This is a genomic window from Nonomuraea sp. NPDC049309, from assembly GCF_043196965.1.
Lineage (GTDB): Bacteria > Actinomycetota > Actinomycetes > Streptosporangiales > Streptosporangiaceae > Nonomuraea > Nonomuraea fastidiosa.
The window spans coordinates 509,414-565,400 of sequence record NZ_JBICSH010000005.1 but is presented as its reverse complement, the minus strand read 5'-3'; the positions used below and the strand labels follow the sequence as shown (position 1 = coordinate 565,400).

The 55,987-nt window shown below is 72.0% G+C and carries 50 protein-coding genes and 1 pseudogene (1 of these 51 only partly in view); 31 read left to right on the top strand and 20 right to left on the bottom strand.

The window, feature by feature from the left end:
* Nucleotides 1-748 carry the 5' portion of an aldo/keto reductase gene (locus ACGFIM_RS30965; protein WP_393207345.1) on the bottom strand. 200 nt of this gene lie to the left of the window's left edge, so 748 of the gene's 948 nt are visible here — the first part of the coding sequence; it begins with the start codon at nucleotides 746-748; its stop codon lies beyond the left edge, outside the window.
* Nucleotides 749-812: 64 nt separating this feature from the next.
* Between ACGFIM_RS30965 and ACGFIM_RS30960 the strand changes: the two genes are divergently transcribed.
* From ACGFIM_RS30960 to mshC, 5 genes are read left to right on the top strand one after another with little or no spacing between them, the layout of a single operon-like run.
* The gene (locus ACGFIM_RS30960) at nucleotides 813-1,499 is read left to right on the top strand and encodes an MSMEG_4193 family putative phosphomutase (protein ID WP_393207342.1); all 687 of its coding nucleotides are present in this window, start codon (nucleotides 813-815) and stop codon (nucleotides 1,497-1,499) included.
* A gap of 9 nt (nucleotides 1,500-1,508) precedes the next feature.
* Nucleotides 1,509-2,057 (top strand): DUF3090 domain-containing protein, encoded by a 549-nt coding sequence (locus ACGFIM_RS30955; protein ID WP_393207339.1) that lies wholly within the window; start codon nucleotides 1,509-1,511, stop codon nucleotides 2,055-2,057.
* A complete protein-coding gene (locus ACGFIM_RS30950) occupies nucleotides 2,054-2,818 on the top strand; it encodes an SCO1664 family protein (protein ID WP_364065488.1) in 765 nt (254 codons plus the stop codon). Before ACGFIM_RS30955 ends, ACGFIM_RS30950 begins: the two co-directional genes overlap by 4 nt.
* Nucleotides 2,819-2,850: 32 nt before the next feature.
* Nucleotides 2,851-3,504 (top strand): NRDE family protein, encoded by a 654-nt coding sequence (locus ACGFIM_RS30945; protein ID WP_393207335.1) that lies wholly within the window; start codon nucleotides 2,851-2,853, stop codon nucleotides 3,502-3,504.
* A gap of 10 nt (nucleotides 3,505-3,514) precedes the next feature.
* Nucleotides 3,515-4,738: a cysteine--1-D-myo-inosityl 2-amino-2-deoxy-alpha-D-glucopyranoside ligase gene (gene mshC / locus ACGFIM_RS30940; RefSeq protein WP_393207332.1), complete on the top strand. Its 1,224-nt coding sequence runs from the start codon at nucleotides 3,515-3,517 to the stop codon at nucleotides 4,736-4,738.
* A 198-nt stretch (nucleotides 4,739-4,936) separates the two neighbouring features.
* Here mshC and ACGFIM_RS30935 read toward each other — a convergent pair whose 3' ends face one another.
* Genes ACGFIM_RS30935 through ACGFIM_RS30895 form a run of 9 tightly spaced genes read right to left on the bottom strand, consistent with a single transcriptional unit; the run spans nucleotide 4,937 to nucleotide 14,114 of the window.
* Entirely contained in the window at nucleotides 4,937-5,899 is a 963-nt protein-coding gene (locus ACGFIM_RS30935; protein WP_393207329.1) for a UDP-glucuronic acid decarboxylase family protein, read from the bottom strand.
* A complete protein-coding gene (locus ACGFIM_RS30930) occupies nucleotides 5,896-6,768 on the bottom strand; it encodes a glycosyltransferase family 9 protein (RefSeq protein ID WP_393207326.1) in 873 nt (290 codons plus the stop codon). Before ACGFIM_RS30930 ends, ACGFIM_RS30935 begins: the two co-directional genes overlap by 4 nt.
* Nucleotides 6,759-7,433, bottom strand: a complete 675-nt coding sequence (locus tag ACGFIM_RS30925; RefSeq protein WP_393207323.1) for an SDR family oxidoreductase — start codon at nucleotides 7,431-7,433, stop codon at nucleotides 6,759-6,761. Before ACGFIM_RS30925 ends, ACGFIM_RS30930 begins: the two co-directional genes overlap by 10 nt.
* A complete protein-coding gene (locus tag ACGFIM_RS30920) occupies nucleotides 7,430-8,767 on the bottom strand; it encodes a PfkB family carbohydrate kinase (RefSeq protein WP_393207320.1) in 1,338 nt (445 codons plus the stop codon). Before ACGFIM_RS30920 ends, ACGFIM_RS30925 begins: the two co-directional genes overlap by 4 nt.
* Nucleotides 8,764-9,333: an SIS domain-containing protein gene (locus ACGFIM_RS30915; RefSeq protein WP_393207317.1), complete on the bottom strand. Its 570-nt coding sequence runs from the start codon at nucleotides 9,331-9,333 to the stop codon at nucleotides 8,764-8,766. The genes ACGFIM_RS30920 and ACGFIM_RS30915 overlap by 4 nt, the downstream gene beginning before the upstream one ends.
* 2 nt (nucleotides 9,334-9,335) lie before the next feature.
* Entirely contained in the window at nucleotides 9,336-10,523 is a 1,188-nt protein-coding gene (locus ACGFIM_RS30910; protein ID WP_393207314.1) for a glycosyltransferase, read from the bottom strand.
* Nucleotides 10,520-11,548 carry a glycosyltransferase family 9 protein gene (locus ACGFIM_RS30905; RefSeq protein ID WP_393207311.1) on the bottom strand — a complete coding sequence of 343 codons (1,029 nt, stop codon included), beginning with the start codon at nucleotides 11,546-11,548 and terminating at the stop codon, nucleotides 10,520-10,522. Before ACGFIM_RS30905 ends, ACGFIM_RS30910 begins: the two co-directional genes overlap by 4 nt.
* A complete protein-coding gene (locus ACGFIM_RS30900; protein WP_393207308.1) occupies nucleotides 11,545-12,486 on the bottom strand; it encodes a glycosyltransferase family 2 protein in 942 nt (313 codons plus the stop codon). Before ACGFIM_RS30900 ends, ACGFIM_RS30905 begins: the two co-directional genes overlap by 4 nt.
* Nucleotides 12,483-14,114, bottom strand: coding sequence for a carbamoyltransferase (locus ACGFIM_RS30895; protein ID WP_393207305.1), 1,632 nt, complete (start codon nucleotides 14,112-14,114; stop codon nucleotides 12,483-12,485). Before ACGFIM_RS30895 ends, ACGFIM_RS30900 begins: the two co-directional genes overlap by 4 nt.
* 181 nt (nucleotides 14,115-14,295) lie before the next feature.
* On the opposite strand from ACGFIM_RS30895, the gene ACGFIM_RS30890 reads away from it, so the two are divergent.
* From ACGFIM_RS30890 to ACGFIM_RS30880, 3 genes are read left to right on the top strand one after another with little or no spacing between them, the layout of a single operon-like run.
* Entirely contained in the window at nucleotides 14,296-14,889 is a 594-nt protein-coding gene (locus ACGFIM_RS30890) for a D-glycero-alpha-D-manno-heptose-1,7-bisphosphate 7-phosphatase (protein WP_393207302.1), read from the top strand.
* The gene (locus ACGFIM_RS30885) at nucleotides 14,886-15,815 is read left to right on the top strand and encodes a glycosyltransferase (protein ID WP_393207299.1); all 930 of its coding nucleotides are present in this window, start codon (nucleotides 14,886-14,888) and stop codon (nucleotides 15,813-15,815) included. Before ACGFIM_RS30890 ends, ACGFIM_RS30885 begins: the two co-directional genes overlap by 4 nt.
* 30 nt (nucleotides 15,816-15,845) lie before the next feature.
* A complete protein-coding gene (locus ACGFIM_RS30880; protein ID WP_393207296.1) occupies nucleotides 15,846-16,124 on the top strand; it encodes a WhiB family transcriptional regulator in 279 nt (92 codons plus the stop codon).
* Here ACGFIM_RS30880 and ACGFIM_RS30875 read toward each other — a convergent pair.
* Nucleotides 16,066-16,545: a peptide deformylase gene (locus ACGFIM_RS30875; RefSeq protein WP_393207293.1), complete on the bottom strand. Its 480-nt coding sequence runs from the start codon at nucleotides 16,543-16,545 to the stop codon at nucleotides 16,066-16,068. The genes ACGFIM_RS30880 and ACGFIM_RS30875 overlap by 59 nt on opposite strands.
* A 229-nt stretch (nucleotides 16,546-16,774) precedes the next feature.
* Between ACGFIM_RS30875 and ACGFIM_RS30870 the strand changes: the two genes are divergently transcribed.
* Both ACGFIM_RS30870 and ACGFIM_RS30865 read left to right on the top strand, forming a co-directional pair.
* A complete protein-coding gene (locus ACGFIM_RS30870; RefSeq protein WP_393207290.1) occupies nucleotides 16,775-17,941 on the top strand; it encodes a uroporphyrinogen-III synthase in 1,167 nt (388 codons plus the stop codon).
* 109 nt (nucleotides 17,942-18,050) lie between these two features.
* Nucleotides 18,051-18,770 (top strand): sirohydrochlorin chelatase, encoded by a 720-nt coding sequence (locus tag ACGFIM_RS30865; RefSeq protein WP_393207287.1) that lies wholly within the window; start codon nucleotides 18,051-18,053, stop codon nucleotides 18,768-18,770.
* Nucleotides 18,771-18,930: 160 nt separating this feature from the next.
* Here ACGFIM_RS30865 and ACGFIM_RS30860 read toward each other — a convergent pair whose 3' ends face one another.
* Together ACGFIM_RS30860 and ACGFIM_RS30855 are read right to left on the bottom strand one after the other, a co-directional pair.
* Nucleotides 18,931-19,416: a TetR/AcrR family transcriptional regulator C-terminal domain-containing protein gene (locus ACGFIM_RS30860; RefSeq protein ID WP_393207284.1), complete on the bottom strand. Its 486-nt coding sequence runs from the start codon at nucleotides 19,414-19,416 to the stop codon at nucleotides 18,931-18,933.
* 219 nt (nucleotides 19,417-19,635) lie between these two features.
* Entirely contained in the window at nucleotides 19,636-20,490 is an 855-nt protein-coding gene (locus ACGFIM_RS30855) for a PAC2 family protein (protein WP_393207281.1), read from the bottom strand.
* Nucleotides 20,491-20,922: 432 nt separating this feature from the next.
* Between ACGFIM_RS30855 and metH the strand changes: the two genes are divergently transcribed.
* From metH to ACGFIM_RS30815, 8 genes are all read left to right on the top strand, one after another.
* Nucleotides 20,923-24,387, top strand: a complete 3,465-nt coding sequence (metH, locus tag ACGFIM_RS30850) for a methionine synthase (RefSeq protein ID WP_393207278.1) — start codon at nucleotides 20,923-20,925, stop codon at nucleotides 24,385-24,387.
* 109 nt (nucleotides 24,388-24,496) lie between these two features.
* Nucleotides 24,497-25,141 carry an HAD family hydrolase gene (locus ACGFIM_RS30845; protein ID WP_393207275.1) on the top strand — a complete coding sequence of 215 codons (645 nt, stop codon included), beginning with the start codon at nucleotides 24,497-24,499 and terminating at the stop codon, nucleotides 25,139-25,141.
* Between the two features lie 100 nt (nucleotides 25,142-25,241).
* Nucleotides 25,242-25,739 (top strand): cellulose synthase, encoded by a 498-nt coding sequence (locus ACGFIM_RS30840; protein ID WP_393207272.1) that lies wholly within the window; start codon nucleotides 25,242-25,244, stop codon nucleotides 25,737-25,739.
* A 238-nt stretch (nucleotides 25,740-25,977) separates the two neighbouring features.
* Complete coding sequence (locus ACGFIM_RS30835; protein WP_364065427.1) at nucleotides 25,978-26,970, top strand: ABC transporter permease; 993 nt, start codon at nucleotides 25,978-25,980, stop codon at nucleotides 26,968-26,970.
* Nucleotides 26,971-27,020: 50 nt separating this feature from the next.
* Complete coding sequence (locus tag ACGFIM_RS30830) at nucleotides 27,021-28,781, top strand: ABC transporter substrate-binding protein (RefSeq protein WP_393207269.1); 1,761 nt, start codon at nucleotides 27,021-27,023, stop codon at nucleotides 28,779-28,781.
* Nucleotides 28,782-28,868: 87 nt separating this feature from the next.
* Nucleotides 28,869-29,882 carry an ABC transporter permease gene (locus ACGFIM_RS30825; protein ID WP_393207266.1) on the top strand — a complete coding sequence of 338 codons (1,014 nt, stop codon included), beginning with the start codon at nucleotides 28,869-28,871 and terminating at the stop codon, nucleotides 29,880-29,882.
* Nucleotides 29,879-30,904 (top strand): ABC transporter ATP-binding protein, encoded by a 1,026-nt coding sequence (locus ACGFIM_RS30820; RefSeq protein ID WP_393207263.1) that lies wholly within the window; start codon nucleotides 29,879-29,881, stop codon nucleotides 30,902-30,904. Before ACGFIM_RS30825 ends, ACGFIM_RS30820 begins: the two co-directional genes overlap by 4 nt.
* Nucleotides 30,905-30,936: 32 nt before the next feature.
* Nucleotides 30,937-31,926 (top strand): ABC transporter ATP-binding protein, encoded by a 990-nt coding sequence (locus ACGFIM_RS30815; RefSeq protein ID WP_393207790.1) that lies wholly within the window; start codon nucleotides 30,937-30,939, stop codon nucleotides 31,924-31,926.
* A gap of 67 nt (nucleotides 31,927-31,993) precedes the next feature.
* Here the strand turns inward: ACGFIM_RS30815 and ACGFIM_RS30810 are convergent, their stop codons facing one another.
* From ACGFIM_RS30810 to ACGFIM_RS30800, 3 genes are all read right to left on the bottom strand, one after another.
* On the bottom strand, nucleotides 31,994-32,677 hold the full coding sequence (locus ACGFIM_RS30810) for a response regulator (protein ID WP_393207260.1): 684 nt from the start codon (nucleotides 32,675-32,677) through the stop codon (nucleotides 31,994-31,996).
* Complete coding sequence (locus tag ACGFIM_RS30805) at nucleotides 32,674-33,843, bottom strand: sensor histidine kinase (protein ID WP_393207787.1); 1,170 nt, start codon at nucleotides 33,841-33,843, stop codon at nucleotides 32,674-32,676. The genes ACGFIM_RS30810 and ACGFIM_RS30805 overlap by 4 nt, the downstream gene beginning before the upstream one ends.
* A gap of 87 nt (nucleotides 33,844-33,930) precedes the next feature.
* Nucleotides 33,931-34,791 carry a RecB family exonuclease gene (locus ACGFIM_RS30800; RefSeq protein WP_393207257.1) on the bottom strand — a complete coding sequence of 287 codons (861 nt, stop codon included), beginning with the start codon at nucleotides 34,789-34,791 and terminating at the stop codon, nucleotides 33,931-33,933.
* A gap of 111 nt (nucleotides 34,792-34,902) precedes the next feature.
* On the opposite strand from ACGFIM_RS30800, the gene ACGFIM_RS30795 reads away from it, so the two are divergent.
* Nucleotides 34,903-36,039 (top strand): site-2 protease family protein, encoded by a 1,137-nt coding sequence (locus tag ACGFIM_RS30795; protein ID WP_393207254.1) that lies wholly within the window; start codon nucleotides 34,903-34,905, stop codon nucleotides 36,037-36,039.
* Nucleotides 36,040-36,384: 345 nt separating this feature from the next.
* A complete protein-coding gene (locus ACGFIM_RS30790) occupies nucleotides 36,385-37,869 on the top strand; it encodes an FHA domain-containing protein (RefSeq protein ID WP_393207251.1) in 1,485 nt (494 codons plus the stop codon).
* Between the two features lie 392 nt (nucleotides 37,870-38,261).
* On the opposite strand, the gene ACGFIM_RS30785 is transcribed toward ACGFIM_RS30790, so the two are convergent.
* The 3 genes from ACGFIM_RS30785 to ACGFIM_RS30775 form a co-directional block, all read right to left on the bottom strand.
* The gene (locus ACGFIM_RS30785) at nucleotides 38,262-39,404 is read right to left on the bottom strand and encodes a sugar nucleotide-binding protein (protein ID WP_393207248.1); all 1,143 of its coding nucleotides are present in this window, start codon (nucleotides 39,402-39,404) and stop codon (nucleotides 38,262-38,264) included.
* Between the two features lie 288 nt (nucleotides 39,405-39,692).
* A complete protein-coding gene (locus tag ACGFIM_RS30780) occupies nucleotides 39,693-40,196 on the bottom strand; it encodes a hypothetical protein (protein WP_393207245.1) in 504 nt (167 codons plus the stop codon).
* 271 nt (nucleotides 40,197-40,467) lie between these two features.
* The gene (locus ACGFIM_RS30775; RefSeq protein ID WP_393207242.1) at nucleotides 40,468-41,559 is read right to left on the bottom strand and encodes a GNAT family N-acetyltransferase; all 1,092 of its coding nucleotides are present in this window, start codon (nucleotides 41,557-41,559) and stop codon (nucleotides 40,468-40,470) included.
* 55 nt (nucleotides 41,560-41,614) lie between these two features.
* On the opposite strand from ACGFIM_RS30775, the gene ACGFIM_RS30770 reads away from it, so the two are divergent.
* From ACGFIM_RS30770 to ACGFIM_RS30730, 9 genes and pseudogenes are all read left to right on the top strand, one after another.
* On the top strand, nucleotides 41,615-42,466 hold the full coding sequence (locus tag ACGFIM_RS30770) for a tRNA (adenine-N1)-methyltransferase (RefSeq protein ID WP_393207239.1): 852 nt from the start codon (nucleotides 41,615-41,617) through the stop codon (nucleotides 42,464-42,466).
* A gap of 204 nt (nucleotides 42,467-42,670) precedes the next feature.
* Nucleotides 42,671-44,434, top strand: coding sequence for a proteasome ATPase (arc, locus tag ACGFIM_RS30765; RefSeq protein WP_393207237.1), 1,764 nt, complete (start codon nucleotides 42,671-42,673; stop codon nucleotides 44,432-44,434).
* Nucleotides 44,435-44,610: 176 nt separating this feature from the next.
* On the top strand, nucleotides 44,611-46,869 hold the full coding sequence (hypF, locus tag ACGFIM_RS30760) for a carbamoyltransferase HypF (protein WP_393207234.1): 2,259 nt from the start codon (nucleotides 44,611-44,613) through the stop codon (nucleotides 46,867-46,869).
* Nucleotides 46,870-46,879: 10 nt separating this feature from the next.
* Nucleotides 46,880-47,908 carry a pyridoxal-phosphate dependent enzyme gene (locus ACGFIM_RS30755; protein WP_393207231.1) on the top strand — a complete coding sequence of 343 codons (1,029 nt, stop codon included), beginning with the start codon at nucleotides 46,880-46,882 and terminating at the stop codon, nucleotides 47,906-47,908.
* 66 nt (nucleotides 47,909-47,974) lie between these two features.
* Complete coding sequence (locus tag ACGFIM_RS30750; protein ID WP_393207228.1) at nucleotides 47,975-49,054, top strand: acyltransferase family protein; 1,080 nt, start codon at nucleotides 47,975-47,977, stop codon at nucleotides 49,052-49,054.
* Nucleotides 49,055-49,140: 86 nt separating this feature from the next.
* Complete coding sequence (dop, locus tag ACGFIM_RS30745) at nucleotides 49,141-50,655, top strand: depupylase/deamidase Dop (RefSeq protein ID WP_393207225.1); 1,515 nt, start codon at nucleotides 49,141-49,143, stop codon at nucleotides 50,653-50,655.
* Between the two features lie 800 nt (nucleotides 50,656-51,455).
* Nucleotides 51,456-51,665 carry a ubiquitin-like protein Pup gene (locus ACGFIM_RS30740; protein WP_393207222.1) on the top strand — a complete coding sequence of 70 codons (210 nt, stop codon included), beginning with the start codon at nucleotides 51,456-51,458 and terminating at the stop codon, nucleotides 51,663-51,665.
* 113 nt (nucleotides 51,666-51,778) lie between these two features.
* A pseudogene (locus tag ACGFIM_RS30735) lies at nucleotides 51,779-52,138 on the top strand (hypothetical protein); the annotation flags it as partial.
* 56 nt (nucleotides 52,139-52,194) lie between these two features.
* Entirely contained in the window at nucleotides 52,195-52,698 is a 504-nt protein-coding gene (locus ACGFIM_RS30730; protein ID WP_393207219.1) for an endonuclease VII domain-containing protein, read from the top strand.
* Between the two features lie 10 nt (nucleotides 52,699-52,708).
* Here the strand turns inward: ACGFIM_RS30730 and ACGFIM_RS30725 are convergent, their stop codons facing one another.
* Nucleotides 52,709-53,845, bottom strand: a complete 1,137-nt coding sequence (locus ACGFIM_RS30725) for a DNA polymerase IV (RefSeq protein ID WP_393207216.1) — start codon at nucleotides 53,843-53,845, stop codon at nucleotides 52,709-52,711.
* Between the two features lie 203 nt (nucleotides 53,846-54,048).
* Between ACGFIM_RS30725 and prcB the strand changes: the two genes are divergently transcribed.
* Nucleotides 54,049-54,897: a proteasome subunit beta gene (gene prcB / locus ACGFIM_RS30720; protein ID WP_393207213.1), complete on the top strand. Its 849-nt coding sequence runs from the start codon at nucleotides 54,049-54,051 to the stop codon at nucleotides 54,895-54,897.
* A 21-nt stretch (nucleotides 54,898-54,918) separates the two neighbouring features.
* Nucleotides 54,919-55,737 (top strand): proteasome subunit alpha, encoded by an 819-nt coding sequence (gene prcA / locus ACGFIM_RS30715; RefSeq protein ID WP_393207784.1) that lies wholly within the window; start codon nucleotides 54,919-54,921, stop codon nucleotides 55,735-55,737.
* Nucleotides 55,738-55,987 lie beyond the last annotated feature (250 nt).

The window sequence follows — 55,987 nt, the reverse complement described above, 5'->3', positions numbered from 1 at the left end:
ACTCGACGACCCGGCGGCTGCGCTCGTCCAGATAGGGGCGGACGAAGTCGGCGAAGTGGGGGGTCGCGGCCCGCGAGTCGGCGGGGATGCCGGTGCGGTATTTGCCGGTCAGCACCCCGCGGCCGAGCGGCGACCAGGCCAGCACGCCGACGCCGAGGTGGGCGGCGGCGGGCAGCAGCTCCCGCTCGGGCTCGCGGGCCAGCAGCGAGTATTCGGTCTGGGCGGCGGTGATCGGGATGCGGCCGGGCACCATCTTCTGGGTGACGGCCGCGGCGGCGAGCTGCCAGCCGGTGTAGTCGCAGACGCCGGCGTAGACGGCGCGGCCGGAGGAGACGATCGCGTCGAGTGCGGCCAGGGTCTCCTCCAGCGGCACCTCGTCGTCGTAGGTGTGCAGCTGCCACAGATCGACGTAGTCGAGCCCGAGGCGGTTGAGCGAGTCGTCGACGGCGGCGATGAGATGGCGCCTGGAGGCGTCGCGCGGGCGGCGGCCCTGCGGCGTCACCACGGCCTTGGTGGAGATCACCAGCTCCGAGCGCGGCACCGTGTCGCGCAGCATCCGGCCGAGCAGCCGCTCGGAGTCGCCGCCGGTATAGACGTCGGCCGTGTCGACGAGGTTGCCGCCCGCGTCGAGGAACGTGCGGAGCTGGGCCGCGGCCTCGTCCGCGTCGGTGTCACGCCCCCAGGTCATCGTGCCGAGTCCCAACCGGGACACCGACAGGCCGCTGTGGCCGACATAGCGCTGCTCCATGATCCCGCCAGGTTACCGTTCAGGCCGATGAAACGTCGTGATAGACGCCTGCGACACTTGCGGAATGACCACGTTGATTCTGGTCCGGCACGGGCTGACGGACCTTACGGGGCCGGTGCTGGCCGGCCGCACCCCAGGGGTGCATCTGAGCGAGGCGGGCAGGGCGCAGGCCGCCGCGCTCGCCGGGCGCGTCGCGGGCGTCAGGCTCGACGCCATTGTCTCCAGCCCGCTCGAGCGCTGCTTGGAAACGGCGGAAGCCGTCGCGGACGGACGCGGGCTCGAGGTGATCGCCGATGAGCGGTTCATCGAGTGCGGCTACGGGGATTGGACGGGCCGGCCGCTGAAGGAGCTGGCCGAGGAGCCGTTGTGGCCGGTCGTGCAGGCGCATCCGAGCGCGGTGACGTTCCCCGGCGGGGAAGCGGTGGCGGACATGCAGCACCGGGCCGTCGCCGCGGTCCGCGACTGGAATGAACGCCTCGGGGAGAAGGCTATATACCTCGTGTGCAGTCACGGCGATGTGATCAAGTCCATCGTGGCCGACGCGCTGGGGCTTCACCTCGATAACTTTCAGCGGATAACTGCCGATCCGGCCGCGGTCACCGTCATTCGCTATGCCCCCTTGCGTCCCTTTGTCCACAGGATTAACGATATGGGGGAATTGAAGCTGTCCGAGGATTCGGAGGAGAAAGACGGGGGAGAAAACATCACCGGGAGCGATGCCGCCGTCGGCGGCGGGTCCGGAACCACGTAAGGTCAGGCTATGCCGGTCTTCGACTACGACCCACCGGAGAGGTTCGTCGCCGGTGCCCTGGGGCGGCCGGGCGCGCGGGTCTTCTTCCTGCAGGCCAGGGCCGAGGGCAGACTGACCACGGTGGCACTGGAGAAACTGCAGGTGGCGGCGCTCGCGGGCAGACTCGACGAGCTGCTCGACGAGGTCCTGCGGCTCAGCGGAGGCACCGCCCAGGTGCCCGCGCTGGCGCCCGCCGACCTGGCCGACGACGGTCCTCTCGACACGCCGGTCGCGGAGGACTTCCGCGTCGGCACCATGGCGCTGACCTGGGATGCGGAGAAGTCACAGGTGGTGATCGAGGCGCAGGAGGTCATCGACGAAGACGATCTCGACAAGGTCGAGCCCTCGGTGCTGCGCGTGCGCATCAGCGCCGGGGCTGCGCGGGCCTTCAGCCAGCGAGCGCTCCAGATCGTCGCGGCGGGCCGTCCCCCGTGCCCGCTGTGCGGCCAGCCCCTCGACGCCACGGGGCACGTGTGCGTCCGACTCAACGGCTACCGCGGGGGTGAGGCGGCTTCATGACCGCTCCCGAGAGCGAACCGGCCGTCAAGCCCGCCCCGCCGCCTCCCGTGCATGACGAGGAGGCTCTCACGCTGCTGCGCGAGGGGACGCTGGAGGTCGCGGGCCGCCTGGTCGAGGCGACCAACATGACGCTCTACTGCTCGGTCAGGCTCGGCGACCGCCAGGCCGCCTGCGTCTACAAGCCCGTACGCGGCGAGCGCCCCCTGTGGGACTTCCCCGACGGCACCCTCGCCGCCCGCGAGGTCGCCGCCTTCGAGGTCTCCCAGGCCACCGGCTGGCGCATCGTGCCGCCCACGGTCTACCGCGACGGGCCCTTCGGCCCCGGCATGTGCCAGCTGTGGATCGACACCGAGCGCGAGATCGACCTCATGCGGCTGGTCAAGAGCCGCAACCCGGTCGTGCGCCGGATGGCGGTCTTCGACGCGGTGGTCAACAACGCCGACCGCAAGGGCGGCCACCTGCTGCCCCTGCCCACCGGCCACGTCTACGGGGTCGATCACGGCGTGTGCTTCTCCGTCGAGGACAAGCTCCGCACGGTCCTGTGGCAGTGGCGGGGCAAGCCGCTCTCCCGCGAGGCGGTGGCGGTGCTCGCCAAGCTCGAACGCGACATCGAGTCGGGCCCGCTCGGCCGCCGGCTGCGCGAGCTGCTGTCGCTTGCCGAGGTCGAGGCCACCTGGCAGCGGGTGCGGCGGCTGCTCGACACCGGCGTGCACCCCTATCCGTCGGAGGGCTGGCCCGCGATACCCTGGCCCCCGATCTAGGGCGATCGTCGCCGGTTCATTACCATTTGCCCATGTGCACGCTGATCGTGAGGACCGGCCGGGAGCTGACGCTCATGGGCGTCAGGGACGAGTTCGCCGACCGGCCCTGGGAGGGGCCGGGCGAGCACTGGCCCGACGACTATCCCGGCGTGATCGGCGGGCGCGACCTCAAGGCGGGCGGCACCTGGCTGGCCGTCAACCCGGCGGCCCGGCGTGCCGCCGCCCTGCTCAACGGGCACGGCAAGCCCGCCGATGAGACGACGAAGGTCTCCCGGGGCGACCTCGCGCTGCGCGCGGCGTACACGGGGGAGGGACCCGGCGCCGACCTGAGCCGCTACGACCCCTTCCACCTCGTGCTCGCCGACCTCGGCGAGGTGCGGATGTGGAGCTGGAACGGCGAGCGGCTCACCACCGCGCCGCTGCCCGCGGGCACCAGCATGGTCGTCAACTCCGGCCTCGACCCCGAAAGCGAGCGCGTGGCCGCGTACCTGCCGCGCTTCCGCGCCGCCGAGGACTGGAGCGAGTTCGCCACCGAGCCGCCCTCCGGCGACCGCGGCGCGCTCATCATCAGGCACGAGATGCCGGACGGCCGCGTCTTCGCCTCCCTGTCGGTGATGCGGGTCTCCATCGCGCCCGAGGGTGTGACGTACGACTTCACCGACCTGACCGCCGATCAGGACAGATAGGCTCAAAGGCATGAGATCGTGGTCTGCCCAGAACGTTCCAAAACTCCCAGGTAGCAGCATTCCGCTGAGTCTCTACGACACGTCGGCCAGGCAGGTGCGGCAGACCGATCCAGGGCCGACGGCCAGGATGTACGTCTGCGGCATCACCCCGTACGACGCCACCCACCTCGGCCACGCCAACACCTACCTCGCCTTCGACCTCGTCGGCCGCATGTGGCGCGACGCCGGCCACGAGGTCCACTACACCCAGAACGCCACCGACGTGGACGATCCGCTGCTGGAGCGGGCCGAGCAGACCGGCGTCGACTGGCAGGAGCTGGCCGAGCGGGAGATCGAGCTGTTCCGCGGCGACATGGAGGCGCTGCGCATCCTGCCGCCCCGCGAGTACGTCGGCGTCACCGAGATCATCGACCGCGTGGCCGACCTCATCATCCGGCTGTCGGCCAAGGGCGTCACCTACACCCTCGACGGCGACGTCTACTTCAGCGTCGCCGACGCCCCCAAGTTCGGCCAGGTGTCCGGCTACGACGAGCAGCAGATGCTGGCCCTGTTCGCCGAGCGCGGCGGCGACCCCGGCCGCCCCGGCAAGCGCCACCCGCTCGACTGGCTGATGTGGCGGGCCGAGCGCCCCGGAGAGCCCGCCTGGGACTCGCCGCTCGGCCGCGGCAGGCCCGGCTGGCACATCGAATGCACCACGATCGCCCTCGACTACCTGGGAGCGGGATACGACGTCGCCGGCGGCGGCTCCGACCTGATCTTCCCGCACCACGAGTGCGGCGCCTCGGAAGGGCACGCGGCCACCGGCGAGTGGCCGTTCGCCAAGTTCTACACCCACGCCGGCATGGTCGGCCTCGACGGCGAGAAGATGTCGAAGTCGAGGGGCAACCTCATCTTCGTCTCCAAGCTGCGGCAGGCCCACGACCCCATGGCGATCAGGCTCGCCCTGCTCGCCCACCACTACCGCACCGACTGGGAGTACACGCCGGACCAGATCGAGGCGGCCGAGCGGCGGCTGGCCCGCTGGCGCTCCGCCGTCGCGCTGCCCGCCGGCCCCCCGGCCGGCGACCTACTGGCCACGGTCCGCGAGCGGCTCGCCGCCGACCTCGACGCGCCCGGCGCGCTGGCCGCCATCGACGCCTGGGCCGACGACGCGCTCGCCCGCCCCGGCTCCGACCCCTCCGCCCCCGCCCTCGTCAAGGACCTCGCCGACGCCCTCCTCGGCGTCGCGCTCTGACGAACCCGCAGGCGCCCCGGCCACCCCGGCTCAGGCGCCCGGGCCGGGGTGGCCGGGCGCAGACCGCCGCGCGGGTCCACCCGATCCGGCGGCCGTCACCCAAGCCGGGCAGGCGGGCCGGGGGTCTGTCATGACAAGCCGGACCTGAAACGCGGTGCGTCCCCGGTCGTCCCACCGGACGGCCGGGCACCCGGCGCGTCAGACCTCGACGCGTTCGAGCCGGGAGATCGCGGCCAGCTCCGCCGAGAACCACTCGATCGTGCGGCGCAGCCCCTCCTCGGCCGGCACCTGAGCCCGCCAGCCCAGCCGCTCCCAGGCGAGCGTGGTGTCGGGCCTGCGCACCTTCGGATCGTCGGCGGGCCGGTCGATGAAGCGGATCTCCGACGGCGACCCGGTCAGCTTCTTGATCAGGGTGGCCAGCTCCAGCATGGTGAGCTCGTCGGGGTTGCCGATGTTGACGGGACCGGCGAAGTCGCAGGCGGCCATGGCGAGGATGCCCGAGACCGTGTCGTCCACGTAGCAGATGGAGCGGGTCTGCGAGCCGTCGCCGGTGACCGTGATCGGCTCGCCGGTCAGCGCCTGCCGGATGAACGTCGGGATCGCCCGCCCGTCGAACGGCCGCATGCGGGGCCCGTAGGTGTTGAAGATGCGCACGATGCCGGTGTTGGTGCCCCGCGCGTGCCGGTAGGCGGTGGTCAGCGACTCGGCGAAGCGCTTGGCCTCGTCGTACACGCTGCGCGGGCCGACCGGGTTGACGTTGCCCCAGTACGTCTCCTTCTGCGGGTGCTCCAGCGGGTCGCCGTACACCTCGCTGGTGGAGGCCAGGATGAACCGGGAGCCCTTCTCCCTGGCCAGGCCGAGCGCGTGGAGGGTGCCGACGCTGCCGACCCGCAGGGTCTCGATGGGGTAGCGCAGGTAGTCGGCGGGCGAGGCGGCCGAGGCGAAGTGCAGGACGAGGTCGAGCCGGTCGGGCACGTGCACGTATCCGGTCAGGTCGCACTCGATGAGCCGGAACTCCGGCCGTTCCAGCAGATGCTCGACGTTGCGCGGCCCCCCGGTCAGGAAGCTGTCCATGCAGATGACCTCGGCGCCTTCGTCCAGCAGCCGTTCGCACAGGTACGAGCCCAGGAACCCCGCGCCCCCCGTGACCAGAGCCCTCATGACGTTACCTCCATGGCCGCTTCGACGACTTCGGACACCTCGATCTCGAGCAGGCCGGGGTCCGGCCGCTCGCCGTGCGGGTCGCCGTGGTGCCCGGTCCACAGCGCGATGTGCCGCCAGCCCGGCGGCGGGCCCCACAGCCTGGGGGAGACGGGGCCGAACAGCACCACCGACGGCACGCAGAACGCGGTCGCCAGATGGGCGACCCCGGTGTCGCCGCACACCACCAGCCGGGCCCGGCTGACGAGGTCGATCAGGTCGGCCAGGCTGGTGCGCCCGGCCAGCATGCGCTCGGGCGGCAGCCCCGCGAGCTCGGCCACGCGGGTCGCGATCGGCACCTCGGTCGCGTTGCCGGTGACGACGACGTCGTCCAAGGCCGCGGCCACCTCGGCGAAGCGCTCGGGCGGCCAGCGCCGCGCCGGGTAGGCGGCGCCCGGATGCACGATCGCCGGCCCCGTACGGTCGGAGATGCCCAAGGTGAGGTCCGCGGGGTCGGCCGGGATGCCGTACCACTCCAGCAGCCCGCACCAGCGCCGCACCTCGTGCACGCCCTCCTGCCACGCGGGGCCGGTGCCGAAGCCGAGCAGCCGCCCCGGGCGGGTGCGCTCCAGCGCCTCGATGCTCTGCGGGCCCTTGCCGTGCAGGTTGACCGCGACGTCCGGCCGCTCGAACGGCACCGGCCCGGGCCCCGCCACGTCCACCTGGTCGTCCACCGCGCCGATCAGCGGCAGCAGCGCGCCGAGCGCGCGCGGCGCCGCCAGCGTGATGCGGTGATCGGGGAACGCCTGCCGCAGCGCCCGCAGCGCGGGCACGGCCGTGAGCAGGTCGCCCAGGCCGAGCCCGCGCAGCGCCACCAGTTCTAGGGCCATGACGTCTCCGTGGACGGGCAGACGACGAGCTCTCTCACCTCGCATCCGGCCGGCTGCCGCAGCGCGAAGACGATGGCCTGGGCGACGTCCGCCGGGTCGTTCAGCCCGGCCTCCGGCCCCGGCTTGTACTGCTCGGGCCGGCCGTCGAAGAAGCTCGTCCGCATGCCGCCGGGGATGAGCAGGGTCACCCCCACCTCGCCGCGCAGCTCGATCGCCAGCGCCCTGGTGAAGCCGACGACGCCGAACTTCGACGCCGAGTAGGCGGAGGCGTCGCTGAGCGGCCGCAGGCCCAGCGTGGATGCGCAGGTGACCACCGTGCCCCTGGTGTGCTTCAGGTACGGCAGCGCCGCCCGCACCACCGAGGCCGTCCCCAGCAGGTTGACCTTGATGACCCGCTCCCAGTCGTCGGCCGGCACGTCCTCCAGCCGCCCGCACGCGTCGATGCCCGCGGCGGTGACGACGCCGTCGAGGCCGCCCGCCCGCTCGGCCAGCTCGCGCACCGCGCGCTCGGCCTCACCCCGGTCGGCCAGGTCCGCGGTCACGTGCTCGAAGCGCTGGTCGGGCGCGCGCACGTCGATGACGAGCGCCTTCCAGCCCTCCTTCTCCACCGCCTCCGCGGTGGCCAGGCCGAGCCCGGACGCGCCCCCCGTAATGAGAATGTTCACTGGATCCCCCTGATCAGATCGGTTGTGGACCGCCCCGGCAGCGTGCTCAGCACGACGATCTCCGCGCCGAGCCTGCCGAGGACCTCGGCTTCGGGCAGCGCCTCCTCCTCGTAGTCGCCGCCCTTCACCCACACGTCGGGCCTGAGAAGCTCGATGGCCGCCGCCGGGGTGTCCTCGTCGAACACCAGCACGGCGTCCACGCAGCCCAGGGCCCGCAGCACCTCCACCCGGTCGCGCACGTCCACGACGGGCCGCGACGGGCCCTTCAGGCGGCGTACCGAGTCGTCGGAGTTGACGCAGACGACGAGCGCGTCGCCGAGCGCCCTGGCCCGTCGCAGCAGGCTCACGTGGCCGGCGTGCAGCAGGTCGAAGCAGCCGCCTGTGGCGATCAGCCGGCCGCCCTGGGCGCGGACCAGCGCCGCCACCTCCAGGGCGGTGCGCGGCCGGTCGCCGAGCCGCTGCTCGTGCACCTTCACCGAGGCGGCGCCGCCGCGCTCGACGAAGCGGGACGCCTCGCCGACGCCGATCGTGATCGCCTCCTCGGCGTCCGCGCCGTCGCGCATGGCCAGCGCCGCCGCTCCCGCCAGCCGGTCGCCCGCGCCGCACGCGTCATGCCCGCCGGCACGCACCGGCGGCGGCACCGTGATCAGCGGGCCGCCCGCCACGGCCAGCGCGGCGCCGCGCTCGCCGGTGGTGACCGCCACCGCCTCGGCACGCAGCGCCCGCACCAGCCGGCGGGCGGCCTGGTCGGGCCCCTGGTAGCCGGACGGGCACATCTGGCGCGCCTCCGCCTCGCTCGGCGTCAGCAGCGCGCAGCCCGGTATCGGCTGCTCGCCGCGCGGATGCGGGTCCCACACCACCGGTACGGAGATCTCGCGCAGCAGCGCGCGGGCCATCCTGGCGACCCCCCTGCCGTAGTCGGACACCAGCACCGCGCCCGCCCGCGAGATCGCCTGCGCCGCCTCCTCGGTGGGGGAGAACCGCGCCGTGCCGTCGCCGGTGTCCAGCCTGACGAGCGTCTGGCCGCGCGACCTGATCCTGGTCTTGCGCACGGTGCCGCCGCGCAGCGGCAGCCGCACCAGGTCGAGCTCCTCCGACAGCAGCCCGCACAGGCGGCGGCCGTCCTCGTCGTCGCCGACCGCCGTGATCAGCACCACGTCCGCGCCGTCACGGGCGGCGAGCAGCGCCGCGAGGCCCGCGCCGCCCGGCCTGGCCCGCTCGGCGGAGACGTCCACCACGGGGACGGGGGCGTCCGGGCAGAGCCGGTCGGCCGCGCCCTCGACGTCCATGTCGAGCAGCGTGTCGCCGATGACGACCAGCGGCCCCGCCGTCACAGCGCCTCCTCCAGCGCTCCCTCAAGGGCTTCCTCGAGCGCGTCGCACAGCAGGTGGATCAGCGCCAGGTGCACCTCCTGCACGGTGGCCGTCTCACCCGGCACGGCGACCGCCTCATGGCACAGCTCGCCCAGCGCGTTCGGCCCTGGACCCGTCATCGCCCACGCCGTCACCCCGCACTCGCGCGCCGCCTCCGCCGCGGCCAGCACGTTCGGGCTGCCGCCGCTGGTCGACAGGCACACCAGCACGTCGCCGGGACGCCCGTGCGCGCGCACCTGGCGGGCGTAGACCTGCTCGGCGCCGAAGTCGTTCGCGATCGCGGTCACCGAGGAGCCGTCGGCGTGCAGCGGGATCGCCGCGTACGGGCGCCGGTCGTCCCTGAACCTGCCGACCAGCTCGGCCGTCAGATGCTGGGCCTCCGCCGCCGAGCCGCCGTTGCCGCAGGCCAGCAGCCGGCCGCCGGACGACAGCACGCCGGCCAGCCGCCCGCCCCACGACCGGACGGCGGCCGCCTGGTCATCGAGCTTCTCCAGGGCGTTCCAGAGCTTTTCCAGATGGGCATCCATGATCAACCCCCCAGGGCGGCCAGCCGGCCGACCTTGCCGTCGATGACCTGCGTGTACACGGCCTCGGTGAGCTCGGCGACGCGCGGCCAGCCGTAACGCTCGCGAGCCCTCCTGGCGCCGGCCGCGCCGAGCTCAGCGCGCCGCCGCGGGTCGCCCAGCACCTCCTTGAGCGCCCTGGCCAGGGCGCGCGGCCTGCGCGGCGGCACCAGCACGCCGCAGCCCGCCACCGTGTCGAGGTGGCCGCCGACCGCCGAGGCCACGACGGGCACCCCGCACGCCATCGCCTCGACCGGCACCATGCCGAACGGCTCGTACCAGGGCACGGTCACCACGACGTCGGCCGCCCGCATCAGCGCGGGCACGTGCCGCCTGGGCACGCTGCCGATGACGTGGACGCGGTGGCCCATGCCGTAGCCCTCGGCCAGCTTCTTGAGGCGGACGGCCTCCTCGTCCTCCCGCCCGCCCCCGGCGATCACCAGCTCCGCCTCGGGGATCTGGCGCATCGCCCTGATCAGGGTGTCCACGCCCTTGCGCGGCACCATCCGGCCGATGCTCAGCACCATCGGCCCGTCCGTACGCGGCGCCGCCGGACCGTCCGGGCGGAACTCGGACAGGTCCACCCCGCACGGCACCACCGCGATGCGCTGCTCCGGCACGCCCATCGCGAGCAGCTCGCCCACCTCGTCGCTGCAGGTGGCGAGCACCGCGTCGGCCCGTTTGCCGATCTCCCGCTCGGTGTCGATGCGGTGCGCGGGGCTGGTGTCGGCATCGCCCTGCCAGCGCCGCTTGACCGTGCCGAGCGCGTGGAAGGTCTGCACCACCGGAATGTCGCCGGCCGCCTCCAGCGCCGCCTGCCCGCTCATCCAGAAGTGCGCGTGCACGACGTCGGGCGGGCGCGCCGCCCAGCGCTCGGCCAGCCGCCGCGCGAACTCCGGCATGTACGGGGGCAGCTCGTCCTTCGGCACGGGGACCGGAGGACCCGCGGTGACGTACTCGACCGTGACGCCCGGCGCCAGGCGCACGGAGGCGGGCTGCGACTCGGAGGAGCGCCGCGTGTGCACGGCGACCGTGTGCCCGCGCCCGGCGAGCGCGGCGGCCAGCGCGGCGACGTAGACGTTCTGGCCGCCGGAGTCGACCCCGCCGACCGCCGCCAGCGGGTCCGCGTGCTCCGAGATGAGATCGACCTTCACTGCGTCAGCTCCCTCACTGCCTTGACCACCTGCTCGCTCGTCACCTGCGACAGGCACGGGTGCCCGGCCACCGGGCAGATCCGCGCCCTGCTCCCCCGGCAGGGCGCGTGCTGGTCGCCCAGCACCACCGAGGGCACGCCGTACGGGGCCCACCGCTCCAGCGGCACCACGGGGGCGAACAGGCTCACGACCGGCGTGCCGACGGCGGCGGCCAGGTGCGCGGGTCCCGTGTTGCCCGCCACCAGCACGGCGGCGCCCTCGATGACGGCGGCGAGCTCGGTGAACGTGGTGGCGCCGCCCAGGTCGGCCGCGACGCCGCCGGCCACGTAGGCGGTCAGGTCGCGCTCCGTGCCGGTCACGACGACGCGGTGCCCGTCCTCGGCCAGCTCCCGCACCGCCTGCCGGTGCCGGTCCGCGGGCCAGGTACGGGCGGGCGCCGAGGTGCCGGGGTGCACGACGACGTACGAGCCGGGGCCGAACGCCCGCCCGAACCTGCGCCGGACGTCCGGCAGCGGCCGGCGGACCGCCAGCCCGCCCTCGTCGCCCGGCGGCAGCTCGAACCCGGCCGCCCGCGCGACCGCGAGCATCCGCTCCGCCTCCGGCACGTCCACGCTCTCGTCCACCACGTGCCGCACGTCGAGCAGCGAGCCCGGATAGTCGTTGCTGATCGCGGTGATCCGCGCCACCCCGGCCAGCCTGAGCAGCAGCGCGAGCGGCAGCGCCGACTGGTGGAACGAGGTGAGCAGCACCGCCTCGTCGACCCCGCGCACCAGGCCGATCAGCTCCTCGGCCCCGGCCATGGAGACCGGTGGCGGCGTGTGGTCGATCCACGGGGCGCGCCAGGTCACCACCCGGTCCACGCCGGGCAGCAGCCCGGCCGCCGCCCTGCCGTTCGGCCCCGACAGGAACACCACCTCGGCGGCCCGCGTGCGCACCGCGCGCACGGCCGGGCCGGCGAGCAGCACGTCGCCGGCGTCGTCGAGCCGCGCCACCAGCACGCGCCCCCGATCCGCGGGAGCCGTCATCGCCGCACGCTCCATTCCCCGCGCAACCGGTGCGCGCAGGCGACCGGCGGGATCAGCACGCTGGTGACGGCCATCCGCAGCACCTCGTCCGCCGTGCGCGGGCCCGGGGCGATGCGCCGCCAGGCGAACTGCGCGGTCAGCGCCGCCCAGACCACGCCCGCCGCCAGCGCCGCAGCGCGCGCCCGCCTCCCGCGGCCGGCCGCGAGCAGCGCCGCCGCCAGGCCCGCGGCCGTCGTGGCGGCGTGCAGCCGCAGCCGGCCCGGCGCGCCGCCGATGGCCGACCGCCAGCCGGGGCCGTGCAGGCGCCGCATGAGCGCGTCGTCGGCGTTGCCCCGCTGGTGGCGCACGCTCGCCCAGAACCCGTCGTCGCGCACCGGATGCACGGTCACCCGCTCGCCCCTGACCAGCCGGTGCCCGGCCCGCGTCACCCGCAGCGCCAGGTCGGCGTCCTCCCGGTAGGCGCGCGGGAACCGCTCGTCGAAACCGCCCAGCGCGTGCAGCACCTCACGCCGGTAGGCCATGTCGGCGGTCACCCAGAGCGCGCCCGCCAGCCCGGCGGTGTGCCGCTCGGCGTCGGTGGGCCTGCGCCCCGCCGGAAGGGGCACCCGGATCCTGCCCTGGCTGCCGGCCACCTCGGGCGGCAGGTCCACCAGGTCCTTCCAGACGGCCTGCGCCCACCCCGGGGCGGGGACCACGTCGTCGTCGAGGAAGACCACCCAGGGCGTGTCGGCGGCCCGCCAGCCGGCGTTGCGCGCCGCCGCGGGACCGCGCCCGCCCGAGCGCACCACCCGTACGTGCGGGGGCACGCGCAGCGCCGCCAGCGAGGCGGGATGGCCCCGGCGGTCGTCCACCACGATCACCGGCACGTCCGGGCCGACGGCGGCCAGCGTGTCGTGCAGCGTGGGCCGCCCGACGGTGGGGATCACCACGGTGATCATGAGGCGAACACCTCCCGCCGCCGCACCAGGTACGGCCCCAGCGCCAGCACGTCCACCGGCGCCGAGCCGAAGCACTCCAGCGCGTCACGCGGGTCGTCCACCATGGGCCGACCCGCCGTGTTGAGGCTGGTGTTGACCACCACCGGCAGCCCCGTGCGCGCCTCGAACTCGCTCAGCACCCGCGCCATCAGCGGCTGCCGCTCCGGCGAGACGGTCTGGATGCGGGCGGTGCCGTCCACGTGCACCACCGCGGGGATGCGCGGCGCCCAGTCCGGGTGCACGTCGTGCACGAACAGCATGTACGGCGACGGCACCGGCCCCCGGCTGAAGATCTCCCGCGCCCGCGACTCCAGCACCATCGGCGCGACCGGCCGGAACTGCTCGCGCCCCTTGACGTCGTTGAGCCGCTCGGTGTTGCCCGGGTTGCCGGGGTGGGCCAGCAGCGACCGGTGGCCGAGCGCCCGCGGCCCGTACTCGGCGCGGCCCTGGAACCAGGCCACGATCCGGTCGGCGGCCAGCTCCGCCGCCACCGCCGCCGCGAGATCGGCGGGCCGCGTGTACGGCACCCGCGCCACGTCCAGCCACGCGCCCAGCTCCTCGTCGGTGAAGCCGCGCCCGAGCGCCGGGCAGGTCATCGGCGCGGCCGGCTCGCCGTACACCTGCGCCAGGTGCAGTGCGCCGCCCAGCGCGGTGCCGGAGTCGCCGGCGGCCGGCTGCACCCACACCTCGTCGAACGGCCCCTCGTCCAGCAGCCGCGTGTTGGCGACGCAGTTCAGCGCCACCCCGCCGGCCAGAGCGAGCCGCCGCTCCCCGGTGCGCTCGTGCAGCCAGCGCGCCAGCTCGAGCAGCACCTCCTCCAGCCGGGCCTGAACGCTGGCGGCCAGGTCGGCGTGGTCGGAGGTCCACGGGGCGCCCTTCTTCAGCGCCTTGGCGTAGACGTTCCAGTCGACCGGCTCGACGCGGAACCCGCCGTCGCCGGTCGTGTAGATCACTTCGCGCAGCGCCTCCAGGTGGCGGGGACGGCCGTAGGAGGCCATCGCCATCACCTTGTACTCGTCGCTGGAGCGCAGGAAGCCGAGGTGCTGGGTGACGTCCTCGTACATCAGGCCGAGCGAGTGCGGCAGCTCCTGGGCGGCGAGGATCTCCAGCTCGCCGCCCCGGTAGCGGCCCGCCAGATGGGAGACGTTCTCGCCGCGCCCGTCGCACACCAGCACCGCGCAGTCGCGCCACGGCGCGGCCAGCCCGGCCGACGCCGCGTGCGCCACGTGGTGCGGCACGTACGTGACCCGCCCCGGGTCGAGCCCCGGCAGCGCCGTGGCGAGGAAGGCGGGGGCGCGCACCGCGTACCGGGTGCGCAGGTCCTCCCAGTCGCCCTCCGGCCGCTGGACCACCAGCGACGGGTCGTACGAGTAGGCGACGGCGTCGATGTCCTCCGGCGCGAGCCCCGCCTGGCTCAGGCACCAGGCGGCCGCCAGCTCGGGCAGCTCCCAGGCGGAGAAGGCCAGGGGCCGCTTGCCGTGTTTGCGACGGCTGAAGCGTTCCTCTTCGGCCGCGGCCACGATCCTGCCATCGGCCACGAGCGCCGCGGCCGGGTCGTGGAAGATCGCGTTGATGCCGAGAAATCTCATGCTTCCTCCCCCTGGGGATGTCGAGAACCGCTACCGAGAGAAGCGGCTCTCAAACCTGACGTCACCACGGACGACCTTGTGACCTGCGAAAACGGCGCAGGCTACCTGGGGTTGCTCACGCTGCGTAGTTGTTTGCCTGGACGGGTCACGGGTAGCTGCCGCTCACGCGCGACGGAGGTGGATGGTGTTCGAAAAGCGGCGTCCCGGGGCCGTGCTCTTCGACCGGGACGGAACCTTGATCAAGGACGTGCCCTACAACGGCGACCCCGCTCTCGTCGAGCCCATGCCGGGCGCGGTCGAGGCGCTGTGCCGGCTCAGACGCGCCGACGTGCCGGTGGCCGTGGTCACCAACCAGTCGGGCGTGGCCAAGGGCCTGCTGTCGCCGGACGACATGGACCAGGTGAACGCCAGGGTGGAGGAGCTGCTCGGCCCGTTCGACGCGTGGGCGATCTGCGTGCACGACGAGACCGACGGCTGCACCTGCCGCAAACCGGCGCCCGGCCTGATCATCAGGGCCGCGGCCGTGCTCGACGTGAGCCCCCGCGACTGCGTCGTGGTGGGCGACATCGGCCGTGACATGGAGGCGGCGAGAGCGGCCGGTGCGCGGGGCATCCTCGTGCCCACCGAACAGACCCGGCAGGAGGAGATCGACCAGGCGCCCGAGGTCGCCGGCGACCTGGCCGCCGTCGTCGAGCGGGTGCTGAACGGCGCCGGCGACCCGGTGCCCGCGGTCTCGGCGCCCTGGGCCCGCGCGATGGGCTGGAGCCGCTGGTGAGGATCCTGATCTGGCACGTGCACGGCTCCTGGACCAGCGCGTTCGTCAGGGGAGTGCACGAGTATCTGCTGCCGCTCGTGCCCGGCCGCGGACCCGACGGCCGGGGACGGGCGGTCACCTACGACTGGCCGGACAGCGCCCGCGAGGTGCCCTGGGACCGGCTGCGCGACGAACCGGTGGACGTCATCGTCTACCAGCGCCCGCACGAGATCGACCTGGCCCGCGAATGGCTCGGCCCGCGCGCCGCGCGCCTGCCCGCCGTGTACGTCGAGCACAACACGCCGGTGGGCGACGTGCCCCGCACCCGCCACCCGCTGGCCGGGCAGAGCACCATCACGCTCGTGCACGTCACCCACTTCAACGAGCTGTACTGGGACAACGGCCGCGCCCCCACCTGCGTCATCGAGCACGGCATCCCCGACCCCGGCCACCTCTACAGTGGCGAGCTGCCCAGGGCCGGCGTCGTCGTCAACGAGCCCGTGCGCCGCGCCCGCGTCGCCGGCACCGACCTGCTGCCCCGCTTCGCCGAGCGGGTGCCGCTCGACGTGTTCGGCATGAAGGTGGAGGGCCTGCCGTACGACACCTACGAGGACCTGCCCCAGCACGCCATGCACGCCGAGCTGGCCAGGAGGCGCGTCTACCTGCACCCGTACCGGTGGACCTCGCTCGGCCTGGCCCTCATCGAGGCCATGACGCTCGGCATGCCCGTCGTCGCGCTCGCCGCCACCGAGGCGATCGAGGCCGTGCCGCCCGAGGCCGGCGTGCTGTCGACCAAGGTGCACGTGCTGGCCGGCGCGCTGGCGGACTTCGCCGCCGACCCCGAACGCGCGAGCCAGGCCGGCAAGGCCGCCAGGGCCGCCGCGCTGGCCCGCTACGGGCTCAGCCGCTTCCTCTCCGACTGGGACGAGCTGCTCGGCCAGGTATGACGCCCCGCGCCATGGGTAGGCGCGGACAGCATGATGATGCTCGACTGGACACGCAGGGCCGCCTGCCTGGACCTCGACCCCGAGCTGTTCTTCCCGATCTCGATGGAGGGGCCGAGCCAGTCGCAGACGGACAGGGCCAAGCAGGTGTGCGCGGGCTGCCCCGTGCGCGAGCCGTGCCTGGAGTACGCGCTGAGCACCAGGCAGGCATACGGGGTGTGGGGCGGCACCGACCCCGGGCAGCGGCGGGAGCTCAGCCTGGCAGGGCCGCGAGGAAACGCTCCCGCTCGGCCTCTTCGAGGTGGTCGCTGAACAGCACGCCGTCGAGGTGGTCGGCCTCGTGCTGGAGCACCCGCGCCAGCGTGCCGAGCGCCCTGACGGTCACCGGTTTGCCGAACATGTCACGGCCGCGCGCGGTGACCATGTAGGACCGTTCCAGCGGCCACCAGACGCCGGGCGCCGACAGGCACGCCTCGTCGGCCGTCACCCGCCGCTCCGACAGCTCCAGGCGCGGGTTGACCAGGTGGCCCGCCTTGCCGTCGTAGTCGTAGACCACCACCCGCACCGGCTCGCCCAGCTGCGGAGCCGCCAGGCCGGCCCGCCCAGGGCCCGCACGCAACGTCGCCGTGAGCGACTTCACCAGCCGGCGCAGCTCCCGATCGAAATCCCGGACCGGCTCTGCGACCGTGCGCAGCACCGGATCGCCGAACATGCGAATGGGCAGGACCGACACCCGTGACTCCCCGATAGGCGGCCATGTCACGGACAACGTTTCCCCCGCCCGCGCCGGGTCAACCCCGCGGCTGCGGCCTTGTAGCACAGCGGTAACAAGAGAGACCCGTGGGCGAAACCACCCGAAAGCAGTATCGGAGGGTGATCTCACTTGCGTCACAAGCACCTGTGATGCCTGGCCGGGTGCTCGGGGCCCGGCCAGGCGTCCACGACTACCTGGAGGTGCACGCATGAGCGCGCTTTCCCTGGAGGCCGGAACCTCCCCGGAGACGGCCCCCGACGCGCTGGCGGGCTTCACCGTCGGCGTGACCGCGACCAGGCGGCGCGAGGAGTTCGGCGCCCTGCTGGAACGCCGCGGCGCCCGCGTGGTCAGCGCCCCCGCCATCCGCCTCGTCCCCCTCGCCGAGGACGCCGACCTGCTCGCCGCCACCCGGCAGAGCCTGGAGGCGCCGCTCGACGACGTGGTCGTCACCACCGGCGTCGGCTTCCGCGGCTGGATGGCCGCCGCCGAGGGCTGGGGCCTGTCCACCGAGCTGAGCGAGCACCTGTCGCGGGCCCGCCTGCTCACCCGCGGCCCGAAGGCCAGGGGAGCGGTGCGCGCCGCCGGGCTCAACGACCACTGGACGCCCTCGACCGAGTCGTGCAAGGAGGTCAAGGAGTACCTCCTCGCCCAGGACCTGCGCGGCCGGCGCATCGCCGTCCAGCAGCACGGCGAGCCGCTGCGCGACTTCGTCGCCGACCTGCGCGCCGCCGGCGCCGAGGTGATCGAGATACCGGTCTACCGATGGCTGCCGTACCGCGACATCTCGCCGCTGCGCCGCCTCATCAGCCAGACCGTCTCCGGCGCGATCGACGCCGTGGCCTTCACCAGCGCGCCCGCCGTGCACGCCATGCTGAACGCCGCCCGCGCCGACGGGCTCGAAGACGCGCTGCTAGCCGCCTTCGGCGGCTCGGTCGTTGCCGCCTGCGTCGGTCCCGTCACGGCCGAGCCGCTGACCTCGCGCGGCGTGCCGACCCTCCAGCCCGACCGCTCCAGGCTCGGCGCGCTCGCCCGCGTCCTGGCCAGGCACCTGCCGGAACACGGCGTCACCCGCGTCACCGCGGGCGGGCACCGGCTGGAGATCCGCGGCCACGCCGTGGTCGTGGACGGCGAGCTGCGCCCGCTGCCGCCCGCGCCGATGGCCGTGCTCAAGCGCCTGGCCGACAAGCCCGGCCACGTGGTGTCGCGGGCCGACCTGCGCACGGTGCTGCCGGGCAGCGTCGCCCGCGACTCGGCCGAACACGCCGTCGAGATGGCCATCACCCGGCTGCGCCGCGCCCTCGGCCCGAGCGGCATCGTCGAGACCGTCGTCAAGCGCGGCTACCGGCTCGCCTGCCTGTACGAGGCGGGCCTTTGAGCCTCAGCCCTTCGGGTCTCGTCCCTGTGAGCTCAGCACCATCGAACGTCACGTCAGCCTGCACCGAGGAGTTCCGCATGCCCTGGCCCGTTCCCGCAGGAGCCGGCCGATGACCCCCACGCTCGTCCTGGCCGCGCACGGCACCCGCAGCCAGGCCGGTCAGCGCACGCTCACCGCGCTGGCCGAGACGGTCAGGGCCGCGCGGCCCGGCGGCCGGGTCGAGCTCAGCTACCTGGAGCTGGCCTCGCCGCTGCTCAGGGAGGTCCTGCCCGCCGTGCGCGGCCCCGTGGTCGTCGTCCCGCTGCTGCTCGCCGGCGGCTATCACGTGCACGTCGACCTGCCCCAGGTCGTCGCCGAGCACCGGCCCGACGCGATCGTGGCCGGCTGGCTGGGGCCGCACCGGCTGCTCACCTCGGCGCTGGCGCGCAAGCTGGCGCGGGCCGGCCTGCGCGCCACGGACGCTGTGCTGCTCGGCGCGGCGGGCTCGTCCGACCCGTCGGCGCTCGCCGACGTGCGCGCCGCCGCCCACCAGCTCGCCGTGCGGCTGGCCAGGCCGGTGACCGCCGCGTTCGCGTCGGCGGGCGCGCCGTCGCTGGACGAGGCCATGGAACGGCTCGGCGCGACCCCGGCGTCCCGGGTGGCGATCGCCTCGTACGTGCTGGCCCCCGGCTACTTCCACGACCGGCTGGTCGCGGCGGCCGCGGGCCGGCCGGCGGTGGTCAGCGAGCCCCTGGGCGCCGACCCCGACGTGGCGGCCCTCATCTGGCGCCGCTACGACGAGGCCCTGCGCCGCCCCGCCGCCCAGCCGCGCACCCTCCGCAGAGCGTGACGAGCCGCGCAGCTCTTCTGTGTGCCCGGAGTGGACGGGCGCCCGGTCTCGCTGCGCAGGGTGTGACGAGTCGCGCGGGTCTTCTGTGTGCCCGGAGTGGACGGGCGCCCGGTCTCGCTCCGCGGGGCGTGACGAGCCGCGCGGGGGAGGGGCCTCGCGATCAGGCGGGGTCGAGGCGCAGCTCGCGGACGATCTCGCGGGCGCTGGCGTCCCGCGACGGCGCGTCGTCGCAGCCGGCGACCATCTCGATCCAGGCCCGGTGGAAACAGCCCGCGACCAGCAGCCGCGCGCTGGCCTCCGGGTCGGCGTCGGCTCTGACCCGGCCCAGCCGCTGCTCGGCCGCCAGATAGCTGGCGAGCGGCGCGGTCTCGGCGCGCGGCCCGAGCCCCGCGTCCTTGATGGCCCGGCGGAAGCGGACGGTGACGTCGGGGGAGGCGAAGGCGGGCAGCGCCGCGCTCTGGACGTCGATGTAGAAGTCGATGCCCGTACGCGCCACCGGGTGGAGGTTGTCCGACACGGACGCCTTCCCGGCGCGGTGCGTCAGGTCGTGCAGGATGCTCAGCCAGAGCGGGAGCCGGTCCTGGAGCAGCGCCAGGAAGTAATCCACCGAGCCGCCGGCACGGTCCTCCCTGAGCGAGACGGCCATCTCGAGGACGCGCCGCCTGGTGTCCTGACTCCTATGGTGCGGGTCTACGTGGGATGTCGCCATGGCATGCCTAACGTGCGCGGTCGGTGGATGTAGGCATCACGTGCGAAGCCGGACGGTATCCGCCGGCGTGAATCTGGAGCCCCGGCTTATCGGGATCTGGTGATCCCCGATTATTACTCGAAAACGCCAAATTTTGGCGGATTCAATACGTCAGGGTTAGCTGTCCGTGTCGCGATCTCGACGTCGCAGGTAGCGCTCGAACTCCGCCGCGATCGCATCGCCGCTGGCCTCGGGCAGCTCCGCGGCGTCCTTGCGCTCCTCCAGCTCCCTGACGTAATCGGCGACCTCGCTGTCCTGTGCGGCCAGCTCGTCCACGCCGCGCTCCCACGCCCTGGCCTCCTCGTCGAGGTCGCCGAGCGGCATGGGAATGTCGAGGATGTCCTCCAGCCGGCGCAGCAGCGCCAGCGTCGCCTTCGGGTTGGGCGGCTGCGCGACGTAGTGGGGCACCGACGCCCACAGCGAGATCGCGTCGAGCCCGGCCCTGCCGAACGCGTGCTGCAGCACGCCCACGATGCCGGTCGGGCCCTCGTAGCGGCTCAGCTCCAGCCCGGTCGAGCGGGCCAGCCCCTCGCTGGTCGCGCCGCCGAGGATCGGCACGGGGCGGGTGTGCGGGGAGTCGTTGAGCAGGGCGCCGAGCATGACCGCCAGCTCGATGCCCAGCTCGCGGCAGACGTAGATGATGTCGTCGCAGAACGAGCGCCAGCGCATGTTGGGCTCGATGCCGCGCAGCAGCACGACGTCGCGCCCGGCACCCGGCGGCCTGGCGCGCAGCAGCCGCGTGGTGGGCCACACGATGGACTGCGTGAGCCCGTCGCTCATCTCCACCACGGGCCTGGTCACCTGGAAGTCGTAGTAGTCGTCGGGGTCGAGCGCGACCAGCGGCTCGGCCTTCCAGGCGGACTCGAGATGGGCGATCACGCCGCTGGAAGCCTCACCCGCGTCGTTCCAGCCCTCGAACGCGGCAATGAGCACCGGGTCGACGAGCTCGGGGAGCCCTTCGAGCTCTATCACGTGTCGCCTCCACTCTCCTTCGTCCCGCTAAGCCTATGCCGTGAGGCGGCATCGCCGTCACCGATCTCCCCCGAATGCCGCGCTGCCCCGTTCGCCCACGTGAGGGCGGGGGTGCCGGACGCGTGCCCGGCCGGGCGGCGGCGCGGGCCGGATCGGGGCGCGCAACCCCTGGTCGAAGGCCCTTCCGCCGGTCGCAGGGGGCTCGCGCGCGGCTCGCCGCGCCCTCGCGCGCGGGCCGTGCGGCGCGCGCGGGCGCGTGAAGCCCGTTCGCGACCCGCGAACTCGGCGGGCTCATCTCACCCTCATTCACCCGAAATCGGGAATAAAACCGAGCGCATGGAAAACACCCTGAAAACCCGAGTTCACCCCGCTTGGGACGCGCGAGATCGGCGCACGACGGGCGCTTGAGACGCACCCGATAAGCTGAACCTCATGAGCATCTCCCCGTCCTTTCGCGAAGTGTTGTCCCAGCGCGTCATCGTGGCCGACGGGGCCATGGGCACGATGCTCCAGGCGCAGGACCCGACGCTCGACGACTTCGACGGTCACGAGGGCTGCAACGAGGTGCTCAACGTCACCAGGCCCGACATCGTGCGCGGCGTCCACGACGCCTACTTCGCCGTCGGCGTCGACTGCGTCGAGACCAACACCTTCGGCGCCAACCTCGCCGCGCTCGGCGAATACGACATCGCCGGCCGCGTCTACGAGCTGTCCGAGGCCGGCGCCCGCATCGCCCGCGAGGCGGCCGACCACTGGGCCACGCCCGACCAGCCGCGTTTCGTGCTCGGCTCCATGGGGCCCGGCACCAAGCTGCCGACGCTCGGCCACCTGCCGTACGCGAGCCTGCGCGACGCCTACCGCGACAACGCCGCCGGCCTGATCGCGGGCGGCGCCGACGCGCTCATCATCGAGACCTGCCAGGACCTGCTCCAGGTCAAGGCCGCCGTCGTCGGCGCCAAGCGGGCCATCGAGGCGGCCGGCCGCGACGTCCCGATCATCGCCCAGGTCACCATCGAGACCAACGGCGCCATGCTCCTCGGCTCCGAGATCGGCGCGGCGCTCACCGCCATCGAGCCGCTCGGCGTCGACGTCGTGGGGCTCAACTGCGCGACGGGCCCCGCCGAGATGAGCGAGCACCTGCGCTACCTCGCCCGCCACTCGCGGCTCAAGCTGTCCTGCATGCCCAACGCCGGCCTGCCCGTGCTCACCGCCGACGGCGCCCGCTACCCGCTGACCCCGGAGGAGCTGGCCGGCGCCCACGACTCCTTCACCCGCGACTACGGCCTGTCCCTGGTCGGCGGCTGCTGCGGCACCACGCCCGAGCACCTGCGCCAGGTGGTCGAAAGGGTGCGCGGCAGGCGGCCGGCCGCCCGCCGCCCCCGACCCGAGCCGGGGGCCTCCTCGCTCTACCAGACCGTCCCGTTCCGGCAGGACACCTCCTATCTCGCCATCGGCGAGCGCTGCAACACCAACGGCTCCAAGGCCTTCCGCGAGGCCATGCTGGAGGGCCGCTGGGACGACTGCGTCGAGATGGCCCGCGAGCAGGCCCGCGGCGGCGCCCACATGCTCGACCTGTGCGTCGACTACGTCGGCCGTGACGGCGTCTCCGACATGAAGGAGCTCGCCTTCCGCTTCGCCACCGCCTCCACGCTGCCGATCATGCTCGACTCCACCGAGCCCGCGGTGCTGCAGGCGGGCCTGGAGATGCTGGGCGGCCGCGCCGCCGTCAACTCCGTCAACTACGAAGACGGCGACGGCCCCGACTCCCGCTTCCAGAAGATCATGCGCCTGGTACGCGAGCACGGCGCCGCCGTGGTCGCCCTCACCATCGACGAGGAGGGCCAGGCCCGCACCGCCGAGCACAAGCTGCGCGTGGCCACCCGGCTCATCGAAGACCTCACCACCAACTGGGGCATGCGGGTCGAAGACGTCATCGTCGACTGCCTGACCTTCCCCATCGCCACCGGCCAGGAGGAGACCAGGCGCGACGGCCTGGAGACCATCGAGGCGATCCGCGAGCTCAAGCGCCGCTACCCCGGCGTGCAGACCACGCTCGGCGTCTCCAACATCAGCTTCGGCCTCAACCCGGCCGCCCGCATGGTGCTCAACTCGGTCTTCCTCAACGAGTGCGTCAACGCCGGGCTCGACTCCGCCATCGTCCACGCCTCCAAGATCCTGCCGATGGCGCGCATCCCCGACGAGCAGCGCCAGGTCGCGCTCGACATGGTCTACGACCGCCGCCGCGAGGGCTACGACCCGCTGCAGCGCTTCATGGAGCTGTTCGAGGGCGTCGACGCCGCCGCCATGCGCGCGGGCAAGGCCGAGGAGCTGGCCGCGCTGCCGCTGTGGGAGCGGCTCAAGCGCCGCATCATCGACGGCGAGCGCAAGGGCCTGGAGGCCGACCTCGACGCCGCGCTCGCCCAGCGGCCCGCCCTGGAGATCATCAACGACGTGCTGCTCGACGGCATGAAGACGGTCGGCGACCTCTTCGGCTCCGGGCAGATGCAGCTGCCGTTCGTGCTCCAGTCGGCCGAGGTGATGAAGGCCGCCGTCGCCTACCTCGAGCCCCACATGGACCGCGTCGAGGGCGAGACCAAGGGCCGCATCGTGCTCGCCACCGTCAAGGGCGACGTGCACGACATCGGCAAGAACCTCGTCGACATCATCCTGTCCAACAACGGCTACCAGGTGATCAACCTCGGCATCAAACAGCCGGTCTCGGCCATCCTGGAGGCCGCCGACGAGCACAAGGCCGACGTCATCGGCATGTCCGGGCTGCTGGTCAAGTCGACGGTCATCATGAAGGAGAACCTGGAGGAGATGAACTCCAGGGGCCTGGCCAAGCGCTACCCCGTGCTGCTCGGCGGCGCCGCCCTGACCCGCGCCTACGTCGAGCAGGACCTCGCCGAGCTGTTCGAGGGCGAGGTGCGCTACGCCCGCGACGCGTTCGAGGGGCTGCGGCTGATGGACGCGTTCATGGCGGTCAAGCGCGGCGAGAAGGGGGCGACGCTGCCGCCGCTGCGCGAGCGGCGCGTCAAGACCGGCGCCACGCTCGTCCGCACGCCCGTCGAGGAGCTGCCGGCCCGCTCCGACGTCGCCACCGACAACCCGGTGCCGACGGCGCCCTTCCACGGCGACCGCGTCGTCAAGGGCATCTCGCTGGCCGACTACGCCGCCTTCCTCGACGAGCGCGCCCTGTTCCTCGGCCAGTGGGGGCTCAAGCCCACCAGGGGCGGCGACGGGCCCGGTTACGAGGAGCTGGTCGAGACCGAGGGCCGGCCGCGGCTGCGCATGTGGCTCGACCGCATCCAGACCGAGGGGCTGCTGGAGGCGGCCGTCGTCTACGGCTACTTCCCGTGCGTCTCCGACGGCGACTCGCTGATCATCCTCGACGAGTCCGGCGGCGAGCGCACCCGCTTCACGTTCCCGCGCCAGCGCCGCGACCGCCACCTGTGCCTGTCCGACTTCTTCCGCCCCAAGGACAGCGGCGAGACCGACGTCGTCGGCTTCCAGGTCGTCACCATGGGCGCGAAGATCAGCCAGGCCACGGCCGAGCTGTTCGCCAAAGACGCCTACCGCGACTACCTCGAGCTGCACGGCCTGTCGGTGCAGCTCACCGAGGCGCTGGCCGAATACTGGCACGCCCGGGTGCGCGCCGAGCTCGGCATCGGCGGCGACGAGTCGCTCGACGACATGCTCAGGGTCAACATCCAGGGCTGCCGCTACTCGTTCGGCTACCCGGCCTGCCCCAACCTGGAGGACCAGAAGCAGCTGTTCGAGCTGCTCGACCCCGAGCGCATCGGCGTGACGCTGTCGGAGGAGTTCCAGCTCCACCCCGAGCAGGCCACCTCGGCGCTCGTCGCCCACCACCCTGAGGCGAAGTACTTCAACGTCTGACCGCCCGGTCCCGTCTCGCGCCGGCATCGGGCGGTTCGCCGTGCGCGCAGGGCGGCGCGTCAGCCACGTCACGCCCACGAACCGCCGACTGATCGGGGGGAATCCATACATGGACGCCGTCTTCTTCGACATGGACGGCCTGCTGGTGGACAGCGAACGCGTCTGGCTGGAGATCGAGACCGGGGTGATGGCCAGGCTCGGCGCCGCCTGGACGCCCGAGCACCAGGCCAACCTGGTGGGCGGCTCCATGGAGCGCACCGTCGGCTACATGCTGTCCGTCTCGGGCGCCGGCGTGCCGCCGGAGACCATCCGCAAGTGGATGATCGACGGCATGGTCGCCAGGCTGCAGGACGGCGTTCCCGTCATGCCCGGCGCCTCCGAGCTGCTCGACGCGCTGCGCGACGAGGGCGTGCCGGTGGGGCTGGTCACCTCGTCGGTCCGGCCGATCGCCGACGCCGTGCTCAAGAGCGTCGGCAGGGAACGCTTCGACCTCGTCGTGACCGCCGACGACGTCACCCGTACCAAGCCGGACCCCGAGCCCTACCTGACGGCGGCCCGCCGGCTCGGCGTCGCGCCGGCGCGCTGCGTCGTACTGGAGGACTCGCCCAGCGGCGTGGCCGCCGCCACCGCCGCCGGCTGCGCCGTGGTGGCCGTGCCGAGCCTCGTGCCCGTCGAGGAGGCGCCCGGCAGGCTCGTCGTGCCGTCCCTGACCCAGGTCGGGGTCGCGGACCTCAGGGCACTTCTGGGGTCATAGGGACGTTCCCCTAGGGGAGAAGTGGTTCTCGCGGAGGAGGCGTGGACGCCTCCGCGTGCCAGGATGGAATGCACGAGCCACCGACTAGGGGACGTCTGACATGGAGACCTTCAACGCGATCGCCTGGCTGCCGCTGTGCGCGGGAGTGACCATCGCCGGGCTGGTGCTGGCCTTCCTGGCCTTCCGCCGCAGAGGCGCGGCCGCCGGCATGCGCGTGACGGCGTGGGCGCTGCTGCCGATGGCCGCCTACCTCACCGGCGCGTTGCAGTCGCTGTGGACGATCGGCACCACCGCGGTGCGCTTCGTGACCGGCCTGGTGTTCAACCCCTCGGTGTGGGCGGGTGTGGCGGTGGCCGGGCTGTCGGCGGTGCTGTTCGTGGTGTCGGGCGTGATGCGCGGCAGGAAGCTGGCAGGGGCCCGCAAGAAGCAGGGCGGCGAGTCTGCGCAGGCGGGAGCCGCCGCGACGGCCACGCGGCCCGCCCAGCAGGCCACCGCGCCCACCAAGCCGCAGCCCGCCGTGAGCCCCAAGAAGACGAGCTTCGCCGACGACGACTTCTCCGACATCGAGGAGCTGCTGAAGCGGCGCGGGATCAGCTGAAGCCGGCGCGCCGCGCGGCTGTGTCACGGTTCCGAGACGGAACCGGAACGCGCTCTAGACAAACGGTTCAAGATCGATACGAATGAGTTTCGCAACAATCACAGATTAGCCACATCGCGCCTGGAGGGACTAGTCAGTGCAGCTCAGGCCATAGATTCTGCCTCCTGAGGTCGCGTCATGCGGTCTGTAGTTCACTACGCAGAGACTGCGTCGTCTTGTCAGCAGGGGGCAGTACGGAATGACCGCACCGCTTGACGTTCCCGGTTCCACAGCCGAGGCGAACCCGGAGGCTGTGCTCACCGGAGCGGGCAAGTCCATCCAGGGCCGTTCTCTCACCCGGATCGCCTGGATGCGGCTGCGCCGCGACAAGGTCGCGCTCGGTGGCGGCATCGTCGTCATCCTGCTGATCCTTGTCGCGATCTTCCAAGGGCCGATCATCAGCGCGTTCGGCCACCCGCCCCTGGAGTTCCACCAGGACCAGATCGACCCCAACACGCTCCTGCCCAAGGGCGCGTTCGGCGGCATGAGCAGCGAATACCTGCTCGGCGTCGAGCCGGTCAACGGCCGCGACATCTTCAGCCGCATCGTCGCGGGAGCCTGGATCTCGCTGCTCATCGGCTTCCTCGCCACCATGCTGTCGGTGATCATCGGCACCACGCTCGGCGTCATCGCCGGATACTTCGGCGGCTGGGTCGACCAGATCATCGGCCGTCTCATGGACGTCTTCCTCGCCTTCCCGTTGCTGGTCTTCGCCATCGCGCTGGCCGGCGTCATCCCCGACAAGGGATTCGGGCTGGAGGGCAACGGGCTGCGCATCGCCATGCTGATCTTCATCATCGGCTTCTTCAGCTGGCCCAGCATCGGCCGCATCGTCCGCGGCCAGACGCTGTCACTGCGCGAGCGGGAGTTCGTCGACGCGGCCAAGAGCCTCGGCGCGCGCCACGGCTACATCCTCTTCCGCGAGGTGCTGCCGAACCTGATGGCGCCCATCCTGGTCTACGCGACGCTGCTCATCCCGACCAACATCCTCTTCGAGGCCGCGCTGTCGTTCCTGGGCGTCGGTATCAACCCGCCCACCCCGACGTGGGGTGGCATGCTCTCCGAGGCGGTCCGCTTCTACACACTGCCCCACTTCGTGCTCTTCCCGGGGCTGGCGATCTTCATTACGGTCTTGGCGTTCAACCTGTTCGGCGACGGGCTGCGGGACGCCTTCGACCCTCGGGCGCACTGAGTTCCGCCAACGCTTCATCCCCCGCATCTCACTCACCAAGGGGTTAGTCAATGAGAAGGAAACACGCACTGGCCGGAGCCGCGACAGCGGCCGCCCTGGTGCTCTCCGCCTGTGGCGGCGGAGGCGGCAACGCCTCCCAGCCCGCCCAGTCGGCCTCTGGCGGTGCCGCGCAACCCGCGTTCAACGCCGCTTTGACCCAGGTCTACAACCCGTCCACCAAGAAGGGCGGGACGCTCAAGGCGGCCCACTCATCCGACTGGGACAGCCTCGACCCGGGCGACACCTACTACGGCTACTCGTTCAACTTCGGCCGCTTCTACTGGCGGACGCTGACGACGTACAAGCCGGGCCCCGGCCCCGAGGGCAACACCGTCGTCCCCGACCTGGCCGAAGGGCTCGGCCAGCCCAGCGACGACGGCAAGACCTGGACGTACAAGCTCAGGAGCGGGCTGAAGTTCGAGGACGGCACGCCGATCACCGCCAAGGACGTGGCCTACGCGGTGGCGCGCTCCTTCGACAAGGAGACCTTCCCGCACGGTCCCTCCTACCTCAACGAGCTGCTCGACTGGCCGAAGGACTTCAAGGGCGTCTACAAGACCCCCGACGTCGACTACAGCTCCGCCGTCGAGGCGACCGACGACACCACCGTCGTCTTCCACCTGAAGAAGCCGTTCGCGTCGATGGACTACATCGTCCAGATGCCGATGACGGCTCCGGTGCCGAAGGACAAGGACACGGGCGCCAAGTACAAGGAGCACGTGATCTCCTCCGGCCCGTACAAGTTCGAGACCAACGAGATCGGCAAGCGCTTCACCCTGGTCCGCAACGACCAGTGGGACCCGTCGACCGACCCGATCAGGCCCGCCCTGCCGGACCGCATCGAGGTGCAGCTCAACGTCAACGCCGACGACCTGGACAACCAGCTCATCGCCGGTGACATCCACCTCGACATCCCCGGCACCGGCCTGCAGCCCGCCGCGCTGGGCAAGGTCCTGCCGGACCCGCAGCTCAAGGCCCGTACGGACAACCCGACGATCCCCAGGCTCTGGTACGTCTCGGTCATCCCCGACACGGCGCCGCTCGACAACGTCGAGTGCCGCAAGGCCGTCATGTTCGCCGCCGACCGAGTCGCCAACCAGACCGCCTACGGCGGCCCGCTCGCCGGTGGCGACATCGCCACCAACGTGATGCCGCCGCCCATCGTCGGCCAGGAGAAGTTCGACCTGTACGCCAGCCCCGACAACAAGGGCGACGTCGAGAAGGCCAAGCAGGCCCTCGCCGCCTGCGGCCAGCCGGACGGCTTCTCCACCACCATGACGTACCGCTCGGACCGCCCGCGTGAGAAGGCGCTCGCCGAGGCCATGCAGCAGGCCCTGGCCCGGGTCGGCATCAAGCTCACCCTCAAGGGCTTCCCGGCCTCCAGCTACTTCTCCGACTACGCCGGCAACGTCGACTACGTCAAGAAGAACGGCATCGGCCTGGCCACCCACGGCTGGGGCGCCGACTGGCCCGACGGCTACGGCTTCATGCAGGCGATCGTCGACAGCCGCACCATCCGCAAGGCCGGCAACTACAACCTCAGCGTCAAGAACGAGGAGGTCGACAAGCTGATCGACCAGGCCTCCGCGGAACTGGACGCGACCGCCCGCGGCAAGCTGTGGGTCGAGGTGGACAAGAAGGTCATGGAGGACGCGTCCATCCTGCCCGTGGTGTGGGCCAAGTCCCTGCTCCTGCGCGGTGAAGGCGTGACGAACATCGCCTACAACGAAGGCCAGAGCATGTACGACTACATCTTGCTCGGCGTCGAGTGACCAGGCGAGGTTCGGGGATCTAACGAAGGCAGGTGAAGGCAGGAGTGGCCCGCCCGCCAGCGCGGGCGGGCCACTCGGCCGGTAGCGGTGGTCACATACATCATCAGGCGTCTGATCGGCGCGATCGCCATGCTCATCCTGATCAGCATGGTCACGTTCGGCATCTTCTACATCGTGCCGCAGTGGGCCGGGGCGACACCCGAGGCCCTCGCGTCGCGCTACGTCGGGCGGGCGGCGACGCCGGAGACCGTCCACCTGGTCGCCGAGCGGCTCGGCTTCTACGACCCGGTGGTCGTGCAGTACGGCAGGTTCATCAAGGGCCTGGTCGCCGGTGCCGAGTACGACTACGGCGCGGGCGTCGAGCAGTGCCCCGCGCCCTGCTTCGGCTACTCCTTCATCAGCGGCCAGCCCGTCTGGCCCGACCTGCTGGACCGCATGCCGGTCACCTTCTCGCTGGCCATCGGCGCGGCCGTGCTGTGGGTCGTGGGCGGCGTCAGCATCGGCGTGCTGTCGGCGCTGCGCAGAGGCAGCTTCTTCGACCGGCTGTCCATGGGCACCGCCCTGGCCGGCGTCTCGCTGCCCATCTTCTTCACCGGCATGATCTCCCTGGTCGTCTTCAGCTACGGCCTGGGCTGGACGCCGCCGGGCGGCGCGTGGACGGACTTCACCGAGAACCCGGCGCAGTGGGCCTACAACCTGCTCCTGCCGTGGATCACGCTGGCGTTCCTGTTCGCCGCCACGTACGCGCGGCTCACCCGGGCGGGCATGCTGGAGACGATGGGCGAGGACTACATCCGCACCGCCAGGGCCAAGGGCCTGCGGGAGAACCAGGTGGTGGTCAAGCACGGCCTGCGCGCCGCGCTCACCCCGATCCTGACCCTTTTCGGCATCGACTTCGGCCTGCTCATCGGCGGCGCCGTCCTCACCGAGACCACCTATACTCTGCCCGGCCTCGGCCAGTACGCCATCCTGGCGATCAGAAACCAGGACCTGCCGCAGGTCATGGGTGTCGTGCTCGTCGCCGCGGGCTTCGTGGTGGTCGCGAGCTTGGTCGTCGACCTGCTCTACGCCGTGGTCGACCCGAGGGTGAGGTTGGCATGAGCTTCCTTGAGGTCAAGGACCTGAAGATCCACTTCCCGACCGACGACGGTCTCGTCCGCTCCGTCGACGGGCTGTCGTTCAGCGTCGAGCGGGGCAAGACCCTCGGCATCGTCGGCGAGTCCGGCTCCGGCAAGAGCGTGACCAGCCTCGGCATCCTCGGCCTGCACAAGGGCGGCAGGGCCCGCATCTCCGGCGAGATCTGGCTCGACGGCGAGGAGCTGATCGGCGCCTCCGCCGAGCACGTGCGCCGGCTGCGCGGCAAGAAGATGGCGATGATCTTCCAGGATCCGCTGTCGTCGATGCACCCCTTCTACACCGTCGGCGACCAGATCATCGAGGCGTACCGGATCCACAACGACGTCTCCAAGCAGGTCGCCCGCAAGCACGCCATCGACATGCTCGGCCGCGTCGGCATCCCCGAGCCGGCCAAGCGCGTCGACAGCTACCCGCACGAGTTCTCCGGCGGCATGCGCCAGCGCGCCATGATCGCCATGGCGCTGTCGTGCGACCCCGAGCTGCTCATCGCCGACGAGCCGACCACCGCGCTCGACGTGACCGTCCAGGCGCAGATCCTCGACCTGATGCGCGACCTGCAGCGCGAGTTCAACTCCGCGCTCATCGTCATCACCCACGACCTGGGCGTGGTCGCCGAGCTGTCCGACGACATCCTCGTCATGTACGCCGGCAAGTGCGTCGAGTACGGCAGCACCGAGGACATCTTCTACCGCCCCGAGCACCCCTACACCTGGGGCCTGCTGGGCTCCATGCCGCGTCTCGACCGCGAGCCCACCGAGCGGCTGCTGCCGATCAAGGGCTCGCCGCCGTCCCTCATCAACGTGCCGCCGGGCTGCGCGTTCCACCCGCGCTGCCCGTACGCCGAGCGCACCAAGGGCAAGGCCACGACCGAGGTGCCGGCCCTCGCCGAGACCGAGGGCGGCCACCTGGTGCGCTGCCACATGAGCAGGGACGAGCGGCAGAGCCTGTGGGCCAACGAGATCAAGCCAGTGCTGGAGACCCAGTGAGCGACAACGAGCTGCTTCTTTCCGTGCAGAACATGGAGAAGCACTTCCCCGTGACCAAGGGCCTGTTCAAAAGGCAGGTCGGCGCCGTCAAGGCGGTCGACGGCATCAGCTTCGACGTGTACAAGGGCGAGACGCTCGGCCTGGTGGGGGAGTCCGGCTGCGGCAAGTCCACCACGGGACGCCTGGTCACCCGCCTGCTGGAACCCACCGCGGGCAAGGTGATCTTCGAGGGCCAGGACATCACGCACATGAGCCAGGGCAAGCTCCGGCCGCTCCGGCGCGACATGCAGATGATCTTCCAGGACCCGTACTCGTCGCTCAACCCCCGCCACACCGTCGGCGCCATCGTCGGCGCGCCCTTCCGCATCCAGGGCGTGCGCACCGAGCACGGCATCAAGAAGGCCGTCCAGGAGATCCTGGAGATGGTCGGGCTCAACCCCGAGCACTACAACCGCTACCCGCACGAGTTCTCCGGCGGCCAGCGGCAGCGCATCGGCATCGCCCGCACGCTCGCGCTCAAGCCCAAGCTGATCATCGCCGACGAGCCGGTCTCCGCGCTCGACGTGTCGATCCAGGCGCAGGTCGTCAACCTGCTCGAAGACCTCCAGCGGGAGCTGGACCTCACCTACGTCGTCATCGCCCACGACCTGTCGGTCGTCCGGCACATCAGCGACCGCGTCGCCGTCATGTACCTGGGCAAGATCGTCGAGGTGGCCGACCGCAAGCGGCTGTACAACTCGCCGATGCACCCGTACACCAACGCCCTGCTGTCGGCCGTGCCCGTGCCCGACCCCAAGGCGCGCAAGGAGCGCGAGCGCATCCGGCTCAGCGGCGACGTGCCGAGCCCGCTCAACCCGCCGCCCGCCTGCCGCTTCCACACCCGCTGCTGGAAGGCGCAGGAGATCTGCAAGAAGGTCGAGCCGCCGCTGCAGGAGCTGGCCAGCGGCCACCAGGTGGCCTGCCACTTCCCGGAGAACGCCCCCGAGGCGCCCGCCGCCGCTGCGGCGCCCGCGAAGGACTGATCGGCCGCCCGCGGACGCGCCGGGCGCCGCTCTGCTCCCAGGAGCCGGCGCCCGGCGCTCCGGCGTCTCAGGAGATGGCGCCCGGCGTGATGAGGCCCGTCTCGTACGCCAGCACCACGGCCTGCACCCGGTCGCGCAGCCCCAGCTTCGTCAGCACGTTGCCGACGTGCGTCTTGACCGTTGTCTCGCTCACCACGAGCTTGGCCGCGATCTCGGCGTTGGACATGCCCCTGGCGATGAGCCGCATCACCTCGAGCTCCCGCTCGGTCAGCCGGTCCAGCCGCGCCGGGGCGGCCTGCTCGTAGGCGGGCGGCAGCTTCGTGGCGAACCTGTCGAGCAGCCGCCGCGTCACGCTCGGCGCCACGATCGCATCGCCCGCCGCCACCACCCGGATCGCCTGCACCAGCTCGTCGGGCGGCACGTCCTTCAGCAGGAACCCCGACGCCCCCGCCCGCAGCGCCTCCACGATGTACTCGTCGAGGTCGAACGTGGTCAGCACCAGCACCTTCGGCACATGCGCGGCAGGGGCCGCCTCCCGCACGATCTTGCGGGTCGCCTCGATGCCGTCGACCCCCGGCATCCGGATGTCCATCAGCACCACGTCGGGCAGCAGCGCGCGGCACTGCTCCTGCGCGTCCTTGCCGTCGCCGGCCTGCCCCACCACCGTGATGTCGGGCTCGGCCTCGAGGATCAGGCGGAAACCGGTGCGCAGCAGCGGCTGGTCGTCCACCAGCAGCACTCTGATCGTCATTGGCCGTCCTTCAACGGGAACCTCGCCCGCACTTCGAAACCGCCCCCCGGCAGCGGACCGATGTTCAGGATTCCACCATAGAGCGTGACACGTTCGCGGATGCCCACCAAGCCGTGCCCCGGGGGCTCGCTCTGGTCGTCCTTGACGCCCACGCCGTCGTCCTCCACGCTCACGTCCAGCTCGCCCGGCAGGTAGCGGACCGTCACCGTCGCCTTGGCCCCCGGGCCCGCGTGCCGCAGGCTGTTGGTGAGCCCCTCCTGGACCAGCCGGTAGGCCGCCAGGTCCACCCCCGCGGGCAGCGGCACCTCGGTGCCCTCCACCTGCAGCCGCACCGGCAGCCCCGCCTCGCGCATCTGCTCGACCAGCGCGGGCAGGTCGCGCACGGCCGGCTGCGGCCCCAGCTCGGCCTGCCCGTCGGTGCGCAGCACGCCCACGATGTTGCGCATCTCCGTCATCGCCAGCCGCCCGGTGTGCTCCACCGCCGACAGCGCCTCGCGCGCCAGCTCGGGATCGGTCTCCAGCACCCGCCGCGCCGCCGCGGCCTGCACCGTCATCACGCTCACGTGGTGCGCCACCACGTCGTGCAGCTCGCGGGCGATCCGCGAGCGCTCCTCGGCCCGCGCCGCCCTGGTGTCGGCCGCGTGCGCGCGCTCCAGCCGCGCCGCCCGGTCCTTCAGCTCCTCCAGGTACGCCCGGCGCAGCCGCAGGCTCCTGCCCGCGCCCCAGACCGCCACCAGCACCACGACGACGATCAGGTACTCGTTCCAGCCGACCGGGCCGACCGGGCCCGCCGCCGCCCCCGTCAGGTACGCCGCCAGCGCCACCACCAGTCCCACCAGCGAGATCGCCAGCCCCCGGTGCGAGGCCACCGAGTACAGCAGCACCATCCCCGACAGGCTCGCCGTGCCCGTGCCGTAGCCGAGCCCGCTCAGCACCGCCTCGGGCGCGAGCCCCGCCCACAGCGCGCTCAGCGGCCAGCGCCGCCGGACCGCGATGGGCGCGCACGACAGCACCACCAGCGCCACCCCGAGCGCGTCGGGCGCCCGCATGCCGTGCACCGGCAGCCCCTCGGCCAGCCGCTCGGGCCCGTACAGCACGAACAGCGAAACGGATGCCGCGGCCACCACCACGGCCAGCACCGCGTCGTGGAGCCTGCTTTGATCCATCCGCACCGCTTCACTGTAAGACCAGGTGAGAGCCCGCAACCTCCTCCCCCGGGAGGATTAGCCCGTCATCCGGCCGGTGCCGCGCGGTCAGAGCTCATCGGTGGCCGAACGCCTGGTGCTGCGCACGGTGTCGCCCGGCTGCCGGTCGGGCACCGGGGGAGGGGTGCCGCCGAACTCCGGGCACAGCGCCTGATGGTCGCACCAGTCGCACAGGCGGCTGCGCCGCGCCCGCCACTCGCCGGTCTCCAGGGCCCGCTCGATCGCCGCCCACAGCGCCGTCACCTTGCGCTCGGTGGCCAGCAGGTCGGCCTCGTCGGGCGCGTACCGCAGCACCTCGCCCTGGCCGCCCAGATAGACCAGCTGCAGCAGCCGCGGCACCTGGCCGCGCAGCCGCCACAGCACCAGCGCGTAGAACTTCATCTGAAACAGCGCCTTGGCCTCGAACTCCGGCCCCGGCGCGCTGCCCGTCTTGTAGTCGACCACCCGGATCTCGCCGGTCGGCGCCACGTCGAGCCGGTCGACGTAGCCGCGCAGCATCAGCCCGCCGTCGAGCACCGCCTCGACGTACAGCTCACGCTCGGCCGGCTCCAGCCGCGTCGGGTCCTCCAGCGTGAAGTAGCGCTCCAGCATGGCGCGCGCCTGCGCCAGCCACTCGGCCTGCTCCGCCTCGTCGGCGAACATCTCGGCGTATCGGGGCTCCTCATCGAGCAGCCGCCGCCACTGCGGCTCCAGCAGCTCCAGCGCCGCCTGGACCGAACGCCGCGGCGCGGGAAGGTCGTACAGACGCTCCAGCACCGCGTGGACCACCGTGCCGCGCACCGCCGCCTGCGACGGCTTCTCGGGGAGCTGATCGATCACCCGGAAGCGATAGAGCAGGGGACAGGTCATGAAATCGCCTGCCCGGGACGGGGAGAGAGCTCCGATGATCACCGGCTCGGTCAAGGTCATGCACCGCACTCTAGGTCAAGACGCCGACAGAATAACCTTCGTGCCACGAGGATCACGTGATCCGGCGCGTAGCATCAAGGCAGCAACAGCACGTTTGGGACGAGGAGTGCGGTGAGCGAGCAGAGGCCGCGACAGGAGTTCTCCGGCCTGCCCATGGGCAGGCCCTTCGGCATTCCTGTGTACGTCTCCTGGACCTGGTTCCTGGTGGCGGGGTTCATCACCATCATGTTCGGGCCGCAGATGCGCCAGATGCTGCCGCAGCTCGACGAGTTCGCCGCCTACGGCGTCGCCTTCCTCTTCGCGGTCCTGCTGTACGTCTCGGTGCTGCTGCACGAGCTGGCGCACAGCGTGCTGGCCAAGGCCTACGGGCTGCCGGTGCGCCGCATCACGCTCTACCTCCTCGGCGGCGTCTCGGAGATCGAGAAGGAGCCGCCCACGCCCGGCAAGGAGTTCATGGTGGCCGCCGCGGGTCCCATGCTCTCGCTGGGGCTGGCCGGGCTCGGCCTGCTCGCCGACGTCTTCCTCATCAACGGCGGCGGCATCCTCGAGGTGCTCACCTGGCAGCTGTGGTTCGCCAACCTCATCGTCGGCGTCTTCAACCTGCTTCCCGGCCTGCCGCTCGACGGCGGCAGGATGCTGCGCGCCGGCGTGTGGAAGGTGGTGGGCAGCCCGGGCTCCGGCACCGTCGTGGCCGCCTGGGGCGGGCGGGTGCTGGCCGTGCTGCTCATCGCCTTCCCGCTGGTGACCGCGATGACGAGCGAGCGCCCGTTCGACCCCGTCGACCTGCTGTGGCCGGTGGTCCTCGCCTCGTTCATCTGGACGGGCGCCACCCAGTCGCTGCGCGTCGCCAAGATCAAGGAGCGGATTCCGCAGGTCAACGCCCGTACGCTGGCGCGCAGGGCGATCCCCGTCACCGCCGATACGCCGCTGTCGGAGGCGCTGCGCCGCGCCGCCGAGGCGCGCGCGGGCGCGCTGGTCGTGGTCGACCACGAGGGCAGGCCGCTGGCGATCGTGAGCGAGGCCGCCGTCCAGGCCACCCCCGAGCACCGCCGCCCGTGGGTGAACGTTGCCTCGCTGGCCAAGACGCTCGAGCCCGCCATGATCTTGAACGCCGACCTGGCGGGCGAGGCCCTCATCGAGGCCATGCGCGACGCCCCGGGCAGCGAGTACCTGCTGGTCGAGCGCACCGGGGAGATCTACGGCGTGCTCGCCACGTCCGATGTGAACAGGGTTTTCATCGGCGTCTGATATGTCCCACTCGTTTAAGCGGCTGGCCATGGATAGGGTCGTGCCCAGCAGTTTCGCGCCGGCTCACCGCCGGTCCCCGTGCGATTACTGCGATGTGACGACTGGCCGATAGTGTTCTGTTTGGCCAAACTTGCACACTTAAGAGGTTTGTTGCGGCCCACCGGTTCATCGAATCGAGACGACGGGGCCGCGACACGGCCTCTGCGTCTGGGTATGCGTATGGCTGGTGGCCAGCACGGCAGTGCGGGGTGCCGTAACATCGCCGGCTTCCGGGGAGGAGAGTTGAGTGACCGAGCGCAGCGAGGGCACCAATGAGCGCAGCACGGTCGTCTTGAGGGAGGACGCATGACCGACCATGGATTCGGAGTGGTGCGTCCGCTTCCTGGAAACGGGCTCGTCGCCTACATGGGCGGGCTGCTGCTGGTGTGCGACTCGGGAGAATCCGCCGCCGACGCGCTGATCGAAGCGCTCCGCGAGACCGCCGGATCCGGCGGCGACGGCCGCGCGCTGGCCCGCAGGGCCGCGCAGGTCCTGGCGGCCAACATGGCGGGCGACCCCGCCACCTGCGCCGTGGCCGGACCGGTCGGCGACGGCGTCGCCGTCCTCGTCAGCGGATCCGCATCCGCCACCGTCACCACCCAGGGAGGCGAGACGCGCCTGGCCGGCAGCGACAGCCTCACCTGGGCCGACCGCCTCGTGAGCGGCCCGGTCGAGCGCGTCGAGCTCACCCTGCCCGGCGCGGGCGGCCCCCACCATGCCGTCCGCTTCGACGGCGGCGTCGTCCACGGCGGCGGCATCATCGGCGACCTCACCGACCAGCCGCGTCAGGCCGCCCCGGCCAGGATGCTGACCAGCGAGATGCCCGCCACCGGCCTCCACATGGAGCCCGACCTCATCCAGCCGCCCGCCCAGCAGCCTGCCGAGCAGCCCCAGCCCCAGCCCCAGCCTGCCGAGCAGCGGCCCCCCTACCCGCTGGCCGACCAGCCGCCGGTCACGCCCGGCCCGCCGTCGGGCCCCCAGCCGGCGCCCGCCGAGCAGCCCCCGTACCAGCCCGAGCCCGCCTACCAGCAGCAGGACTCCGGCTATCAGCAGGAGCAGCCGGCCTACCTCACGCCGCCTGAGCCGCCCTTCCAAGGTCAGGAGCAGCAGCCGCCCCAGCCCGAGCAGCAGCAGCAGTTCCCCACCTTCGACGAGCCGCAGCCCGCCGCGGGCAACGGCTCGGGCGACCACCCGGCGCCCCAGCCCATGGGCCCGCCGGACCACTTCGACCAGCCGGCGCCGCCCGTGCTCGGCACCCCCGAGCCCTACGACCAGTCCGGCCAGCCGCCGCAGCAGGAGCAGCCCGAGCCCGGCGACCGGCCCATGGTCTACGGCGTCGACTGCAAGAACGACCACTTCAACGACCCGCGCTCGCCCTACTGCGCGGTCTGCGGCATCGCCCTCGTGCAGCGCACGCTCGTCCCCTACAAGGGCCCGCGCCCCTCGCTCGGCGTCCTCATCCTCGACGACGGCACCACGCTGCCCCTGGAGACCGACTACCTGCTCGGCCGCGACCCCGAGCGCGCGCCCGAGGTGGCCGGCGGCAGCGCCAGGCCCGCCAAGGTCACCAGCCCCGACGGCTCGGTCTCCCGCCGCCACCTGCGCGTCGCCCTCGACGGCTGGGACGTCAACCTGGTGGACCTGGGCTCCGTCAACGGCACCCAGATCCAGCCGCCCGGCGACCCCAACTTCTACGACATCCCGCCGAACGAGCCCGTCACCATCGCCCCCGGCACCACCGTGCGGGTGGGCGTCTCCCGGACCCTCCGCTTCGAGGCGCACCGGGGCTAGCCTTCCGACGCGAACGCCCGCGTCCCGCGCGCTGAGCGCGCCGGGCGCGGGCGTTGGCGCTTTCCGGCCCTTTTCCGCTTCCCGGCGCGGTCCTGCCGCTTTCCGACGCGGGCCGTGCCTTTCGGCGCGACGCTCGTGGTGGCGTGGTGGCGTGGTGGCGTGGTGGCGTGGTGACGAGGTGGCGTGGTGACGAGGTGGCGTGGTGACGAGGCGGTGTGGTGACGAGGTGGCGTGGTGACGAGGCGGCGCGGCGGCGGGGGCGGCGCCGCAGGCGGGCCGTCGTCCCACGCCCGCATCCCCGCGACGCGCCGCGACGTCGCGCTGCGGAGCACGCGCAGTGCCGGGTGATGCGGCGAGGTCAGGAGGCGGGCGGGGTCAGGAGCCGGGCGGGGTCAGGAGGCGGGCGGGGTCAGGAACTCCGAGGCGGGGCGGAGGCGGGTGCGAAGCCTGCGGCGGGTCGCCGAGCAGTCCAGGCGCACCTCCAGCGGGCCGCGCACCCCGCAGGCGGCGCGCAGCCCCGGGCGCAGGCGCTCCTCGCCGAGGCCGTCTCTGCGGGCGATGAGCAGGCCCAGCTCGTAGCGGCTCAGCGCCTGCGGCCCGGCCACGTGGTGCACGCCGGGCAGGCCCCGCTCGGCGATCTCCAGCAGCGCCGCCGCCAGGTCCGAGACGTGGACGGGACACCGCACGTCGTCCGTGAACAGCACCCCAGAGGCCGCGCCCGTCGCCAGCGAGCGCACGAACGCCTCGTGCGCCGACGCGCCGTGACCGACGATCAGGGACGTCCTGACGACGGCCGCCTCCGGCACCAGGGCGCGCACGGCGGTCTCGGCCGCCGCCTTGGCCGCCCCGTACGGGTTGATCGGGTCGGGCGGGCAGGTCTCGTCGTAGGAGGGCGCGTCGCCCGAGAAGACGGCGTCGCTGGAGACGTGCACCAGCCGGCCGCCCGCGGCGGCGACGGCGGCCGCCACGTTCGCCGCGCCGTCGGCCGTGGCCGCCCAGTCGCCCGTCCGGTACGCCGCGTTGATCGTCACATCGGGACGGAAGCCGCCGATCACGCCCATCACGTCCGCCCGCGACCGCACATCCACCCGGAACCACTCACCCGGCCCAGGCCCGCCTGCCGCCACCGTTTCTGGGCCCGGCCTACGGGCTTCCGGGCCGCCGCCCGCCGTGACCGCCCTGAGGCCCGATCCGCCGGTCTCCGGAGATCCGCCCGTTGCGTGCGTCTGTGGGTTCGGTTCGCTGGTTTCTCGGTGTTCGCCCGTTGCGTGCGTCTGTGGGTTCGGTTCGCTGGTTTCTCGGTGCTCGCCCGCCGCGTCCGTCTGCGGGCTCGGTCCGCCGGTCTCCGGGCGCCCGCCCGCGTCCCGCGCGGACCGGTCCGCGCAGCCCGCCCACCCGGGAAGCGACGGCCCGGCGCCGGACGCAGCGGGCGGGGTCGAAAAGCGGGTCGCGGCCACCGTGTGGCCGCGGGCGGCGCAGAGCCGTACCAGCTCGCCGCCGAGAAAGCCGCTGCCGCCCACGATGAGCACTCTCATGGGCGGTCACGCTACAGCCACCGCGGGGCCCTTGGAGCCGTGCCGCGGGCCGGGCCGGGGGCCGGATCCCCGGGCGCGGACGGGGATCCGGCGGTCGCGGGGGAGGGGCGAATCGGCCGGCGGAATTCGCACTCCCGGAAATTCGAATAAAACCCGTGCACTCAATGGAAATCGACGATCTTTCGCTCGCGGAATGGGATTGGCGGCGCCTTGTGCGGGGAAAAGTGCCTGCGAACCGGCCGTCCGCATCCGGGTGATCCGGCCCGTCCTCAAGAGCGCCGCCGGAGATCAGCGCGGAGCCGGCCGGAAGGCGTGGACGCCGCGTAACAGCCGCACCGCCGCGTCCATCCCGCTGGCCGCCTCCAGGGCCCTCCCGGCGGCGGTGGCGTACCGGCTCAGCAGGTGCTCGTCCGCGTCGCAGAACTCCCGTCCCGCGACCCACACGTACGCGTGGTCGCATGCCGCCGCCGGCACGGGCTCGGCCAGGAATATCGGCTCGCCCACCGTCCGGTCCGCGGAGAGCCGGAGGGCCGCCGCCGAGGCGGCCAGCTCCTTCAGCACGCCCGACTCGTGCAGCCAGGGGAGCAGGCGCAGCGGGTCGCCGGGCGGCCCGTGCACGTGGACGCAGCACGCCTCCTCCCGCAGCGGGTCCACGCGGACGAACCCGGCGTACGTGGTGCCCGCGACCGCGGCGGCGGCGCGCGCCAGCCGATCGATCAGGTCGGTGAGCTCCACGCCGGAGAACACGGTGATGAGCTCGCGCACGGCGATATCGACACGGTTGTATGGCATCGCGGTGCTCCCTCGAGGCGGGGAGTGGGCGAGATCGCACGGCCCGTTCGCGCGGAACTCGCCCGCGGGGTTCCCTGACTATCGCCCTCGATGCGGCCCTTGACCAGCCCTCAAGAGGAAATCTGGATTTTTGTCCGCTCTTGACACCTTTTCCGTCGCAACCGCACCAGACGTCCCCAAAACGGAAAGGCCCTCGGGATGCCGAGGCCCCGCCGCTTTCCCTCCCGGCCGGATCCGATGCCACGCGCCCGAGGCCGGCGGGCCGGGCGCCTCAGGAGGGGCGCAGGACCGCCCAGTGGACGTCGTCGCCCCGCGTGCCGTCAGGGCGCGGCAGCAGCTGCCTGTGCAGCCCCTCCCGCTGGAAACCGGCACGTTCCAGCACCGCCTGCGAGGCCAGGTTGCCGGAGTCGGTCCCGGCCACGATCCGGTGCAGCGGCGTGGCGGCGAACGCCCAGTCCACCAGCAGCCGTACGGCCCGCGTCATGAACCCGCGCCCCCGGAAGCCCGGCAGCAGCGAGTAGCCGATCATCGCCTGTCCCAGAGGAGGCGCGATCTCCATGAGCTGCAGATGCCCCGCGAAGCCGCCGGAGGCGGCGTCCCTGATCGCCAGCTCGATGCGCTGCCCCGACACCCACCAGTAGCCGGTGTAGCGGCAGCGCCGCTCGTTCTCCTCCAGCGACCGGATCGGGCCCACCGAGTACGCGGCCACGCTCGGCTCGGCCAGCATCCGGTGGAAGTCGGCCGCGTCCTCGACGACGAGCGGCGCGAGCCGCACCACGCCGTCGTTCAGCTCGCCACCGGGGAAGAACGGCAGGTACGGCTCCGTGCGCGCGCCCTCCTCGCCCCTGAGCCTGGCGAACGTCACCAGGTCGGCCCAGCGGCCGTCGCGCAGCCGCATGGCGTCGCGCCGCCGCCCCTCCTCGACGAACCCGGCACGGTAGGCCGCGAGCAGCGCCGCGACGTTCTCCACCTCGGCCTGCAGCTCGACCCTGCGCACCCCGCGGTCGAACAGCCAGTCGGTCACCGCCCGCGCCGCCGTCGCCGCCACGCCCGCGCCGCGCGCCCACGGCGCCACCAGAAAGCCCAGCTCGGCCGTCTCCCAGCGGTCGGGCGGGCTCACCCAGACGGCGCCCGCGTACCGGCCGTCGCGCGTGATCGCGAAGGCGGCGCCGCCGTCCTCCCAGCGCACCGCCGCCCGCTTGACCTCCTCGCGGGCGTCGTCCAGCGAGTACGGCCGCGGCAGCCCCGGCAGGAACCGCCCGGTGACCGCATCGCCGCAGGCCTCGGCGATCGCGGGCGCGTCCGACTCCACGGGGGGACGCAGGATCAGCGGGCCGGCGGAGATCACATCGCGAGGGAGCATCCCCCATAGATATCGCGCGTCTCGACGCCCCCGAAAGCCCTATAACCTTGCCGCCATGGGTTTCCGCAGGCATGGGCCTTTCCAGGTGGGGGATCAGGTGCAGCTCACCGACCCCAAGAACAAGCGCCACACGATCACGCTCAAAGAGGACGGCGTCTTCCACACGCACAAGGGCGCCATCCCGCACAGCGACCTGATCGGACAGCCGGAAGGCTCCGTGGTGCGTTCCTCCGGCGGCACCCAATACCTCGCCTTCCGCCACCTGCTGCAGGACTACACGCTCGCCATGCCGCGCGGCGCGGCCGTCATCTACCCCAAGGACGCCTCGATGATCGTCGGCATGGCAGACATCTTCCCGGGCGCCAGGGTCATCGAGGCCGGCGTCGGCTCGGGCGCGCTGACGTGCTTCCTGCTGCGCGCGGTCGGCCCCGAGGGCCACGTCACCTCCTACGAGCGGCGCGAGGACTTCGCCGACGTGGCGCGCAAGAACGTCGAGAAGTTCTTCGGCGGCCCCATGGAGGACAACTGGCGCCTGGTCGTGGGCGACCTGGTGGACTCCATCGACGAGGCCGACGTCGACCGCGTCATCCTCGACATGCTCGCCCCGTGGGAGTGCGTCGACGCCGCCGCCAAGGCGCTCACGCCGGGCGGCGTGATCTGCTGCTACGTCGCCACGACCACGCAGATGTCCAAAATCGTCGAGGCCATTCGCGATCACGGGTGTTTCACCGAGCCGCATGCGTGGGAGACCCTGGTTCGCGACTGGCACGTCGAAGGACTCGCCGTACGACCCGATCACCGCATGATCGGACACACCGGGTTCCTCGTCACCGCCCGCCGCATGGCCGACGGTGTGACCCCGCCGCCGCGCCGCCGCCGACCGAAGGGGACGACCGAGGAACTATGACAATTTGGCCACGAGGGTGCGCCGGTGCGTGACACGGGAACAGATCGCCGTGTTCCTATGCTGGGAGTATTAAACGCCCTATTGGGGATTATTCACCGAATACTGATTGTCACTCTACGAACACTGCCCGGCCAGGTTACGGAGGGCCCCGAGATAGGTAAGGTCCTAAGTAGTCGCCCTCGACTGGGAAGGAGGTGACGGGGCGTGGCAGCTCGCGATGATGCTGAGGCTCGAGCCGCGCAGCGCGAACGGGAGGTCGCTGATCTTTCAACACAGGTCTCCTTCCTCCAAGAGGAGATCGCCGCGCTGAGGCGGAAGCTGGCCGAGTCACCCCGTCAGGCCAGGGTCCTCGAAGAACGTCTCCATGAGGCACAGGCGAATCTCGCGGCCGTGACAGGCCAGAACGAGCGCCTGGTGGCCACACTCAAGGAGGCCCGGGACCAGATCGTCGCTCTCAAGGAGGAGGTCGACCGGCTGGCGCAGCCGCCATCCGGCTTCGGCACCTTCCTCGAGGCCCGAGATGACGGCACGATCGAGGTGTTCACCGGGGGCCGCAAGCTCCGGGTGAACGTCAGCCCGTCCGTCGACATCAGCCAGCTGCGGCGTGGCCAGGAGGTCATGCTCAACGAGGCGCTCAACGTGGTCGAAGCACTCGGCTACGAAGAGGTCGGCGAGATCGTGATGCTCAAAGAACTGCTCGACGAGGGCAAGCGGGCCCTGGTCATCTCGCACGCCGACGAAGAGCGCGTCGTGCGGCTGGCCGACTCGCTCATCGGCCAGCCCATCAGGGCCGGCGACTCGCTCCTGCTGGAGCCTCGCTCGGGTTACGTCTACGAGCGCATACCCAAGTCCGAAGTCGAAGAGCTCGTGCTCGAAGAGGTTCCCGACATCTCCTATGAGGAGATCGGCGGCCTCGGCCGGCAGATCGAGCAGATCAGGGACGCCATCGAGCTGCCCTACCTGCACTCCGAGCTGTTCCGCGAGCACAAGCTCCGTCCCCCGAAGGGCGTGCTGCTGTACGGCCCGCCCGGATGCGGCAAGACGCTCATCGCCAAGGCCGTCGCCAACTCCCTGGCCAAGCAGGTCGCGGAGAAGACCGGCCAGTCCGGCAAGAGCTTCTTCCTCAACATCAAGGGCCCGGAGCTGCTCAACAAGTACGTCGGCGAGACCGAGCGGCACATCCGCCTGGTCTTCCAGCGCGCACGTGAGAAGGCCTCAGAGGGCACCCCGGTGATCGTGTTCTTCGACGAGATGGACTCGATCTTCCGCACCCGAGGCTCCGGCGTGTCGTCCGACGTCGAGAACACCATCGTTCCCCAGTTGCTGTCGGAGATCGACGGCGTCGAGGGCCTGGAGAACGTCATCGTCATCGGCGCGTCCAACCGCGAGGACATGATCGACCCGGCGATCCTGCGGCCCGGCCGCCTGGACGTCAAGATCAAGATCGAGCGGCCGGACGCCGAGGCGGCCAAGGACATCTTCTCGAAGTACCTCGTTCCCGACCTGCCGCTGCACCCCGACGACCTGGCCGAGCACGGCGGTTCCCGCGAGGCCACCATCCAGGGGATGATCCAGAGCGTCGTCGAGCGCATGTACGCCGAGAGCGAGGAGAACCGCTTCCTCGAGGTGACCTACGCCAACGGCGACAAGGAAGTCCTCTACTTCAAGGACTTCAACTCCGGCGCGATGATCCAGAACATCGTCGACCGGGGCAAGAAGATGGCCATCAAGCAGTACCTCGAGACCGGCCAGAAGGGCCTGCGCGTGCAGCACCTGCTCACGGCCTGCGTGGACGAATTCTCCGAGAACGAGGACCTGCCCAACACCACCAACCCCGACGACTGGGCCCGCATCTCCGGCAAGAAGGGCGAGCGGATCGTCTACATCCGCACGCTGGTCTCCGGCAAGCAGGGCACCGAAGCCGGCCGGTCCATCGACACCGTCGCCAACACCGGCCAGTACCTGTAAGAAGTCTCCAGACGGCAGGGCCGCGCGGACAACCACCGCGCGGCCCTGCCGCGTCCCCGCCCGTCGTTCCCGCGTCTTCCCGTACGTCCATAAACGGCCCGAAGCGTCCACCGCGCGGCGCGCCGAGGACGCCCGATACGCAGGCACGGCACCCCCGGCGGGCGCACACTGGCCGTGTGACCACGCTCAAACGCGTAGACGTGCACGTCGAAGGCGTCGTCCAAGGAGTGGGCTTCCGCCCCTTCGTGTGCTCGCTGGCCGGCCGCCTCGGCCTGTCCGGCCGGGTCCGCAACGACGTGAACGGCGTGCACATCGAGATCGAGGGCGCCCGCACCGGCGTCGAGGAGTTCCTCACCGCGCTCGAACGCGACGCGCCCGCCCTGTCCGAGATCGAACGGGTCACCGTCGTCAGCGGCGAACCCGCAGGGCACCGCGGCTTCACCATCGCCGCCGCCGACCCCGGAGCCGTCCGCGCCGCCGCCGCGCTCGCCGACCTCGCCCCCTGCGACGACTGCCTGCGCGAGCTGGCCGACCCGGCAAGCCGCCGCCACCGCTACCCCTTCACCGGCTGCGCGAACTGCGGCCCCCGGCTCGGCATCACCCGCACCGGCCCCCGCAGGCGGCCGCACACCACCATGGCCCCCTTCGCCATGTGCGCCGACTGCGCCCGCGAGCACGACGACCCAGAAAGCCGCCGCTTCGGCGACCCCGCCATCTGCTGCCCCGCCTGCGGCCCCGCGCTCAAGCTGCGCGACGCCCGCGGCACCGAGCTGTGCGGCGACCCCGTCACCTGCGCCGCCGCCCTGCTGCGCACCGGCCGCGTCATCGCCGTCAAAGGCCCCGGCGGCTACCACCTCGCCTGCGCCGCCGCCCACGAGCAAGCCGTCGCCGCCCTGCGCGGCCGCAAGCACCGCGCCGAGCAGCCGTTCACCGTCATGGCCGCCGACCTCGCCCAGGCCCGCCGCTGCTGCGAGATCGACGACACCGCCGCGGCCCTGCTCACCGGCCCCGCCAGGCCCGTCGTGCTGCTGCCCCGCCGGCCCGGCGCGCCCGTCGCGCCCTCCGTCGCGCCCGGCCACCGCATCCTCGGCATCGCGCTCCCCGCCACGCCGCTGCACCACCTCCTGCTCGCCGACCTCGGCGCGCCCATCGCCCTCACCGGCGGCGACGTCGCGGGGGAGCCCATCGCGTACGAGGACGCCGACGCCCTCACCCGCCTGTCCGGCATCGCCGACGCCTTCCTCACCCACGACCGCGCCGTCCGCACCCGCGCCGACGACACCGTCCTGCGTCCGCTCGCCGGCGAGATCACCGTGCTGCGCCGCGGCCGCGGCCACGCCCCCGATCCCATCGCGCTGCGCCGCCCCGCACCCCGCGCCGTCCTCGCCTGCGGCGCCACCACCGACAGCACCTTCTGCCTGCTCGACGGCCGCCGCGCCCACCTGTCCCAGCACCTCGGCCGCCTCGACGACCCCGACACCCTGCGCGCCTTCGCGAACGCCGTCGGCCACTACAGCGACCTGCTCGGCATCCGGCCCGAGATCGTCGCCCACGACGCGCACCCCGGCCACCTCGCCACCCGCCACGCGCTCCAGCTCACCGCCGCGGCCCACGTCGCCGTCCAGCACCACCACGCCCACGTCGCCGCCTGCCTGGCCGACAACGGCGACCTCGGCCCCGTCATCGGCGTCGTGCTCGACGGGCTCGGCCACGGCCCCGACGGCACCATCTGGGGCGGCGAGTTCCTGCGCGCCGACCTCACCGGCTACCGGCGCCTGGCCCACCTCGCCCAGGTGCCCATGCCCGGCGGGCCCGCCGCCGCCCGCCGCCCCCTGCGCATGGCCGCCGCCTACCTGCGCGACCACCCCTGCGACCCCGGCCTGCGCGACCGGCTCGCCGGAGCGCTCCAGCAGGCCGGCACCGGTCGCGAGACGCCGCTCACCTCCAGCGCGGGCCACCTGTTCGACGCGCTCGCCGCGCTGCTCGGCCTGCGCGACACCATCACCTACGAAGGACAGTCCGCCGCCGAGCTCGAACAGCACGCCGACCCCGCCGAGACCGCCGCCTACCCCGCGGCGCTTACCACGGGTGACGGCCCGCTCGTCGTCGAGACCGCCGACCTCGTCCGCGCCGCCGCCGCCGACCTCGCCGCCGGCACCGCCACCCCCGCCATTGCCGCCCGCTTCCACAACGGGCTCGCCGCCGCCGTCACCCGCACCTGCGTCGCGCTCCGGCAGGCCACCGGCCTCACCGCCGTCGCGCTCACCGGCGCGCTCTTCCAGAACGCGCTGCTCCTCGACCGCACCCTCCAGCGGCTGCGCGCCGCCGGGTTCCGCGTGCTGCGGCACGTCCGCGTACCGCCGGGAGACGGCGGGCTCAGCCTCGGCCAGGCCGCCGTCGCCGCCGCCCGGGACCATCCGGCCGCCCCCGCCTAGCATGGCGATCATGGAATTCGCCGACCCCGCCCGCGCCCCGTACACCGCGCGGGACCGCGCGCTCATCGGGGCCGGGCACGCCCGGCGGGCCCGCGCCCGCATCGCCCGCCACCCCCGCTACCGGCCCACACCCCTGCACACCGTCCCCGGCCTCGCCGGCACCCTCGCCGCCTGTATCAAGGACGAGAGCGCACGCATGGGGCTCGGCAGCTTCAAAGCGCTCGGCGGCGCGTACGCGGTGCACCTGCTCGCCGAGCGCGAACCCGGCGGCGCCCCGTTCGTCTGCGCCAGCGCCGGCAACCACGGCATCTCCGTCGCCTCCGGCGCCGCCGAGGCCGGCGTCCCCTGCGTCGTCCACCTGAGCGAGAGCGTGCCCGAGGCGTTCGCCGACCGGCTGCGCGGCCTCGGCGCCGAGGTGCGCCGCAGCGGCCGCGACTACGAGGACAGCATGGCCGCCGCGCGCCGGGACGCCGAGCGGCACGGCCTGCGGCTGGTGTCCGACAGCTCGTGGCCCGGCTACACCGAGATCCCCTTGGAGGTCATGCGCGGCTACAGCGTCCTGTTCGACGAGGCGGCCGAGGCCGGCGGGCCGTACACGCACGTGTTCGTCCAGGCGGGCGTGGGCGGGCTGGCCGCCGCCGCGGCCGGATACGTCCGCGACCGATGGGGCGAGCACCCCAAGATCGTCATCGTCGAGCCCGAGGGCGCGGCCTGCCTGCTCGAAAGCGCCCGTGCCGGCGAACCCGTCCGGCTGCCTCCCGGCCGCACCGCGCTCGGACGGCTCGACTGCCGCGAACCCTCGCTCATCGCCCACCGCCTCCTGCGCACCCTCGCCGACCTCTACGTGACCGTCACCGACGAGCAGGCCGAACAGGCCGCGCACCTGCTCGCCGGACACGGCGTCCACCTGTCCGGCTGCGGCGCCGCGGGAGCCGCCGGGCTGCTCGGCCTCAGCCCCTCGGCCCGCGCCGCCCTCGGCCTCGACGGCACCTCACGCGTGTTGCTGGTGGGAACAGAGGGACCAGTGGAACCAGAGTGATCAGTGTGACGTCCAAGTGGCGTGCACGCACCCAACCGGTCACGACACGCACGGGGGAACGGCCGGTTGGCCGAACTCGACCTGCTGCGCTTCCTCGCCGCCCTGGCCGTCGTCGCCTTCCACTACCTCGTCGCCTACGCGAGCGTCTGGGGAGACCGCCCCGCCGGGCTGTTCCCCGCGCTCGCCCCCTTCGCCGGCTTAGGCATCCTCGGCGTCGAACTGTTCTTCGTCATCAGCGGATTCGTCATCCTCATGAGCGTCTGGGGACGCGGGCTCGGCGCGTTCGCCCGCTCCCGGCTCGTGCGGCTCTACCCCGCGTACTGGCTCAGCCTCGCCGCCATCGCCGCCTTATACGCCCTCACCGGCGCCAAGCCGCTCAACCCAAAACTTTCCCCATGCGAGTACCTGGTGAACGCCACCATGTTCCAGCGCCTGTTCAAGATCACAGATGCCAGCGGCGTCTACTGGTCGCTCTGGGCCGAGCTGCGCTTCTACCTCCTCATCGCCATCCTCGTCATCGCCGGCGTCACCTACGCCCGCGTCTTGATCTTCGCCGGCCTCTGGCTGGCCGCCACCGTCGCCGCCAGGCTCGCCGAGAACCCCGTGCTCGACGAGATCGTCATGCCGAAGTACGCCCCCTACTTCATCGCAGGCATGGCCCTCTACCTCATCCACAAGCACGGCAGCGCCTGGCTCCCGTGGCTCTACGTCCTCGCCGGATACGGCCTGTCGCTGCCTGCCGCGCTCGACCGCGTGCACAGCAGGATCGACCTCGCCGGGTTCAAGAACATGCCCGTCACCGACCCGAGCGTCATCGTCACCATCACCCTCATCTACCTCGCGATGGCCCTCGTCGCGCTCGGTCTCATCCGGCTGCGGCCCTCCAGGACCCTCACCGCGCTGGGCGGCACGACATACCCGCTTTACCTCTTCCATAGCGTCATCGCGGTGGCCCTCATCCCCGTGCTCACCGCGAATCTGCCGCCCTGGGCCGTCGCCACCGTGACGACCCTCGCCGCCGTCGTGCTGTCGTATCTCGTCTATTCCTTTGCCGAACGCCCCATCCAGCGGCTACTCAAGCCCCGCAGAACCCCACGAACCCCAGCAACTCCCGCCGTACAGGCGGAAAAGGCGTCGGTGCCATAACTCTGTGACCCTGGGGCACTGTGAAGGGCATAGGCTCGGGCATATAAACGGCGGATAGACAGACCCGGACGAACAGAGGGTGTTGCATGACGGTGCGTCGGGTGATGGGCATCGAGACCGAGTACGGCATCTCCGTACCCGGCCAGCCAGGCGCCAACGCGATGGTGACCTCCTCACAGGTCGTGAACGCCTACCTGGCCGCCTCGGCGGCCCGCGCGCGCAGGGCACGATGGGACTTCGAGGAGGAGAACCCGCTGCGCGACGCGCGCGGCTTCGACCTGGCCAGGGAGGTGGCCGACCCCACCCAGCTCACCGACGAGGACCTCGGGCTGGCCAACGTCATCCTCACCAACGGCGCCAGGCTCTACGTCGACCACGCCCACCCCGAATACAGCTCGCCCGAATGCACCAACCCCCGGGCGGCCGTCATCTGGGACAAGGCGGGGGAGAGGGTCATGTACGACGCCGCCACCCGCGCGTCCGCCATCCCCTCCAACGCGCCCATCCAGCTCTACAAGAACAACACCGACGCCAAAGGCGCCTCCTACGGCTGCCACGAGAACTACCTCATGCGGCGCGCCACCCCCTTCGCCGACATCGTCCGCCACCTCACCCCCTTCTTCGTCTCCCGCCAGGTCGTCACCGGCGCCGGCAAGGTCGGCATCGGCCAGGACTCCCGCGGCGAAGGCTTCCAGATCAGCCAGCGCGCCGACTTCTTCGAAGTCGAAGTCGGCCTGGAGACCACGCTCAAGCGCCCCATCATCAACACCCGCGACGAACCGCACGCCGACCCCGAGAAGTACCGGCGGCTCCACGTCATCATCGGCGACGCCAACATGTCCGAGATCAGCACCTACCTGAAACTCGGCACCACCGCCCTCGTCCTCGCCATGATCGAAGAGGGCTTCCTCACCCGCGACCTCGCCGTCGAAAACCCCGTCCAGGCACTCCGCGCCGTCTCGCACGACCCCACCTGCCGCTACGAGATCCCCATGCGCGACGGCCGCAAGCTCACCGCCGTCCAGCTCCAGATGGAATACCTCGAGCAGGCACGCAAATTCGTCGAAGAGCGCGGCACCGCCCAGGACGAGATGAACAAGGACGTCCTCGACCGCTGGGAATCCGTGCTCACCCGCCTCGCCGAAGACCCCATGCAGCTCTCCCGCGAGCTCGACTGGGTCGCCAAACTCGAACTCCTCGAGGGCTACCGCAGCCGCGACGGCCTTCCCTGGTCGCACCCCAGGCTCCAGCTCGTCGACCTGCAGTACAGCGACATCCGCCCCGACCGCGGCCTCTACAACCGCCTCGTCGCCCGCGGACGCATGCAGCGCCTCGTCACCGAGGAAGAGGTCCAGCGCGCCGTCGAACACCCGCCCACCGACACCCGCGCCTACTTCCGCGGCCGCTGCCTCAGTCAGTACAGCGAATCCGTGGCCGCCGCCTCCTGGGACTCCGTCATCTTCGACATCCCCGGCCGCGAATCGCTTCAGCGCGTACCCACCCTCGAACCGCTGCGCGGCACCAAGGCCCACGTCGGCGAACTCTTCGACCGCTGCCGCACCGCCGCCGACCTCGTCTCCGCACTGACCGGGGGCGAGTGACGCCACCCTGGGCCGATCGCGGTCGAGGCCTGTCGCACGGGACGGCTCCTGACCTCCTGCGGTGTTCCTTGCTTTCGGGGCGGCCATGGCCGTTACGCGCCCAGCGGCACGCACTCCCCGGCCGGCCGCATCCGGCCGAGCCTTGCGCACGGGGCGGCCTGCAGGGCCTCGGCCGTAGCGCGCTCACCGGGTCGTCCACAGCGGTAGCGCGCTCACAGCCGTGGTGCTCCCCTTGACCATGCCGGCCCTCCACGGGCCGGCCCTCATCGACCCCCGCGCCCGGCGCGCTTGCGGGAGGGCTCGTCTTCACGGTGCGGCTCATCGGCGTCCCGAGCCGGCGTGCGAGCGCGGTTCTCGCCCCGTGTCCGGCCTGTTCCCTCCTACGCACGCACCCAAGGTGCACCTCGCGCTCTTCCTCATCGCGTCCGGCTCGGTCGGTTCTTTCGGCGCGCTGTCCGAGACCGCGCCGGAAGGGAGGCTTCTTCGCCGCCTGGACCCGTGTTCGCGCCCTGCCTGTTCAGCCGTGTGTGGCGCTGCCTGCCGCTCCCTGCGAGGAGCCCGGGCGGGCCGGCCGTGCGGCTCCTCCGATGCGCTGCGCGAGCGGCGGGACTGTGACGAGGAGCACATCGGCCGCAATCAGCAACATATCGGACATCTGTCATACCCTGCGGACAGGGGGATCCTGAGCCGGGCGGCCAGGCCTGCCGATCATGAAAACAAGATCGCAAGGTGATCGGCGCGAAATGTCGGCCGGTTCGGGGAAGATATCCCTAGAGGCAGTCCCCCACTGGAGGTAGGACATGGCAACCAAGGACACCGGTGGTCAGAAGCATGCCGGGCGGCGCGAGACCGAGGTCGAGGAGACCGAGGCGGCCGTGTCGCCGGACGTCCAGGAGCGCCAGGAGAAGCTCACGGACGATGTCGACTCCATTCTGGACGAAATAGACGAAGTTCTCGAAGAGAACGCAGAGGAATTCGTGCGCAGCTACGTCCAAAAGGGCGGACAGTAGGGCAAAACGGACAGCCAAAAGGGACGCGTCAGGTGGAAGCGCCGGACGGATTCAAGCGGTGCCCCGGCTGTCAGGAGGCCGAAGAGCTCTCCGGGTTCGGGGCCAACAAGCGCATGCCCGACGGGCGGGCACGCTACTGCAAGGTCTGTTTCCGGCGTCGCTCCACCGCCGGCCACCGCAAGCGCAGGGCAGAGCAGGGCAAGACCGTGCGCGAGCGGGTCGAGGTCCTTGAAGGCTGCAGATACTGCCTTCGCTGCTCGACCATCAAGGCGAAGGCAGAGTTCGGCCGTCATCGTTCCGCGCGAGACGGCCTCACGAGCTACTGCAGGTCGTGCCACAAGCAGGTGACGCTGGACAACCGGATCAAGAACCACGGGAGCGATCGCAACGACAAGCCGAAGCTCCGCTACGGGATCACCGAGGACGACTTCGAGCGCATGCTCGCCCGCCAGGGCGGGCGCTGCGCCATCCGCCGGGTCGTTCCCGGGACGTTCGCCGACCACTGTCACGCGACCGGCCGGGTCCGGGCGTGCTCTGCTTCAACTGCGACAACGGGCTGGGGCATTTCGCCGACGACCTGGTGTTGCTGGAGCCGGCCGCGCTCTACCTGGAAGGTGAGGTGCTGTGGCCGGAGTTCGTGGTCCTTCCTGAGGAGCGTGGCGATTCGCCGGTGGCGCGGACGCGGGCGTACCACTTGTCGCGGCGCTATCGGGTGCGGCATGAGGACGTCGAGCGGATGATCTCGGAGCAGCACGGGTTGTGCGTGGTGTGCTGGGATCGGCCGCCGGAGCATGTGGATCGTTGCCATCGGTCCGGTGCGGTGCGGCATGTGCTGTGCCTGCCGTGCAACACAGGGATCGGGCGGTTCCGTGATGATCCGGAGGTGGTGCGCCGTGCGCTCTCCCATGTGGAGGCGGCGGCGGAGTATGGGTTCGATGAGGTGGTGGTCTCTGATGAAGAGCCGGAGGAGCTGATCAGAGCCGAGGAAAAGGCGCGGTCGGAGTTCTACTCGCGGGTGACGCGGGTGGGGTGAGGGCCGCGGTTCAGGGGCCGGGGGTGGGGCCCGGCTCCGTTTCGGCCTCGCGGGCGGGCATCTCGCGGGCGGGCACCTCGCGGGCGGGCATGGTGTAGTCGACGGCCACGCCGATGAGGCGTATGGGCCGGGTGAGGTCGTGGCGGGCGAGGACGGCGCGGGCCGTGCCGGTGACGACGGCGGCGTCGGTGGTGGGGGCGGGCAGCGTGGTCTGGCGGGTACGCGTCACGAACGGCGCGGAGCGGATCTTCACGGTGACGCGGGTGATCTCGCGGCCGGCGTCGGCGGCGTCGCGGGCGACCTGCTGGGCGAGGGCGGTGACGTGGGCGTCGACGTCGGCCGGGTCGGTGAGGTCGTGGGTGAAGGTGGTCTCGCGGCTGTGGCCGCGGGCGATCCATGGGGTGGTGACGACTTCGGCTTCGCCTTTGCCGAGTGCGAGGTAGCGGTACCAGGGACCGTTGGTGGGGCCGAAGTGGCGGGCCAGGTCGGCGGGGTCGGCGGCGGCGAGCCGGGCGACGGTGTGCAGGCCGTGCGCGGCGAGCTTTCTGGCGGTCTTGGCGCCGATGCCCCAGAGCGCGTCGGTGGGGCGGTCGTTCATGACCTCGGCCCAGTTGTCGCTGGTGAGGCGGTAAATGCCGGCCGGTTTGGCGAAGGCGGAGGCGAGTTTGGCCTGGTGCTTGTTGTCGCCGATGCCGATGGAGCAGTCGAGGCGGGTGCGTTCGCGTACGTCGCGCTGGAGGGTGGCGGCGAGGGCCTCGGGGTCGGCGGTGGTGGCGCCGATGAAGGCTTCGTCCCAGCCCCAGATCTCGAGGCGGACGGGGTGCGCGCGCAGGACGTCCATGACGCGTTGTGAGGCGGCCTCGTAGGCGGGCGGGTCGGTGGGGAGGAAGACGGCGTCGGGGCAGCGTCTGAGCGCGGTGCGCAGGGGCATGCCGGAGTGGACGCCGTGCGCGCGGGCCTCGTAGGTGGCGGTGGCGGCGACGGTGCGCGGCTGGGTGGGGTCGCCGGTGCCGCCGACGACGACGGGTCTGCCGCGGAGCTCGGGGTGGCGCAGGAGCTCGACCGCGGCGATGAACTGGTCGAGGTCGAGGTGCAGGATCCAGTCCCTGGGGCGGGCCCCGGGTGACGGGGTGGACGTGCTGCCCATGCCGCCAGTATGACCCCCGGGCGGGGGAGCGGGGCACGCCGGGGAAGGTGGTGGGAGGGGCGGTTGCTTACGTCTCGGGCGTACAACATCTTTCGGGCGGGCTGGGAAGCGTGGTTCGCCGTGAGCTGATCGTGGGAAGTGCAGACAGCAACCCAACATGAGTAGGGTCGCCCTAGGAACACTGAACGTTTGGAGGGAGTCGCGTGGCATCGCACAGGGATCTGCCCGTCGGCTTGGTGAATCAGCTTTTCCAGAACACCGGGAGTTCCTCGTTCACGGAGTTCGTCAGCTCGTACGCGCCGGAGCTGCTGCCACGTCGCGACGAGATGCTGGCCACCCCGATCGGCGACCAGGTTCCGCACGCGACCACGATCGTGGCCGCCACCTTCGCCGGTGGCGTGGTCATGGCGGGCGACCGGCGGGCCACGTCCGGCAACATCATCTCGCAGCGTGACGTGGAGAAGGTGTTTCGCGCCGACGACTACTCGTGCATGGGCATCGCGGGCACGGCCAGCACGGGTCTTGAGTTCGCCCGCCTCTACCGGGTGGAGCTGGAGCACTACGAGAAGCTCGAGGGCCGCACGATGTCGGTCCAGGGCAAGGCCAACAGGCTCGCCACGATGATCAGGAGCAACCTGGGCATGGCGATGCAGGGCCTGGTGGTGGTGCCGCTGTTCGCCGCCTACGACCCCGACAAGGACCAGGGCCGCATCTTCAGTTACGACGTCGCGGGCGGGCCCTATGAGCGTGACAGGTTCGACGCGATCGGTTCCGGTTCGATCTTCGCGCGCGGTTCGCTGAAGAAGCTCTATCGCGACGGCGCGACGGCCGACGACATGGTGATGACGCTGATCCAGGCGCTCTACGACGCCGCCGACGACGACTCGGCGACCGGCGGGCCCGACGTCGCGAGAAAGATCTGGCCGGTGGTGGCCGTGATCGACGCCGACGGTTTCCGCCGCCTGTCCGACGACGAGGTCAGCGGCTACGTCCAGCAGATGCTCGACGCCCGCATGATCGCGCCCGACGGTCCCATCGCCCCGCTGCGCTAGCAAAGGATCATGACTGTGTCCATGCCATTCGGATATGCGTCCCCCGAGCAGATCATGCGGGACAAGGCCGACTACGCGCGCAAGGGCATCGCGCGGGGCCGTTCCGTGGTCGTGCTCCAATACGTCGACGGCATCCTGTTCGTCGCCCCCAACCCGTCCAGGGCGCTGCACAAGATCAGCGAGATCTACGACCGCATCGGATTCGCGGCCGTGGGCCGCTACAACGAGTTCGAGGAGCTGCGGCTCGGCGGCATCCGGTACGCCGACATCAACGGCTACACCTACGACCGCTCCGATGTCACCGGGCGCGGCCTGGCCAACCTGTACGCCTCCAACCTGGGCCGCATCTTCACCGAGTCGATCAAGTCGCTCGAGGTCGAGGTGGTCGTCGCCGAGGTGGGCGACACCAAGGACGGCGACGCCATCTACCGGCTGACCTTCGACGGGTCGGTCTTCGACGAGCACGGCTTCGCGGCCATGGGCGGGCAGGCGGAGGCGGTCGCCACGCGGCTGAAGGAGCGTTACCGCGAGGACATGACGCTGTCCGAGGCGCTGGAGGTGGCGCTGGCCGCGCTGACCGAGCCGGGCGGGGAGCGTCCGCCGGTGAACCAGCTCGAGGTCGCGGTGCTCGACCGTAACCGTGAGCACCGCAAGTTCCAGCGGCTCACCGGGGCGCGGCTCGAACGGCTGCTCGCGCAGTCCGCCACGCCGCCCGCGGAGTCGTCCGACTCCGGTTCCGGCTCTGGCGGCGAGGGTGCCGCGCCGTCGGATGACAAGCCCGCCACGCCGCCGCCTACGGGCCCCGAGGGTCCGGTGGACGACGGGTCGTCTCCGCTGTAAGCGATCAGGTGTTCCGCTCCGGTGGGGCCGCCGTTCTCCGGCGGCCCCACCGGCGTGTCCGGGCTCACCGCGTCGGGACGGTCCGGTGTCCGGGTCGTGGTGTGTACGGATCGCCGCCGTGTCGGTCACCACGTGTCTGGGGTCGGGGTGCGTTTCGGTCACTGACGGGTCCGGGGCACCGTGTGTCCTTGTTTCTGGAGGTTTGGGCCGCCGTGTGTCCCGGCTGCTGTGTGTCAGGGAGACCGTGTGT

What these genes read in the sequence shown, in the direction of transcription:
- ACGFIM_RS30810 (WP_393207260.1), bottom strand. Translation starts at nt 32,677, where the DNA reads ATGACGATCAGAGTGCTGCTGGTGGACGACCAGCCGCTGCTGCGCACC.
- ACGFIM_RS30880 (WP_393207296.1), top strand. Translation starts at nt 15,846, where the DNA reads ATGATGATGCTCGACTGGACACGCAGGGCCGCCTGCCTGGACCTCGAC.
- ACGFIM_RS30950 (WP_364065488.1), top strand. Translation starts at nt 2,054, where the DNA reads ATGACCGCTCCCGAGAGCGAACCGGCCGTCAAGCCCGCCCCGCCGCCT.
- ACGFIM_RS30800 (WP_393207257.1), bottom strand. Translation starts at nt 34,791, where the DNA reads ATGACCTTGACCGAGCCGGTGATCATCGGAGCTCTCTCCCCGTCCCGG.
- dop (WP_393207225.1), top strand. Translation starts at nt 49,141, where the DNA reads ATGACGGTGCGTCGGGTGATGGGCATCGAGACCGAGTACGGCATCTCC.
- ACGFIM_RS30890 (WP_393207302.1), top strand. Translation starts at nt 14,296, where the DNA reads ATGGTGTTCGAAAAGCGGCGTCCCGGGGCCGTGCTCTTCGACCGGGAC.
- ACGFIM_RS30900 (WP_393207308.1), bottom strand. Translation starts at nt 12,486, where the DNA reads ATGATCACCGTGGTGATCCCCACCGTCGGGCGGCCCACGCTGCACGAC.
- ACGFIM_RS30775 (WP_393207242.1), bottom strand. Translation starts at nt 41,559, where the DNA reads ATGCTCCCTCGCGATGTGATCTCCGCCGGCCCGCTGATCCTGCGTCCC.
- ACGFIM_RS30935 (WP_393207329.1), bottom strand. Translation starts at nt 5,899, where the DNA reads ATGAGGGCTCTGGTCACGGGGGGCGCGGGGTTCCTGGGCTCGTACCTG.
- ACGFIM_RS30740 (WP_393207222.1), top strand. Translation starts at nt 51,456, where the DNA reads ATGGCAACCAAGGACACCGGTGGTCAGAAGCATGCCGGGCGGCGCGAG.
- ACGFIM_RS30815 (WP_393207790.1), top strand. Translation starts at nt 30,937, where the DNA reads ATGGAGAAGCACTTCCCCGTGACCAAGGGCCTGTTCAAAAGGCAGGTC.
- ACGFIM_RS30820 (WP_393207263.1), top strand. Translation starts at nt 29,879, where the DNA reads ATGAGCTTCCTTGAGGTCAAGGACCTGAAGATCCACTTCCCGACCGAC.
- ACGFIM_RS30865 (WP_393207287.1), top strand. Translation starts at nt 18,051, where the DNA reads ATGACCCCCACGCTCGTCCTGGCCGCGCACGGCACCCGCAGCCAGGCC.
- ACGFIM_RS30895 (WP_393207305.1), bottom strand. Translation starts at nt 14,114, where the DNA reads ATGAGATTTCTCGGCATCAACGCGATCTTCCACGACCCGGCCGCGGCG.
- ACGFIM_RS30790 (WP_393207251.1), top strand. Translation starts at nt 36,385, where the DNA reads ATGACCGACCATGGATTCGGAGTGGTGCGTCCGCTTCCTGGAAACGGG.
- ACGFIM_RS30915 (WP_393207317.1), bottom strand. Translation starts at nt 9,333, where the DNA reads ATGGATGCCCATCTGGAAAAGCTCTGGAACGCCCTGGAGAAGCTCGAT.
- prcA (WP_393207784.1), top strand. Translation starts at nt 54,919, where the DNA reads ATGCCATTCGGATATGCGTCCCCCGAGCAGATCATGCGGGACAAGGCC.
- ACGFIM_RS30845 (WP_393207275.1), top strand. Translation starts at nt 24,497, where the DNA reads ATGGACGCCGTCTTCTTCGACATGGACGGCCTGCTGGTGGACAGCGAA.
- ACGFIM_RS30770 (WP_393207239.1), top strand. Translation starts at nt 41,615, where the DNA reads ATGGGTTTCCGCAGGCATGGGCCTTTCCAGGTGGGGGATCAGGTGCAG.
- ACGFIM_RS30725 (WP_393207216.1), bottom strand. Translation starts at nt 53,845, where the DNA reads ATGGGCAGCACGTCCACCCCGTCACCCGGGGCCCGCCCCAGGGACTGG.
- ACGFIM_RS30905 (WP_393207311.1), bottom strand. Translation starts at nt 11,548, where the DNA reads ATGACGGCTCCCGCGGATCGGGGGCGCGTGCTGGTGGCGCGGCTCGAC.
- ACGFIM_RS30835 (WP_364065427.1), top strand. Translation starts at nt 25,978, where the DNA reads ATGACCGCACCGCTTGACGTTCCCGGTTCCACAGCCGAGGCGAACCCG.
- ACGFIM_RS30840 (WP_393207272.1), top strand. Translation starts at nt 25,242, where the DNA reads ATGGAGACCTTCAACGCGATCGCCTGGCTGCCGCTGTGCGCGGGAGTG.
- ACGFIM_RS30805 (WP_393207787.1), bottom strand. Translation starts at nt 33,843, where the DNA reads ATGGATCAAAGCAGGCTCCACGACGCGGTGCTGGCCGTGGTGGTGGCC.
- ACGFIM_RS30960 (WP_393207342.1), top strand. Translation starts at nt 813, where the DNA reads ATGACCACGTTGATTCTGGTCCGGCACGGGCTGACGGACCTTACGGGG.
- ACGFIM_RS30755 (WP_393207231.1), top strand. Translation starts at nt 46,880, where the DNA reads ATGGAATTCGCCGACCCCGCCCGCGCCCCGTACACCGCGCGGGACCGC.
- ACGFIM_RS30945 (WP_393207335.1), top strand. Translation starts at nt 2,851, where the DNA reads ATGTGCACGCTGATCGTGAGGACCGGCCGGGAGCTGACGCTCATGGGC.
- metH (WP_393207278.1), top strand. Translation starts at nt 20,923, where the DNA reads ATGAGCATCTCCCCGTCCTTTCGCGAAGTGTTGTCCCAGCGCGTCATC.
- ACGFIM_RS30780 (WP_393207245.1), bottom strand. Translation starts at nt 40,196, where the DNA reads ATGCCATACAACCGTGTCGATATCGCCGTGCGCGAGCTCATCACCGTG.
- ACGFIM_RS30785 (WP_393207248.1), bottom strand. Translation starts at nt 39,404, where the DNA reads ATGAGAGTGCTCATCGTGGGCGGCAGCGGCTTTCTCGGCGGCGAGCTG.
- ACGFIM_RS30830 (WP_393207269.1), top strand. Translation starts at nt 27,021, where the DNA reads ATGAGAAGGAAACACGCACTGGCCGGAGCCGCGACAGCGGCCGCCCTG.
- ACGFIM_RS30870 (WP_393207290.1), top strand. Translation starts at nt 16,775, where the DNA reads ATGAGCGCGCTTTCCCTGGAGGCCGGAACCTCCCCGGAGACGGCCCCC.
- ACGFIM_RS30860 (WP_393207284.1), bottom strand. Translation starts at nt 19,416, where the DNA reads ATGGCCGTCTCGCTCAGGGAGGACCGTGCCGGCGGCTCGGTGGATTAC.
- ACGFIM_RS30955 (WP_393207339.1), top strand. Translation starts at nt 1,509, where the DNA reads ATGCCGGTCTTCGACTACGACCCACCGGAGAGGTTCGTCGCCGGTGCC.
- mshC (WP_393207332.1), top strand. Translation starts at nt 3,515, where the DNA reads ATGAGATCGTGGTCTGCCCAGAACGTTCCAAAACTCCCAGGTAGCAGC.
- ACGFIM_RS30930 (WP_393207326.1), bottom strand. Translation starts at nt 6,768, where the DNA reads ATGGCCCTAGAACTGGTGGCGCTGCGCGGGCTCGGCCTGGGCGACCTG.